The organism is Paenibacillus xylanilyticus (assembly GCF_013359935.1).
Classification (GTDB): Bacteria; Bacillota; Bacilli; order Paenibacillales; family Paenibacillaceae; genus Paenibacillus; species Paenibacillus xylanilyticus.
Genome location: NZ_JABMCB010000202.1, coordinates 173,015 through 230,685, shown reverse-complemented (window position 1 = coordinate 230,685; position 57,671 = coordinate 173,015). Strand labels below are relative to the sequence as shown.

The window sequence follows — 57,671 nt, the reverse complement described above, 5'->3', positions numbered from 1 at the left end:
CATCATATGAACTTTCGTTACAAGAAATGGCTGCTGTCGGCTGCTTCTTTGATCATACTGCTTCTGAGCGCATGCTCCAATTCCTCCGCTCTAGAATCCGCCGCCCCGGCGGGAGGAGAAGCCGGAACAGATTTGAAGCAGGTGAAACTGATCGAAGGCTGGTACGCCAAAGGGGAAGATGGAGGCTATTTTGCGGCATTGCAGCAGAATTATTATAAGGACAAGGGAATCGACATGACGATTCAGCCTGGAGGCCCCGAGGTGTCAACCATGCAGCTTGTCGCTGCAGGCAAAGCTGAATTCGGTATCTCTTATGCGGATGAAATTTTGAAGGCGCGGGAACAGGGAATCCCTGTTGTCGGTATCCTTGCCGGTTTTCAAAGCACACCGCAGGTTCTGATGTACCACAAGGGGGAGAACATTCAGGATTTCACAGACCTGAACGGCAAAACCGTATACATCGGTACAGCGGTGCCTTACTGGGAATATATCAAGAGCCAGTACAATCTGACAGATGTAAAAGAAATGAAGTATAACGGGCAGCTTGTCAATTTTATCAATGATCCCAGTTCGCTCAATCAGGGTTACATCACGAATGAGCCTTACGCACTTTCTCAGCAGGGGGTTGAGGTGGACTATCTGAAAATCGCCGATTCCGGTTATGCGAACTATGCAGACGTTCTTTTTACGACTGAAGATTACCTCAAAGAGCACCCTGATGTCGTCGAAGCTGTGGTGCAGGCAAGTCAGAAAGGTTGGAGCTATTATCTAGACAACTATGAAAAGGTAAACCCGTTTATTCAGACCTACAATCCCGATATGACGGTAGAAGCAATGAATTACGAGGCAGTGCAGGAAAAACCCTTTATTCTTAACAAGGATTCCGAGGCAAATGGTATTGGTTACATGACAAAGGAACGCTGGAGCACCCTGCAGGATCAGATGATCAAGGGCGGAGGATTAACGAAGGCACTAGATGTTACCCAGGCGTTTACAACCGAGTATCTGATGAAGCCATAAACCTGGACCAGAAGTATTTGATGCCTCAAATCAGAAATTTCAGAAAAATGAGGGGACTTTATATGTTCAAACTTGGAAATCGAAAAAGCTATTGGCAAGTGTCCGAAACGTTGGTGGATCTAAGGCGAACGCAAAAGTACGGCAAGTCAGTAACCCTCCCTGCACAGCCGCAGGAAGTCATATTTGATCTGGAGCATACGGCGGTTATTGTCATCGATATGCAGAATGATTTCTGTACGCCGGGTGGATGGCTGGATTCCATTGGGGTCGATACCTCGCCGCTTCTAAACCCGGTCAGTCGGCTGAACCGACTCATGCCAGAGTTACGTCAAGCGGGAGTGCCTGTTATTTGGGTGAACTGGGGCAACCGGGAAGACCGAATGAACGTGCCACCATCCGTGCTCCATGTGTACAATTCGGATGGGCGGGGCAACGGCATCGGGGACCCGCTGCCGGGGAACGGCTCCAAGGTGCTGGAGAAAGGCAGTTGGGGAACGGCAATTGTCGATGGCCTGGATTCATCCCCCGATGATATCTATGTGGATAAATACCGCATGAGTGGGTTTTGGGATACACCACTGGACAGTATTCTACGCAATCTCAATATTCAAACGGTGTTGTTTGCCGGGGTAAATCTCGATCAGTGTGTCATGCATACACTGCAGGACGCGGCTTGTCTCGGATATGACGGCATACTTCTGGAGGATTGCTCGGCAACAAGCTCCCCGGATTTCTGCATAGAAGCGACATTGTACAATATCAAGCAATGTTATGGCTTCGTTACGGATTCCACCTGGTTGGTACAAGAGCTGAGCGGGGCAGCGACTCCTATAGAGAGAAACACCTCGGAAGAGCTGGCATCGTTAGAAGGCTGAACAGAAGGATGGGATGAAGCAATGAAGGACCAATGGAACGCCATTGTCAACCAGGTGATCGTTGAACCGACAGGACAGGGTAGGTTGAACGGACTCAGCTTTATGGTCAAGGATGTGTTTGCCGTACGTGACATTACTAATGGCGCGGGTAATCCTTGTTGGCTCCAGACGCATGAGCCGGCGAAGGAACACGCGGAAACGCTCAACCTGCTATTGCAGCAAGGAGCTCGACTAACGGGCATGACGCATACGGATGAGCTGATGTTCAGCTTGAATGGTGAAAATGTTCATTATGGAACACCAGTGAATCCAAGGGCACCCGATCGTATCCCTGGCGGTTCATCTAGCGGATCGGCGGTTGCTGTCGCCGCTGGGCTTGCTGACTTCTCCCTTGGAACGGATACGGGAGGATCGGTACGTGTGCCATCTTCGTACTGTGGAATTTATGGAATGCGTCCATCGCATGGCATTGTCTCCGAGAAAGGCGTTATCCCACTCGCTCCCAGCTTCGACACCGTTGGCTGGATGGCACGCGATCTCGAGACACTGTGCCAGGTAGGTGGAGTGCTTCTGCCGCAGACAGACTCTGGTATCGGATTTAGCCGGGTGCTCATCGGTGAGGATGCGTGGGAGCTTGCTGACACGGAGAGCAAAGAGGCGCTTACCCCTTACCTGAAGATGCTGAGCGGCCTGGCAGCGAGCCATGAAACTGTTCGCATCGCCCCGCAGGGTCTGCCTGAATGGATGACCATGTTCAGGACGATCCAGGGCTATGAAATATGGCAGGAGCACAGGGCGTGGATTGAACGTGAGCAGCCGACCTTCGGACCAGATACAGCCGGGCGATTCTCCTGGGCAAGCACCGTTGAACGTGCCGATCAGGAGAAGGCAGCCAAACGCCGAATTGAGGTATGCAAGCACATGGCTGACCTGCTCAGAACAGATACGGTGCTTGTGATTCCGACGACGACTGGAGCGGCCCCGAAGCTGGGATTGGGCGGGCATTTAATTGAAGAACGAAGAGTGAAAACGATGCGATTAACCTGCATTGCCGGTTTGTCGGGTCTGCCACAGCTTACGATCCCCGCTGCCGAGGTACTGGGCTGCCCGGTCGGTATTTCCCTTATCGCTGGCCCGGGACAGGATCAACGTCTGCTGGAATGGGCCACATCCTTTTTTTCAGCAGTAAATTCAGCAGTAAAAGGATAAGAGCATCATTCGATAATGAATGTTAAGCTACGCGAAAAACATTAAAGCCGTAGGAGAAAGGGTGTCAGTTATGTTTCAACGATACGAAGGAACAGCATGGGAGGAACGATTTTTGCCCCGTCTGACAAGCAAACAGGTCAAAGAGCTGCCGAAGGATAAGGCGCTGGTTATTCTCCCAGTCGGAGCTGTGGAGCAGCATGGCCCCCATCTGCCCGTATATACGGACACTTTGATTGGGGAAGCGACATTATCACAAACGCTGGAGCGGGTGCGGGCGGATAAGGAGATCTGGCTGCTGCCTCCGGTCTCGTATGGCAAAAGCAATGAACATATCGGACTTCCGGGCACCATTTCCTTATCGGCGAGCACACTGCATGCCATCATGCTGGACATTGCAGAAAGTCTGAAGGCCAGTGGTTTTCGCAAGTTATTGTTGTTTAACACCCATGGTGGCAACGTGGATTTGCTGAATACGGTATCACGAGAAATACGGATCAGAACGGGGATGATGGTTTTCTATCTCAGTCCCAGCAGTCTGAATGTGGCAGAGGATCTCCTGTCTTCCGAGGAGTTGGAATACGGTATTCATGGTGGCGATTATGAGACCTCTCTCGTGATGTCCATTAAACCGGACTGGGTGAAGAAGGAGTTCCTCGTCAAAGAGCTTCCTGATATGTCCTCTTACCGCTTTCTTACATTAGAAGGGAAAATCCGCTTCGCCTGGAAGATGGCTGATATTTCCGCTACCGGTATTGCTGGTGATGCAACGACGGCCACGCCTGAGAAAGGCAGGATTATTCAGGATAGGATCTCAACGATTTTGTCGGAGGCGCTGGAGGAACTGTGTGATTTTGAAATCACCGATGTCCGCGGGACTGAACCGGTTCAGCAGCCAGCAGGAAGCACCCCGTGAAGCTCGTCAGTCTGAAACACGGCGATGGTGAACAGGCAGCGATTGAACATAGGGAACGATTCTTCCTTCTGGAGGAGATCAACAGGGCGGAAGGAAGCACATGGGGCACCTCCGTTATGGAGATCTTGCAGCAAGGCCAGCTAGAGGAGCTTGTCCAGTGGTATAAGAAGCACGGCGACAGAACGATTTCATCAATCCCTTTCATATCTTCAGAGGGAGCCATACCTGCTCCTCTCTTCCGACACCCTCGAAAAATATGGGGAATTGGCATGAATTATGTGCAAAAAGCGATTGATCTCGCATCCACTCCTCCAGAGCTTGAGCCGGTCTGCTTCATGAAGCCGGACTCAAGCCTGATTGGGCCGGAAGAGTATATCCAGCTGACGGCTCAGGATGTGAATGTGACATCAGAAGCTGAGCTTGGCATTATCATCGGCCGAATCTGCAAAAATGTGCCGGAAGAACGTGCGCAGGAGGTCATTGCCGGTTTTGCCGCAACGCTGGATATGACTAACCAGGACATCCACGCACGGAACCCTAGATTCCTGCAGCGATCCAAGGTATCCGATACATTTTTCAGTCTTGGACCACAACTAATAACACCTGATGAAATAAATGATCTGCAGAGCCTTGTCGTTGAAACTGTGTTGAATGATGAGATTATTCATAGCAATACGGTGTCTCGCATGATTTATCATCCATGGTTCATTGTCTCGTATTTTTCACAGATGATGACTCTCTATCCGGGAGATGTGATCATGACAGGCACACCCGGGTCCGTCCAGATTCAGCAAGGAGATGTCGCTAAGTGTAGAATCAGTGGTTTTATGACACTTCGAAATCCGGTAGGGGAAGTAGAATAGATCATCAGTAATTTTCCTTGGGGAGTGGTAATGAGATGAAGAAGTACAGACAAAAGGGAACTGTAGTTTTACTCGCAGCAATATTTTCCTTATCCACATTGCTGGCGGCTTGCGGGAATCAGCCAACTGCTCAGAATGCCTCTGCTACGGGGGGAAGCGAGGAACTCACGGCAATTACACAGGTGACCAACTGGTTTGCACAAGCGGAGCACGGGGGTCTGTATGCGGCAAAGGAACAAGGATATTACAATGAGGCTGGTCTCGATATGACTATCCAGGCGGGTGGGCCGCAGGTGTCTCCAACACAGATCGTGGCTTCCGGCAAGGCACAGTTCGGACTTGCTACAGCGGACCAATTGCTGGTCGCTCGTGAAGAAGGAATCCCTCTTGTAGCAATTGCGACGATATTCCAGAAAAGCCCGCAGGGACTTATGGTTCATGCCAATCAGAACATTTCCTCCCTGGCCGATTTGAACAACCGCTCCGTATACGTGGGGACAGGCTCGGTGTTCTGGGATTTTGTGAAGAGTAAATACCAATTGGGTAACGTGAAGGAATTGGCTTATACCGGTTCTCTGGCTCCTTTTGTAGCCGATGAAACGGTTGCCATTCAGGGATATGTAACCAGTGAGCCGTACGAGATGAAGCAGCAGAATGTAGACATTAATTTCCTACTACTGGCGGATGCTGGTTATAACCCGTATTCCAATGTGCTGTTCACCACAGAACAGTATATACAGGATCATCCTGATATTGTGCGTGGTTATGTCGAGGCTTCGATGAAGGGCTGGGATTACTACAAGACCAATTATGATACCGTGAATGACGTTATCTTAAAAGAAAACCCTGATTTTACGAAAAAAAAGCTGAACTATGCCGCTGAAACGCTTATCCCGTTCGTATACGAAGATGATGCGGCGGAACACGGTGTTGGTTACATGACAGAGGAACGCTGGACGGAGCTCGGAAAGCAGCTAAAGGAGATTGGGGCATTGAAAGAGGAGCCTGATGTCAGCAAAGTATTTACGGATGAGTTCTTGCCGAATTCCTAAGAGATTCCTTTAGGAGATCAGTATTACAACATACGGGAGGGGAACCGAATGAATGAACATTGGATAGTCGTATTGAAAGAACGCATGGACCCGCAATTGCTGCAGTGGGAGGAGGCAGCCCTTGCCAAATATTCGATGGATTATCATCACTTCTCTCCTGTGCTGGCCAGTCAGCTGCAGGGTAAGGTCGCCGAGTGCATCGCCAGTCCGCGCACCGAGGAAGAGCTTGACGATCTGCTCTCCATTGCAGCAGAGCTGGGAGTTCCGCTGACGATCAGGGGGAACGGCACCGGCAACTACGGTCAATGCGTTCCGGTCACAGGCGGAATCGTCCTGAATCTGGCCAAATACAACAAGGTGCTCGAAATGGGAGAAGGCACGATGCGGATCCAGGCCGGGGCTAGACTCGGCAAAATGGAATCCACTGCCCGCAAGGCTGGTTATGAGCTGCGTACGATGCCTTCCACCTTTCAATCAGCGACGATCGGAGGTTTTTTATGCGGCGGTTTTGGCGGTATCGGTTCGATCAGCTGGGGGACGATCTGGGATGGGCTGGTACGTTCTCTAAAAATCAAAACGCTTGAGGTTCATCCCCGTACCATTGAGCTCCAGGGGGACGAGGTGCTGCCTTACCTGCATACTTACGGTACAATCGGCATTTTATCCGAAGTGGAAATCAATCTGGCTCCCCGGGTGGAATGGATGCAGTGGGCAGTAACCTTTGACAGGTTTGAACAGGCTTTTCGCTTCGGGCAGTCGGTTGCTGAGGACACTTCCTTGGTGAAAAGGCTAATTTCCATCCATGAATGGCCGGTTCCGTCCTATTTTCTTCCGCTTGATCTCCCCGCTGGTCGTGCTGTTGTATTGCTTGAAGTGGATACAACCAACGAATCCCAACTTGAACGTATCCTATCGGAATATGAAGGTCATATGGCTATGAAGGTCTCTGCCGAGCAGTATCACAAAGGTGTAGGGGTCTCCGATTTCACATGGAATCATACGACTTTGTGGGCGCGCAAGGCAGACCCCGGCTTAACCTACCTGCAGCTGAATTTTGATCCATCCTGTGCCCTTGAGCAAATCTCATCTATGAAAAAGGAATATCCGGAAGTAATGAATCATATCGAGTTTGCCCGGCAAAATGAAAATTTGCTGATCTCCGGCCTGCCGCTGGTTCCCTTCACTACGGAGGAAAACCTGAATCAGCTAATGGAACGTTACGAGGAAAACCGGGTTAGAGTAAATAATCCGCATACTTGGGATTTGAAGGAGGGCGGGCGATCATACGCCCATGATCGTTTATGGGAAATCAAACATCGCAACGATCCGAAGGGGATTTTGAATCAGGAGAAATTAAAGCGTTCGGCTGTTAGCGGTGTCTGATCAACGGGTGATGGAAGAATGGCGCAACCTGCAGCAGTTTACGTGCCATGCGGATTTTTATAGTCAATCCGTATCTACAGCAAAGGAGTGAGTTGCATGAAATTTGGAAATGTAGTCATCCGCCGAAAGGTTCCTTGCACGATGCGCGACGGCATAACGTTGTATTCAGATATATACCTGCCGGACGAGACAGGAGAATATCCTGTGCTGCTGATGCGCCAGCCTTACGGCCGGTCGATTGCCTCTACCGTTACGCATGCCCACCCCGTCTGGTATGCCAGTAAGGGATATATCGTGGTAATCCAGGACGTCAGGGGGCAGGGAGAGTCGGAAGGCGAATTTAATCCGTTTGTTCAGGAATCAGAGGACGGATTTGATACCATCGAATGGGCAGCCGGTCTGTCCGGCTCGACCGGGAAAGTAGGCATGTACGGTTTCTCTTATCAAGGCCTAACACAATGGGCAGCAGCTTCCCTTCACCCCCCTGCGCTCAAGGCGATTGCACCGAGCATGTGTCCGGCAGACATGTATCATGGCTTATTTTACCCGCATGGCTCCTTCGCACTTGGCAATCATCTGCCGTGGGCTTTCCAGCTGGCTCGTGACACGGCACAAAGAGCGGGTGACTTCGAAACGGCAGAGCAATGCTCCAGATTGATGCGCAGCCCCGAGGAGATGCTTTGGAAAATGCCATTGAATGAAAAACATCCGATTCTGGAGCAATACTTTCCCGCATTTTATGATTGGATTGGTCATCAAACGTACGATGAGTACTGGGAGCGGATGAACTGGATCGACGAGATCGCCCGGGAGCCGGTGCCGGCGTTGCATATTGGGGGCTGGTATGACGGTTTCCTAATGGGCACATTACAGTCGTTCGAGGCTCTGCAAGCTACGGCCACGCCGGATTGCTTCCATCGGCTCATTGTCGGCCCGTGGGCTCACATTCCATGGGGTCGCAGAGCGGGCGGAATCGATCATGGCGAGCAGGCAGATGGTGGTCATCATCTGGAGCAGCTGCGCTGGTTTGATTATTGGCTGAAGGGCAAGGAAGACATGGAATTGCCTGGTGAACTGCCGATCCGATATTTTGACCCATTGAGTCATGAATGGCATACGGCGGAACAGCTGCCTCCTGTATTTGAGGATGGACACTCTCCGTCCGAATGGTTTTATCTGTCCGGGTCACAGACCCCGGCGAACGGTGCGGCAGGAGGGGGGAGACTGGAAAAGCATAAGGAAGATGTGGAGGAAGCTGTGCCGGATGTATTCGTATACGACTCACGTCTGCCGATGCGTCTGGACTCTTACCTGCCGTCCGACCGAGCTGCCATTCAGGAACGGCAAGAGATTCTGGTATATACGGGAGGACCGCTTGCAGAGGATATCCCGATTTTTGGGTCCCCGGAGTTATCCGTTCAGTACCAAACATTGGGAGGTCCGACGGATCTGGTGGCCATCCTCACGACCGTATCGGAGAAAGGGACGGCCCGGCTACTGAGTGTGGGTCGCACGGAAATCTGCAGTGAAGGAGCAGATGCCCCCAATGTATGGAGAACAGCGCAGATCCGGCTGCGTCCCTTGGCGGCCACCCTGCCGGCTGGCTCGTATATCCGGCTTGAGTTGACAGGCAGCGCCTTCCCGTTATTCGCCCGGCATCCGAACGGTGTCTGGGATGAGACGAACAGCACGGGAACAGGTGGGTTGAAGATTGCCACCACGGCTGTTCGCAGTACGGAACAGGACATATCCTGTTTGAAGCTGCCGTTGAAAAGATGAAAAGCAAAGTATAAATTAAATCAATCAAAGTGAGGTTGAATGTATATGGTGAACATTCCAGGTCTGGTTGCTGGTAACTTTGAGAATTGTCCCGTCCACAAAATTTCCGCACAGGATACGAACAAGTTCATTTTACTGTGCGACAGGGAGCAGGTTCCTTTCACTTCATTTGTGGAGATCTTCGAGGTTGGAGGCAGAACTCCATCCAATGAACACCGGGAAGCTTATGAATATTTTTATGTGTTAAAAGGGGAGGGGCTTGCCAAAGTTGGCAACGAATATGAGACTCCGATCCGCCAAGGCTCATTCATTATTATTCCACCGGGCAACCATCACGATATTATCAACACGGGCAGCACACGTCTGTATTGTCTGACGACGATGGTACCGGACGAAATGTTCTCGGATATGATCAAAGCGGGTCCTGCCACCGAGCTGGATGAGGAGGATCTGGCCGTGCTTCAGGCACTGGCTACAGCGCAATGAGTGCAGGGCTGCATTTCATTAATGTACGCCTACCGCATCGGGAAGACCTCTGCCTTTATGAACTAAAGGCGGAGGTTGGAAAATGGGTTAGTGTCCATCGGCAGGATCGTTTCCTTGATGCATGGGAAAGCGGTGCTTCCCGTCTGATGGTCCCGCACCAGGCTGGATCGGATCTGAAACGGCTCGCAGACGCGGATTGCATCGATCTGCAGGGCGGGATGATGCTTCCTGGCCTGGTTGACTGTCATATGCATCTGGATAAAGCTTTTTCGCTTGAGCAGGTGTCGAACCGATCCGGCACACTTCATGAAGCCATTCTTAGTTACAGCCATGCTGTACAGACATTCAGCAAGGAGCAGCTGGCGGAACGCATGCTGACGGCCGCCAGAATGGCACTGAGCTACGGGACCACGACCATAAGAAGCCACCTTGACTTCCCTGTTCATTTGGGGAGAGAGGTGGCCTTTCGGACGATTGAGGCAGCCTTGGAAGTACGGGAGAAGTTGAAGGGCAGTATGTCTATCCAATATGCGCTCATGGTTCCGTTCCGCGGCAATCATGAAGCAGCAGATGAGGCAATCGAGGAAGCACTGCGGATGGGAATTGATGTACTGGGTGGAGCCCCTCACCTGGCAGACGACCCTGAACGGGAGATTGGCAGGATTTTTCGGTTAGCGGAACGTTTCGGCGTACCCATTGATCTGCATGCAGATGAAAGTGATAATCCCGGAAAAAAAACCGTGCTGAGCATCGCAGAGCATACAATTCGCTACGGTTATCAGGGCAGAGTGACGGCAGATCATCTGTGCTCGTTGTCCGCAATGACGGAAAATGATGCACAGCTTGTGATGGCGAAGATGAAGGAAGCAGGTCTGAACGCCGTAACGCTGCCTGCGGTGAACATGTATCTTCAGGGACGGGAAGATCGCGGCCTGGTAAGACGGGGCACAACACGCATTCGCGAGCTGCTTGCAGAAGGCATTCCGCTTGCTGCGGCCTCCGACAATATTCAGGACCCGTTCCATCCGTTCGGCCGGGGGGATCTGATACAGATCGCCCAAATCACATCGTATGCGGCCCATATGGGCAGTGAACAGGATTTAGTACAGCTGCTGCGGATGATCACGGATACACCTGCTGAAATTACGGGCTGCGACGAGTATGGAATAGAAGAAGGGCATGACTGCAACTTTGTTGTCACGGATGCTTCGGATGTCACGCAGCTGCTATCGGGTACAAAAATGAGTCGCTGGGTGTATGCCTCCGGCAAATGGCAGTCTGCTTTGCATACAGCTCAGACATTCGCGTCTGAATTGGTAACATAATAAGCAACAAACAGGAATTACCGTCAGTTGAACATAGAAGAGAAAGAAGGTGGCAAGATGGTTCCACAAGTCACAGGCACACAGACGATGGTAGTCAGTCCTCATTCTTTGGCCAGCGCGGCAGGAGCGCGTATTTTGCAGCAAGGAGGTAACGCCTTTGATGCCGCCGTGGCGGTGAGCGCCTGTCTTGCCGTCGTATACCCCCATATGACGGGACTGGGAGGCGATTCCTTCTGGTTAACCTATAGCAACGAAGATAGAAAAGTCAGGGCATATAACGCGAGTGGACGTTCGGGCAGCCGGATTACCGCCAGCTGCTTTGCCGGCGAATCAGCCATCCCGCAGCGGGGACCCCGAAGTGTCATTACTGTGCCGGGTATGGTGGACGGCTGGGATGCCATATTGCAGGAATATGGCTCGAAGACGCTGGCAGAGGTGCTTGAGCCCGCGATCCAATATGCACTGGAAGGCTTCCCACTGTCGCCGGACCAGCATGTCAATACAGCCGAGCGTTTCGATGTGCTGGCAGCTTATCCACAGACAGCCGCCATCTATCTGCCTGGAGGCAAGGTCCCGGAGCAAGGCAGCCGCTTTGTGCAGTCTGCTTTGGGAAGCAGCCTGCTGCAGATTGCGGACCAGTGCCGAGACGTATTTTATTCAGGCAGTGTTGGTCAGGAAATTGTTCGCTCCCTTAAGGAGCAGGGCGGTCTGCTGACACTGGAGGACTTTGCGAGACACAGAGGTGAATGGGTGGAACCGGTCAAAGGGAGTTACCGAGGGATTGATCTTTATCAGGTCCCTCCGAACTCACAGGGCTTTACCGGTATAATGGCGCTTCAAATTCTAGAACAGTTTGATTTGGAGAGTATAGAGCATGGTTCCTATGAGTACTATCACCTGCTTGTGGAAGCGCTGAAGCTGAGCTTCCGTGACCGCGATCGTTATTTGACAGACCCACAATTTTCCTCCATTCCCCTGGACCGGCTGCTATCCAAATCCTATGCCGCGAAGCTGGCGGCCTGCATCGATATGGAGCGAGCTCTGCCGATGGATACCCAGCCGGTAGGCCATGATACGGCTTATGCGGCAGTAGTAGACAGTGAGGGCAATGCCGTTTCATTTATCCAAAGCCTCTATTTTGAGTTCGGCTCGGCTGTGGTTGGGGGAGACACCGGTATTTTGCTGCAGAACCGGGGCTCGTTCTTTTCTCTTGAGCCGTCGCATGTGAACAGGCTTGAACCAGACAAAAGAACTTTTCATACCCTGATGCCAGCGATGGCTTGCCGCGATGGGAAGCCGTATATTTTGTATGGTACCCAGGGAGGAGAAGGTCAGCCGCAGACACAAACCGCGCTGCTGACCCGCATGGTGGATTATCGCATGCCCCCCCAGATCGCTGTGCGTGAACCCCGCTGGGTGTGGGGAAGAACATGGGGAGAGGCAACGCAAGAATTAAGAGTGGAAGGCCGAATTACGGCAGAAGTGCAGCAGCGTTTACGGCTAGCCGGACACGCGGTATACACAGTTGAAGATTTTGCTAGAGTAATGGGACATGCGCATGCCATTATGATCGATGACAATGGCTTCCTGTTCGGGGGCACGGACCCTCGCAGCGATGGTGCGGCTATCGGATGGTAAACCAAAACAGGGGCGAAAGGACTGGATTCTGCTAGCAACTCGAGGCGTTTGCAGGTCTTGGTCCTGGAATTTTTAGTTCAGGGAAGTTTACGGCGACAAGCACACGAATAACGAAACGTGGCTCGAAGAGGCTTAGACATTCTTTATATCTAGCTGTGCAATGCGGAGCATTTGAATTTTGCCGACGTACAATTCATTTCTCCGATTTTCAACATGCTGGGCATTACAGGAAGATTTCTCCCGAAAGAGCGATTATATGCTGGATTTCTTCGATATACAATTGTCGAGGGACAGGGGCAATTAAATAGAAAGATGAATCCCGAATGGGAATCAAAAGTTAGAGAGTATACTTTGAATGAATCGCAAATGGACTTTGTGTTTTTGCCCAGTAAAGCTCTTGATTTCTTCCGAAATGAAGATTGTGTACCTGTTGTTTTTCTATTAGGAGAAGAACCTGTAGGTTTCTTTGTCTTGCACAATAGTGAATAAGTTTACGATTTTACAGATAGTGATAAATCAATCTTTTTACGGGCATTTTCTATCGACAGAAAAAACCAGAGAAAAGGGTATGCTACATTAGCAGATAGCTCAATAATATCAAAAAGCTGATCCATGTAATCAGCAACTTTTGTTCAAGCTTGTCGCCATATTTTTGGTAACGAACCGAAGGATTCGGAAGTTTTAGAGTTCGTTAGCGAGAAAATGATGGAATTGATGAGCCTCACGGAATTAAACTAAGACATCATAAATCATAACTAGAGGAGTATTTGTTAGGGAAAGTGACGATTTTTCCGGACTTCAAAATTACACGAGAGAAGTGTTCGGACCTGAAGGGGCTTCAATCATGTCTCAACGACGGAATCGATGTCAGAGGTTATTTACATTGGACCACGTTTGATAACTTCGAGTGGCAGACAGGATATAGCATGACATTCGGTCTGATTGAGGTTGATCGTGCAACGCAGGAGACGGAAGCCTAAAGAGAGCGCACAATATTTAGGTATCATCGCTCAATCGACAATCGGATGAACTAATGCTCGTTTTAAACAATAGAATGATAAAAAGAACGTAAGCTGTTGATCAGTATAGACACCACTGTGGTAGTGAACTATGAGAGAACAGTGCAAGATTGAACTTCAAACGATTAAGAAGATCATACCAAAAGTAGCACAATCCAATATACTATCATATTGGACTTTACTGATGATTATATAGGATCTTCACTATCAACGACTGTCCCCTCAGCGTGGGAGGGGCAGTCTGATTATGTGATTGATACTGACTTGATTTATATACGCTAATATCAAATTAACGGGCAAGTTAACGTAGGATAAGAAGAATAAGAAAGAAAAACTTTGGCTTTTACAAGAAAGTCATTGCATCCAATGGTTCAGACTTGGACTAGAATCATCAGACACGATATAATTATTAATATGTATCATTACAATAACCTCTTGGATTTTGGATCCAGGAGGTTTTTTAGAAATATTCAGGAGGGATATATCTATGAACCGTCACTATACCCAACTCAGGAATGGAGTGCAGATGCCATGGATCGGACTTGGCGTCTGGACGCCCGAACGTGATGATGCTACGGAAGCTATTAAACAGGCTTTGGAAATGGGTTACAGGAGTATTGACACAGCATCGGCTTATGAAAATGAGACACAGGTGGGCAGGGCTGTAGCTGAGTCAGGAATTCCAAGAGAAGATATGTTCATAACCACAAAAGTGGCTAACGGGGACCAAGGGTACGACTCGACGCTGCATGCATTCGAATCCAGCATGGAGAAGTTGCAATTGGACTATTTGGATTTATACTTGATTCATTGGCCGGTCGAGGGGAAGTCCCTTGATACTTGGAGAGCGCTAGAGCATCTGTACAGACAAAAAAGAGTCAGAGCCATCGGCGTAAGCAATTTTCAAATCAATGATCTGGAAGGTCTATTGTCTGTGGCGGAAGTTGTTCCCATGGTCAATCAAATCGAATTCCATCCTAATTTGACTCATATGGAATTAAGAGTTTTCTGCAAACAGCATCAAATTCAGATGGAAGCCTGGTCCCCATTGATGAAGGGTCAGCTGTCTGGCAATGAAACGCTGGAGAGTATCGCAAGTAAACACGGCAAAACGGTAGCACAGGTCATCCTGCGTTGGGATATACAGAGTGGTTTTGTGACTATTCCCAAATCATTTAATGCAACCCGGCTGTTGGAGAATATTTCGATTTTTGATTTCACGTTGACCGAAGAAGAGATGAGCAGTATTGATTTGTTAAATAAAAATGAGAAGCTCCCCAAGCCTGATATGAGCAAGTTCCGATCCCGATCATAAGGAACCTAAATCCTGGTGATGTATGAAGTAGGGTGTAATTTTGCAGTTGTTTTTTCTTTGTAACTTTCTTAATATACATCTGACCTAAAGCGCACTAAAATTTTCTAAGAAGCTGTGATACATAAAGAAAGGGGAAATTGGACGGCACCACAATACTTGGATAACTCTTTGCGCGTACTGACAAAAGGAAATTGCATCAGACAGTCCGCTTTCTAGCTTATTATTTAAATATCGAAGGATAGGAGCTCCAAGTCGGAGCCAATAAGCTGATTGAACAAAAGCTGTCTGGACAAATTAGTGAGAAAAATTTCTTGAGAATGCAAAAGGCTTAGCTAAACTTGAAAAATGATCCGTCCATAATAGTGTGAAACTTTTACGTACAATTATTTAAGGAGGGTATCTTCACATGAAACGTATGTCAATTTCTGAATTGAATGAAATTTTAGTAAAAGCAACATTCTCGGCCAGACAAGAGGCCAAAAGCAATGGTGTGCCCATTGTATATGAAGAAAATGAAAAAATGATCAAGGAATATCCGGATGGCAGAAAAACAGAGATCATATATGAAGAAAATGGTAACAAAAAGGAAATTGAATACCCATGAGCAAACCCGTCATGACTGTTTTTGCTGGAACAAATGGAGCAGGGAAAAGCACACTAACCAGGAACTTTAACGATCAGTTAGGAGAGGTTATTGATCCGGATGCCAGCGAGTAGAAATGCGAGTAAGGAATGGTGGACATCATATTCCAGAAGAGGATATCCGAAAACGATATGACCGATCGATCGGTAACTTACCTGTAGCATTAACGTTATCCGATCGCTCTTTTATTTTTGATAACACCTCAAAATTTAGATTAGTAATGGAGGTAGAAAGGTTCAAACTTTATCCAAAGATATTCCCCAGTGGGTTAAAGGTGCCTTTTTAAAAGGATCGGAGAAAGAACAAGATCACACTCATGCGGAAGTGAAGCAGCGGTTGTGCCGAAAAAGACGGATTTGTACCAATTATCTTACCTATTAAATGACTATATCGGTATTAGGTACAAAGAAGAAAGAGGCCAGGGTAAAGTTATAAGCACATTCATTATTTCAAATATTGTCCTTTAAAGTCGCTATTATAGCGACTTTTTCTTTTATCGCTTTAGCCAGTTGAGCAGGCGCAACAAAACTGTAAATATTTGGGTGTAAGAACCTACTACATAAACGAAGAGATTAGTCATGGAATAATCAAAGCTAAAGTCGCAAAAAAATGTGGAAGTAAAATCCAAAATAACGATTGCTTAATCAGTCATTGTAAGGTAAGATTCAACTATCAAATTTCTATCTAAACGTTTAAACAGCTACTGAACGATGGTTCGTATGCTTAGACAGGAGAGACCTATGAGAAAAACCAGCATAAAGGACATCGCACTTAGGGCTAATGTTTCTATCGCTACAGTCTCCTATGTACTTAACGGCACTCGTAATGTCCGTCCCGAAACGCGCAGAAGGGTCCAGGAGGCCATCGAAGCATTGAATTATCAACCGAACGAGATTGCTAAAAGTCTCAAACGTAATCGTACCAACACCATTGGTGTTATTACGGAGGATGTGACTGTATTTAACGCTCCGGATATTATCGATGGTATAAACGACTTTGGAGACCATCATGACCTTCATATCCTGCTAGTCAACTTAAGGCTCGACAAACGAATTGGCCGCAATTTTCAAGACGTCGAAGCATACCGTAAATATGCAACCAATGCTGTATCTGAGCTGCTTGGTAAACAGGTAGACGGAATCATCTACATCGGAGTTCACACTCGCGACTTAACAGGTCTGATCAATGTTGAAGGTAAGCCAATTATATACACCTACGGATATACACAAGATGATATTTCAATTCAGTATAATGATGAACAGGCATCCTATGAAGCGATGTCATACTTGGTAAGAATGGGGCACAGTCGCATCGCCATTATTAGTGGCTTAATGGATTCAATCCCTTCAAGACGCCGATTAAACGGTTATTACAAGGCAGTCACCGATTTTGAATTGCCGTTTGACCCTTCCTTAATAAAGATGGGGGATTGGGAAAGAGATTCTGGCTATAGGTACGCTAACGAGCTACTCGACATGGATAATCCACCCACTGCAATCCTGTCAATGAACGATGTTATGGGCGTCGGGGTTCTTCAGGCCGCGAAGGAAAAGGGACTTAGCGTTCCTGAAGATATTTCTATAGTTGGTTTTGATGATAGGGAATTCAGTGATTACCTGAGCCCACGTCTGACAACAATGGGATTACCGCTTCATGAGATGGGATATTTAGCGATAGAAACCCTTTACCGCCTAATCAATGGAGAAGATGTTCAAAACCTAACCATGCCGGAATGCCGCTTGATTGAGCGCGATTCTGTTCGGATGCTGGAAGCTTAAAAGCTAAAAAGGAGCATGCGAGTTTCCATACATAAAATGCACGTAGGCTTCGCAATATCATAGAGGAATTTAAGTTTCTCTATTCAGTAAAATTTAAACGTTTAACTTAATTTTGATCGGTGAAAGGGTGATCTGGATGACCATTCTCAGCAATGAAAAATTTATGATCGAGTTTGGTGAACGTGGTACCGTTCAGTCATTGGTGATGAAAGATGATCCCCATGAGATGAATTGGGTAGTAGATCCTCATTATTTGCGAGAGATTGGATTTCAAGAGGATGAGGATAAGCTCTTTGGAGAATGGAGTTTGCAGTTGAATGACAGGCTTGTTCAAAGTCCGATGATTGAGCCCAATATTACGAAACATAGCACACACCATGTTACCGTTGAGTTCCAAGACGTACAGGTCAAAATCTTGTTTTCATATTTGCTCGAAGGCGATCAATTCCGCTGGGGTATCAAACTGACCAATGAATCGGATGAGAGTATTAAAATTCAAGGGTTTCATGTTTGGTTTTCACTCGCCTATATTATGTTTAGAACGCAAGATGTGTACCGTAACATGCAGGAATCCTGCGCCGTGTTTACGCACATCGGTGGGAACTTTGCCAAGTTTGCTGCTGTACGGCGTAGTAACGTAGGGCCTCATCTCGGAATCTACACGCTCAGAGGAATTACATCCACATTAGGTTCTCTTTGTCGGTATTGTAATCGCTTTCTAGAACATGTTTCTCCATCTTTGGACGGCTTGTTATACCACAGACTTTCTTTGGTGGAGGATGGGTCCTCATTAAAAGATTTGGTACTTACCGATTGGATATATGATGACGCTTACAACTCTTTATCGTTAAAGCCTGGTCAATCGGAGAATTGGGAGTACGGATTTGTGTCATTTCAGAACCTGGCTGATTTCTACCACCAAGGCAAGGTTCTCGGACATCCTCACTGGAGCTTTACACCCGTTGTGCCTGAAGGCGGACAATTCACAGCCTCAGTCCGTCTGCCTGGGGATCTTGAAATAAGGTCGTTAAAGCTATACAGTGCGCCTGGACACGCGAATGGCATCGAAGAGCAGGATATCTCGACACTACTGGTTCCTTCAGAAAAGTCTATGTCACTAGACTTGGGCTCTAATCAAATTAGTAACCCAGTCGTTGAACAGGAGTTCATGGTAACCCTACCTGCTGACGTACCGGGAGAACGTAAACTGGAGTTGATACTCAAGGACGGACGTCGTGACATGCTGGTTTGGAATGTCCTTGAACCTGTTCATAACTTACTTGAAAAGCGAGCAGAATGGCTGGCATTACATAGCTATGAAGGTGGGGAGGCTGCGGATCGGCCTCATGCGTTCCGTCCGTTATCTAACCAAGGTGAGTCACTGGGAAAATTGGCATTCTTATTGATGAAAAATGGGATGTCTTCACCTGTTCCCGAGCAGGTTGCGAAGGCGGAAGCAGCTGCAGTGTTGGATATGAAAGTGCACTGGTTCATTGAAGGTGATTTGTATCGTCCGAAACCGTTGTACGGTAATTTTTATCGTATCTACGATTTCGATTATATCGCGCACGTTTTTTATCTATTATCACAAATGGATGAAGAGCTACTTCATCTGCATTCTCCTTCCGAGTATTTGAAATGGGCCGCCGAAGTCATGTGTTTGCGACTTGATCCAGATTGCCATTCAGGTCAGCGAGAAAAGGATGAATCGCGTCTAAATGGTGTGTTTATTTTTTACATACGTGAACTACTACAAGCATTAAAAGACAAAGGATATGCTGAATTACATAATCAACTACGACAGCTATGGGATCGCTTTGGTCGGGAAATGGAAATTGGTGTTCGGCACTATGGCGGAGCCGTTACAGAGCACTTTTATGATAATGCCGGGTTTGGTCCAACGTGCACAGCATTATGTTTTATTGGGCATATTGACGAGGCTTCACAATATGGTCAGCTTATTCTGGCGAATATCGGATTCAGCAACGACTATAGGCTGCAGAATCCGGATCGATGGTGGGAAGCACTGTCTCCAATGATTCATTCCTTATGGGGCGGGTTAGCCGCATCATCGGCACTTGTTGCATATGAACATCTCGGTGACCCGAAATATCTGGAAGCAGCTTATCGCTCTACGATGGCAATCTTTCATTGCTATGACTGGAACGTAAGATCCACCCCGCGAAGGCTGGAGCAAGGTGAAGCCGCATCGACGTATAGTGTATCTGCACCCAACTTGAACATGCCGGAGTTGTCGCGTAATCGTTTCGGACAATCGGTGTTCGTGGGAGCAGACGATCCGCTGTTTTCCGCTTTGTTCTCAGATGTATCGGGAGATGACTGGGATATGGGTGAAGAATTAGTAGCTTATTTGCTGGGGTTTGGAACTACGACGTATCTCTATCGGGATGGAGAAGGCATTTTAAAATGTGTCAACGGATTCGTCACAGAAGAGCATGATGGCTGGACCGTGAAAAGTTATGCGGCGTACCCGTCCAGGTACGTATTCCGTGAAGAAGACTTAGATTTCAGAGCTCCTCAAGGAACTTTGCAAAAGAGCATTCGACTGGAACATGGAAAGTTTTCCGCTTGCCTATGACCATTCTATAATCTAGGCAGTACCATTCGTTCTAAAACAGAGATTATACAGGCTTTGGCCAACGAGAAGTATCATATAAACGTCCGGATTGAAACAAGACCATGTTTTTAAGTTAAACGATTAAATTCGTTGACTTGAAATAAATAGCATTGAAAAAGGGAGGAAACAAACATGAGGTTCGGTAAGCGCAAGTTGATTCTGTCTCTCGCATTAACCTTGGCTTTCTCCACGCTAGCAGGTTGTTCTGGCAATTCGGACACTTCTGGCAATGCCAAAAATGCAGCAGCGGGTAACGGGGATACATCCGCTGGGGGCATCACCCTTGAGTTATTGTATTGGGGCGATGACGTACAGAAACAACTGGTAGAATCCGCTGCAGAAAAATATACGGCGGACACCGGGGTGAAAATTAATGCGCAGGTGTTGCCGGCAGACGGCACATTCGACACCTTCATCCAGACGAGGCTTCAGTCCGGAGAATTGCCGGACATCAGTTACATGGGGGAAGCTGACATTCAAAAGTATAATGAGATGGGCATTTTAGAAGACATTTCCGACCTGCTTGCAGATGGAAGCATTCCGGAGAAGCTTCCTGCAATCACTATCCATACACCTGAACAGAAAGTTATTGGTGTAGGCTTGTCCAACCAAATGGAACTGTTGTTCTATAGCAAATCGAAATTTGATGAGGCGGGCGTTTCATATCCACCTACCAAGGTTGAAGACGCCTGGGATTGGGTTACCTTTGTTGCCAATGCTAAGAAGCTAACCAAGGATTCGAGTGGTAAGACAGCCGCCGATGCTGGATTTAATGCTGAATTGACTGAAAACTACGGTCTTGGTTTTACGGCAGGGCGTGAATTTCATCATTTCTGGGCAGCGAACGCCAATGGAGGAGGCATTGTATCCCCGGATGGAAAAGAGTTTCAATGGGATTCGCCACAAACGACAGAAGGTATTCAAAAACTGGCTGATCTTGTGAACAAAGACAAAGTTGCTTCTGCCTTTAGCTACACTTGGAGTACTGGAATAGGCTCCGCTGTGGATGCCTTAAGTGGGGGATATGCTATGGCTGTGAGCGGATCCTGGGATTTAGCAAATATCAAAGGCAATGAAGATATTGGCGTAGGCGTGCTCCCGAAAATGGAGAAAGCAGTGACCATGAATGCTGGAGCTCCACTCGTAGTGTACAATACTTCCAAACATATCGAGGAAGCCAAAAAATTCTACGCTTATATGGTTAACCCAGAAAATAGCCTAGATTTGCTGAAAAGCGGAGCATGGCTGCCCAATCAGGCGGACTGGTATACAGACCAAGCTTTAATTGATAAATGGACCGCCGAACTACCAGCAAGTGCGAAGGAAACCATCCTTAGTTATGCTACGACCGAGGGTGCCATTATCCAATGGCCAGCGTATTATGTTCCGGCTTATTTAAAAATGAACACAGAATACGAAAAATCGATTGACCAGGCATTATCTGGCCAGAAAAGTGTCAAAGAAATTTATGATGCAATTATGCCGGCAATCAAGTCGTTGTGGGAAAGCGGCAAGGTTTCCTAACCAGAGGAAGGAAGTTTGAATTCGAAAAGAGAGGCTATGCTTATGAATCCAGAACGCAAAATCGGTTCAGAAACCGTTCCTGCCAGAAGAATTGCCAAAGGTGCCACCAAAGAGGCCATTGCCGGATATCTTTTTGCTGCCCCAGCCATCATCGGATTTTTGGTGCTGACGATGTACCCAATGCTAGCCAGTTTATATTACAGTTTTCATAAAATTACGATTATGAGCGGCAGTCAGGTCATGGAATGGATTGGGCTAGATAACTTCAGGTATATTTTCAGCAATCCGAGCTCTGAATTTAAAAAGTCGATTACGGTTACGCTGGTTTATGCTTTTGTAAACGTTGCACTCGTTATCGTGTTCTGCCTGACCGTTGCTTTGCTGTTGAACCGTAAGTTTATTGGGAGAAATTTGCTAAGAGCTATCTTCTTTCTCCCATCCGTCATACCGATGCTAGCGACAACGATCGTTTGGCAGATGCTATTGCAAAATCAGGCCAAAGGCGGGCTCGTCAACTGGATTCTACTTCAAATGGGCATTCCGCCTTGGGATTTTCTCAACGATCCACTTCAGATTTTCTACACTTTGTTTATTATGAGTCTGTGGACATGCGGCGGGACAATTGTTGTATTTATCGCCACATTACAAGACGTCCCTGGTGAATTGCTGGAAGCCGTTGAGATGGACGGAGGCAACGCCTGGCATAAGTTTTTGAAGGTAACTTATCCAACGATTAAACCCGTACTCTTTTTTCAGCTCATCATGTGTATGATGACGTCAATCCAGATTTACACCCAAAGTGTGGTGTTATCGAGAAATGGCGCGCCTGACCGAATGACATACTTTATCAACGTCATGATCTACGACCATTCTTTTGTACAAGTGGGCATGCGAGGTTTAGCATCGGCCGAAGCTTGGATCGTATTTCTGATTACTTTGGTGATTACGGGCGTGTTGTTTTACTTTCAAGGCGCGCTCAAACGTGATGATGCTACGGGCAAACGAAAGTGGGTGAGATAATGGAGACGGCACCTGCACCGATGAAATATACGAGCATCAAGAAGGCTAAAAACCGAAGAAGAGCGATTCATTTTGGCTTGATTGTGTTATCTCTCCTGCTTGCATTAATTTTTGCTTTTCCATTGTACTGGCTGTTACGTGGCGCAATGGTAAGTCATTCGGAAATATTGGCCAGACCGCCTGTATTTTTCCCAAAGGAGCTTGGGTTTGAGAATTTCAGGCTAGGACTGGAACGGATTCAGTTCTGGCGGCAGCTATGGAATTCGGTCTCCATCGTTGTTCCGTATGTCATTGGCACCGTCATCACAACCAGCTTTGCAGCATACGCATTTGCCAAATTACGATTTCCCATGCGCGGCGCCTGGTTTGTGCTGGTTATCAGCAGTATGATGCTGCCTAGTGCAGTTACATTGCTTCCACAATTTTCGTTATATACATCGCTCGGGCTTGCAGGCAAACCTGCTCTTATTATTCCAGCCTTTTTCTGCGCAGGCGGCAATGCATATTTCGTTTTTCTGCTCAGACAATTTTTTATGACAATCCCTGCCGAACTGAGTGAGGCGGCTAAAATCGACGGCGCGGGTTATTTCCGCATCTATTACCGGATCATGCTGCCGCTCATTCGTCCTGCCATGATCGTTGTTGCATTGTTCAGTTTCATTAACTGTTGGAATGAATTTTTCTACACCATGATTTATCTGAAAACCGAGGCTGATTATACCTTGCCTATGGGCTTGTACATGGTGAACGGAATGCGTATTCCAAACTATGAGCAGGTCATGGCGCTTGCACTCATCGTAACACTTCCCTGCCTGGTGTTTTTCCTGATCGGCAACAAATATTTCGTTGAAGGCATTACGTTGACGGGAATTAAAGGTTAATAAGGAGGAGACGAAGCAATGGCGAAAAAGAAGAGGAAATGGGCAACAAAAATGTGGGTGGCCGCTTTGGCCACCGTCGTAACCTTGAATACAGGCATCATACCTGCATCGGCGAACTATACGACAGACTTTATTCATGAAGGCGTAGGTACCGATTATGGTGATGCAACGTGGAAGAATAATCAGATCGTAAGCGAGCCCGTGGATTTCAGTCAGGAAACTGTCGGTCAAATGATGAATGCCATTGAAGATTTTGATTTTGACCAATTCGCTGCAGATCATGCAGACTTACCATGGCTCGATAAGTTGCTGGTTAACGAGGGTGTCATCCCAGACGATAACAATGATGATGGCAGTGCCAACACTCTCTTCAGCCGGGGAAGCGCGCTGTATATGAAAACGCAGAATAACCGGCAACTCGGTTTTGTCGGGACCGTACATTATGCGGATACCCTGAACAAAGATACGATGTACAACATTACACTTTCTACGGGAGCCGTTGTCGAAGACAAGGCTGCTCGTAAAAACTACCCTAGCCATGCTGACCAAACCTACAAAAGTGGCGGGCTCGACATTAGCCAGCGCAAATTTATCACCTCCTCTAACAGTGCAGTTACGCTACTGAAGTTAACCAATAACGGTAATGCGCCAATTACGTTAACGATGACTGTCAAATCTCCATTTGTAACCGAAGCTGAGGGAGATGAATTGATCGGCAAACGGGTGGCTGCCCCAATTATGGTTGGACGTGCCGGAGAAAAATATGTGGAAGCGATGTCCCATGTTGACGTTCATCTCAGCGGAAATGGCATGATGCCTGTTGGCAATGATTTGGTGAAAGAGATTACGGTCCCTGCAGGCACATCGGTGGATGAGAAAGTGGTCATGGGCTGGTTGGCGGAAGAAATCCCAGCATCGAAAACACAGTATGCTGAATTTAAAGCTAGTAATAATGAAAAGGCTTTCAATGATCAGGTGAAGGAATACAACGAATGGTGGGCACAAAATATCCCCTACATCGATATTCCAGACGAAAATGTGAAGAAGGTTCTGTATTACCGTTGGTGGTCCAATCGCTTCAACTTGCTGGAAGCAAACATTCCCGGAAACGACTGGCAATTCCCGATGAACATGGAAGGGGTGCTGGGTTATAACAACGGCATCACAGTTAGTGTTCCGTGGGTGTTGCAAGATTTGAAGTGGCTGCGAGATCCATCTTATGCCTACGGGACTTGGCTAGCCCAAGGCGAGTATTCTGAAAATGCCAATTACAAAAACAATCCGGGGCGACCAAATATCTGGACATGGGACATGATGCAAAATACCTCGCAAGTCGGTTGGGAAGCGTACAAGATTTATGGTGGCGGAGAAAAGGTGTTGAAAAAATTCGCTGATTTCTCAGCAAGTGATGTGACGGGCACACTGAATCATTTCCGGGGAACCAATCCTGATTTGGTTTATTACAATCACGGACCAATTACCGGCAATGATGGTGACACGGTGTCCATGCACTGGAAAGGAAACGGAAACTATGCACGTTTGGACGGTTCCTCGACAGCATATGCAAACGCAGTAGCCACGAAGCAAATGTACGAACAACTTGGGGATGACGCAAACGCGAAGCGCATGGAAGAGGTGGCACAGCGAATTCGGACCGCCATTCTGAACAACATGTGGTACGACGAAGCAGATTTTGATGGTGACGGCGAAGCTGATACGAACGGTGAAGGCAGCTTTTTGCACAAAAAAGTCATCAACCAACAAGACGAATTCAATCCATGGCGTGACAACAATATGTTTGTGTTTAACTTCGGTGTAGTGCCGAAAGAAGGGGAGGTAGGATACGAATCCAAGTACTTGACCCAATTATCCGATTACGGTGATCCGAACTATTACCCGATTTTCCCATTCTTCACGGCAGATCAACACAGTATCATGAAACGTGTGGAAGCATTCCAGAATGGAGAGACCAGCGCGTTTGGAACGGACCAGTTCGCTTGGTGCAACTTTGGGAATTACATCAATACGATTCGTGCTTCCTTGCGCCATTACCCCGTGGAGAATATCAACAGCGATACGTACAAAACGTTGTTTGACTGGGGTGCTTGGTTACACACGGTTGAACCAGGCAATACCGATCACCTGGATTCCAATGAGTTTTTCTGGTTGGAGGATTATTTCTTTGGTACGCCTTGGACACCGCAAAATCCGCCAAACCCAAGTGGGAAGATGGTTCGTGCCTGGATTCACCACGATACGCTGGGCATGATGAATTATTCCGTCATGGAAGATATGGCAGGCATTCAGCCAAGAGCGGACGATAAAATCGAGCTATGGCCACTGGATATACAATATGACCATTTCGCCGTGGACAATGTGCGTTACCATGATGCCAATCTGTCCATTGTGTGGCAAGACCCGGCCAAGTATAGCGATAGCGATCCATATTACAAAGATATCCCTGTGGGATACTCATTGTTCATCAATGGCGAACGTGTCATGACTACGGACGAAATGTCGCATATCATTTTTGATACAGCCACGGGCAAGGTAGAAAAACCGGACGGTGACGTGCCAGGTGCTGTCGGAGACAACACAAACACCAACGTCATTTATGAAATTGGTAGCGCTGTTAATCTAGCTTCGGCAGACGATACTTCACTTGTAGGCAATGAAAAAGCAGTTGACATGTTCAATAAAGCAGGAGTTGATGTGGAGCACAACGGCGTAAACCTGGCAACGGCAGCAGGTACTACGGTTGAATCCAGCTATATCCATAGCAATTCCAACGTGAACAGACTGGCAGATGGATCTACGATTGCGTCCATTACCCATACCTCGAATACTGCGTTGTTCGGCGGATCGCCGAATCCATCGGATTCAGTTACGTTTCAATTTGATGGAGCCCAAACGGTGGATAACGTAAAAGTGTACTACTATAATGACCGGCGGCCAAACGGCTATGCAGCTCCGCAAACGTTTGGTGTGGAATACTTGGATGCGGACGGCACAACATGGAAGCCTGTAGAAGGACAATTCCGTTATCCAAATTATGTGGCCGCAAATTACAATAATGTTGAATTCAGTGCGGTGAATACATCGGCTATCCGAGTCCATTTTACGCATGCGTCGGGCTATTCAACAGGAATTAAGGAAATTCAAATCTACAATAACGACCTGAACGTTACACCTTCGGAGAATCTTGCACCAAAAGTGCAACTAGACCTGCCGGTGAACGTAGAGCAAGGAGCTCCATTGAAGTTGGCACCAGTAATTACAGATGATGGTCTGCCAAGCGGGCGTTTGACGTATGCATGGAATCTAGTATCAGGCGATGCTGGTACAGTGCAGGCAGAGACACTGGATCAGGCGACATTGAATGTGACATTTGGCGCGGTAGGCGAATACGTCTACGAGTTGAGCGTTAGTGACGGGGAAGCAGTCACGAAGGTAGAAGTACCCATCACGGTATATGTAGCGACGGCCGAATTGTCTAATGTCATTGCTAAGTTTGCAGACCGGGTATCGCCACAGGGCAAACTTGTTCGCAATGCAGATGACTTTACGCCGGAGTCTTGGCAGGCGTTGCAAGCAGCATTGACTGAGGCCAAGGAACTGCTTGCGCGAGATGATTATACGCTTGATGAAGTGCAGTCCATGACGAATCGAGTTCGCCTTGCTGAGGAGAGTCTTCGTTACCGTAATGCTGCCCTATTGGCTACGCCAAGTGCTTTTTATACATCGGCATGGGAATCTTTGAACTCGGTGAATGACGGGTATATTCCTTTAGTCCCTGGAAGCATCGGCAACCCAGAGATTGAAACGCAATATGGAAACTGGGGATCGCCTAATCAAAGTCATTGGGTGGAGTATACTTGGAAAACACCTGTGACCCTGTCTGGCAGTTCAATGTACTTTTATGATGATGGAGGCGGTGTACAGGTACCAGCCGATTACGACTTTGAGTATTGGGATCAGGAGATAGGCGAGTATGTGGCGGTTAGCGGACTTAGTGAGAAGAAAATGGAAAAGGGAAAATTCAACCAAGTCACCTTTAATGAAGTCACGACCGACAAATTACGATTTACGATGAAAAACCAAAGCAGTTCGGTGTACACCGGTTTAAAAGAATGGCGTGCTATATCGGCCAAACCTGAAGGGGAGGAACCACCTCAAACGGACCATGGAGCGATAACAGCCATTGAGCCAGCATCAGTTAATACGACCATCAACGTCATGCCTGAGTTGCCTTCACAAGTCACCGTGACCTATGAAGACAAAACGAAAGGGCTGGCTAATGTAGTATGGGATGAGATTCCTGAAAACAAGCTATCCATTGCAACTGATTTTGTTGTGCTTGGCAGTGTGGAAGGAACCGACCTAAGAGCAAGCCTTCGTATTTATGTCAAATACGATAAGTCCCGCCTGAAAGCGGCCATTGATGCTGCATCGGATCCTTCTGTGAACGAAGAAAACTATATTGGCACACCGGAACAATGGCAAACGTTGCAAGCAGCTTTACAGATGGCTAGTGATGTATATAATAATGACGCTTCGACTGAAGGAGATATCGATTCAGCGTATAAAGCGTTGCTGGAAGCTTTTGAAGCCCTAGAGCCTGTAGAAGAACACAATGTAACGATTATAGGGATCAACATTCCGGGCGGTTCTGTGGATCAGTTGGCCAAGGAAATTGTTGTTCCGGAATCAACAACGCTGGATGAACTTAAAACTGGTTTAAACGTTCCTGCAAGTGTGACATTTGCGGTTTACGAATCTGATGGGTTGACGTCGGCCATTGATTTGAAGACAGGATATAAAGTGACGTTAACAGGTTCTGATCAAATCACAACGAAGACGTACACTGTCCTGAAGGTTACAGAAAATCCGCCAGTAAACACAGCTGCGCTTCAAGCAAAGCTGAATGAAGTAAGGGCATTGAAACAAGAACGCTATACGGCGGCAAGCTGGCAGAACTTAGCGGAAAAGATTTCCACTGCCGAACAATTGTTGACGAGCGGATCGGCTTCACAGGCTGACATTGATGCTGCGGTTCTCGCGCTGGATTCTGCCATTGCTGAATTGAAACTGCTGCCGACACCAACACCGACTCCAAGCCCATCACCATCGGCTCCAACACCAGTTCCAGTACCAGCTCCTACACCTACGGATCCGAAAGAGCTTACGCCTGTTACCGTGAGCCAAGGCAGAATCGAAGTGAAAGCAGCTGCCACCGGCAAAGATGGTAAGGTCAAAGTTCAACTCAAAGACAGCGATATTAAAGCAGCGCTGGAGGATATGAAGGACGGAAAGTTAACCATTGTCATCCAAAAGGATTTGGAAATACAACAAGTCGAAGCCTTGCTTCCGTGGAAGACGCTTAGTACTACGAAGTCTTTAACCAGTGTAAAAATTGAAATGGGATCAACCGTGTTGACGATACCTCATCAATTCCTAACTGCGATTAGGGACATCACTAATCTGGGAGTGGTCTTTGAAGCCGTCGAACCAAGCCAGTTGCCAAAACAAGCTGGAAAACTTCTTGAAGCAGACTTAGTCAGCAACATCACGGTGAAAGCAGATGGGAAAAGTATTTCTTCTAAAGTACTACATGGAAAAGGACTTAGACTAGCCATGCCTTATCAGTTGAAGGAAGCGATGAAAGGGCATCAAGTGGTTGCATTTACACTGAATGATGCCGGTATAGCCCAAGCTATTGTTGGCGGTAAATATGATGCATCCACAAAAATGTTTGAGTTTAACATGGAGCAGAACGGCATGTTCGGAGTAATTGGCGTAAACGTTGCCTTCAAGGACTTGATCAATGTGAACTGGGCTGTGGAAGGCATTGAAGCCCTTGCTGCAAGAGGGGCTGTTGAGGGAACGGGAGCTGGAGATTTCAATCCGGCATCTCTAGTAACCCGTGCAGAATTTCTTAAAACGTTGATGACCACATTCGATTTATTGGATGAATCCACTAAAACCGCATTTAGCGATATCAAAGAAGGCACATGGTATAGCACTTCAATCGCAAGTGCGCATAAGCTGGGCATTGTTAGAGGGAAAGCAGATGGTAGCTTTGGTCCAAATGAGCCAATTACCCGCGAGGAAATGGCCGTAATGATTTATCGGCTTGCAGGCAATTTGAATGTTACGTTGCCATCTGAAGGGGAAGAGGTTTCTGCGAAATTTGCTGATTTGAAAAATCTTTCATTGGAATCCTTGGCAGCAATAGAGGCCGTTCGCAAGGGTGGTTTAATTACAGGCATGCCAAATGGCCGGTTTGACCCGAAAGGTCAGACCACACGTGCGCAAGCGGTGACAGTCATTTACCGATTGCTGACTAACCTAGAAAAGTAGAATCTGGCCAACTCTATAATCTGCTTGTTACAAATATAATGGTTGCCAGCTAGGGTCCCGAATTTAACCTTATTTGAATTAATGAGCCCTCCAAGACTGGATCCCGACCAGGATTGAATGTGTGCGTAATGTGCAAAAGAAAAATGATTTAACTTAATGGAAACAGCATCTGAATAAGTTCAAAAAAGCAGTCGATCATTGTGATCGGCTGTTTTGTTAAAGGCAGCTTAGCCTGGGATTTGTAGTAGATATTTAACGCCAAAGCTTTTTTTTATAAACCAAACAGAATTGATGAATTAAGGTTCACTTTCTTAATGATGATTTCAAAGATTCGGATAAAACAGACGGATCTGCAAAACAAAATTGAAGTTTTCTATTGATGAAATAGATGGAAACTTCAGTACATATTATTGGGGAAGGCAAGATTAAAGTTAAATCGATTGAAAAATTTAAGTTTTTAATGGATGGAGAACTTACGAAGTATACCGTAAATGATCAAACTCTCTTTTGGTCCTGTTATTGCTGAGGCTAGTATTAAAGCTGTAATGACAGCCCAATCAATGCTCCATGACTTATAACTTTTGTTCTAATTTTCAGTAAGAAGTTTATCTACAGAGGCACGGAAGGCTTCATAGTCAAATGAGTTAGATACTTCGTATCTTTGATAACCTTTGCTGTTACCAATTGTAATTTGTTTACTATTATCAATCCCAAAGCTCACTACTTCCGAATTATCACTCTTGTTTCGAATGTAGATGGTATAGGTATAGGCCGAATTACTATCATTAATGGGTCTATCTACTTTCTTTAGCTCCAGACCTGATAGTTGATTTGAAATTTCCTGGAAACCATTCATATCCATAATATGTGTTAAGACATCTTCGTTTGTCTCGGTTGATTTAGGGACACGAACGATCTGCAAATAAGCATTGTCAACATTGTCGACCTCGTCAAGAACAGCCTTTTGAAAGGTCGTACTTAAGGTAACAACATAATAAATAGCAAATGCAGCGGTAGCAATTACGATTCCTATAATTCCACCAATTAAAACACGTTTCTGTTCTCTCATAAGTCACTTCCTTAATTAGTAATTCTAAACCAACTGTTTAATAGTTATTTTCCGAAAATTCACCTCCGTGAGAGGGATCTAATGATGTAATGTATCTTTTAATTATACATAAAAATAGGAATTGATTTTTTTCATTTAACTAAGCACAACGTTTTATCAATTGAAGATCTTTATCCCGTAAATTATCATTTTGTGTCGAGGGACAAGAACATGGTTCCTTTGAAGTCGCTATTTTAGCGGCTTTTTTATTTTATCGGTACAAGTTCGTTTCCCGAGCCAAGGACAAGACTTGTACCGATTAGGCATATAATTAGACGGTTTTTTCCTCGGTAATTCATTAAATTAATGGGCAGGATAGTCTAAGATAATCCGAGGTTAACCGTATCATAAATGACGCAAATTTTGTGCAAAAGTTGAACGATTTCTTTTTAACAGGACTAGAATAACAATAAGGCCATCCTGGATCGGATAGCCTTATTGTTATTGCGATAGAATTATCTAGATAGGTAAATGTTAGCGAACAAAGTCTGCCTGGCTTACATCTTAGCGGCAATCGACGCCTTCAGGATGTCATGCACGGAAAGCGGCGAGCGATGGAGCAGGTTGGTGAGCGTCGGATCAATGTGAGCGAATTCGCCTTCCCGACTGGCGCGGAAGATGCCAAGCAGCATGTTAGCCTGTGCTTCAGGGACACCATGCGACACAAGTGTGTCGCGATATTGGTCGTCGGAAACGAACACGCGCTGGATGGGGCGGCCAGACAATTCCGAAGCAATGGCTGCGACACCGGTGAGGTCAATGGCCTCGGTCCCGGTCAGGCCGGGTGTCAAGCCTTCAAAGCGTTGCTCGCTCAAGGCGATTGCAGCAGCTTCGGCAAGGTCAGTGTGTGTAGTCCAAGAGACTGGACCGTCCTCTGGAGCGGCAAGCACGCCTGTCGAGATAGCATCCCCGAGAAACATTAGCGCTGATGCCATGTAAAAGCCGTTGCGCAGTGCTACAAAGGGGACGCCTGAGGCTTGGAGTGCATCTTCGGTAGCGGCGTGATCCTTCATCGGGGCGAAAAGTGACGAAGGAGACGAGCCCATGTGGCTCGTATAGACAATTCGGTTTGCGCCAGCTTTTTTGGCAGCTTCGATCGCCGTACGATGACTTTGAACGATAGCTTCACCGAAGCCGTCAGCGGAGATGATCAACACTTGTGTCGCGCCTTCGAAGGCGTAAGCCAGACTGTCGGAATCGTTGAAGTCACCTTGGCGTACACGTACGCCCTTTCCTTGCAATTCCAGTACTTTCTGAGGATTGCGCACGCTGACGCCGATCTGTTCTGCTGGCATGCGTTCTAGTAACTTCTCTACCGTCATCCGCCCAAGTTGTCCGCTTGCTCCTGTTACGATAATCATCTCAATCACCTTTCTTTGCCTTTTATTCGATAGTGTTGGTTAACCATCAATATTAGATTTGTTATACTGTATAAATGGTAATAGGATTGTGGTATCCGAACAACCAGCATTTAGCCGATTATGTTCCTTAAACGACATGAATGCCGATTTGTCGGTTTTGGAACGCCGGAAGGAGCAACATCGAATATGCCAGTCAACTTGGACGATCCTCGAGTGAAGCGGACGCGTGAGCTGATGCTTCAATCCTTTATGGGCCTGCTCGAACAGAAGAAAAATATCTACTCTATTTCGATACAAGACATTACATCTTATGCAACGGTTAATCGTTCCACCTTCTATGCTCATTTCCAAGACAAGTACGCGTTCCTGGAATGCTGGATGAGTGACAAGTTTCGCAAAATCGTGGAGTTGCGCTTGACGGATTACACCCTTACGGGAACGGACGATTTGCGAACGCTGATTCAGGTCACTTTCGAATTTCTGGCTCGTCTACGCCAGTATATGACGCCAGGTGACGTCCAATTCGAGCCGATATTCGAGGTTGCGATCCAGAAAGAGGTTGAACGACTGCTGCTCCGATGGCTCCATGAGAAGGTGGGGGAGCAGGCTTCTATTGCAGAGGGGATGATCGAGCCGATAGCGAAAGTGATTAGTTGGGGGATATTTGGATCGGCTGTACAGTGGAGCCGCAACCCTAAGCAGCGTACGGTGGAGGCAATGACGCGGGACTTGCTGGCCGTAGCCATAACGGTGTTGGAGCCAGTAAACTAACTCTGATACACCCATTACTCCGGTAATCCTTAACTTATCCGTGTTTTATGATAGAACTAACGTAGAAACGAACGATAACTCAATGTTACAAATAAAGCAGCTGATCCATGTGATCGGCTGCTTTATTCAACTAACGGGCAGTTATGTTTAATGAGGCGCTGTGATAAGATTGAAATAGGGGTGATACCATTGATGAGAAATATTATATTATTATCCTTACTTGTGGTTGGAGCGATTCTTATTTTAATTACTGCAATTCCGCTTTTTTCTTTTTATCCATATAGTGATGGCCCCAATTCAGGTCCTTTGAACACATGGGAGTTTGTTCGAATGTTTGCATATGACTCTTGGCCATCGTTTTTTATAATTGGCATATTCCTGTTGGTAGGTTCTGTTTACGGACTTCGGCGAAGATTTCACATAAGTCGACGCTAAACTAACGGGAAACTTTAGTTAATAGCCCCAGTCTAAAACCTTTTATTTGAAGCAAACTAGAATTATTTGCTCTTATAGGAGGTTTTATTATGATTTTAAGTGAACTTTGGAATCAATATGAAGCAGATAAACGAATTCAAGGGTTTAGCCCAAATACATTGCGTTCGTATGCTTTACAACTCAAGATGTTGGTTTCGGAACTAGGGAATGTAGATATTTCGGGAGTAACTTTATATCTTCTAAAGGAATACTTAGCAAAGCAATCAGAACGTTTAAAACCAAGCAGCCTAGGGCACCGTATCCGTTTTGTACGTTCCTTATTTCGCTTTGCATGTGAAGAAACCTATCTATCTAGCAATCCTTATATTAAACTTCGTGAGCCAAAAATGGAGAAGCGGGTACCTAAGTTTTTGATGGAAGAAGATGTGGTTCATTTAAAGATCTAATACTACTCTCCCTTTATTTAGCGGAACGATAGTTCCACAAAAGAGAAGTTCTATTCAAAATCCCACTCGGCAATGAAGTGGGGTTTTGTTTATATTGATATGTATATCTTGTGATCAAAAGATACTTTATGTTTTGATTCATTACGGTGATCCGTATCACTAGCAGTGGTAAGGCGAAGAATCGAGTTGAAGGTTGACGTATAATGATACGTTTGGAATTGGGTGCTTAAACTAAGCATTTAAACACTTATTGAAACGGCTGGCCATAGTTCGGTGAAAATACCGAACTATGGCCGTCTATGCTCGTATTTTTTTTATCTCCACCTTGTCATATCTACTCCAAAAATGGCCAAATGTTCTATAGTGCCTAATGTATTAATTCACAGTACCTCTACCTTGGCTGACTACAAAAAAGACACCGATAAGCGCAACCAGAGATCCTACCACCATACGCAGAGTGAATGGTTCTTTTAAGAAGAGTCGCGCTAGCAAAGCGGTAAATATAGGAAAGAGCGATAAAATAAGCGAAGAAGTCGTTGCATCTATCGTCTGCAATCCAGTAAAGAAAGATACCTGATGTAGTAACATCCCAATAAAAGCGAGCGGAATTAAGTAGATGATATCCTGTGAAGTCAATCGAATCATACGTCTGGTCAAGATGAGATGCCAATTAGGAACACGGAGGAGACTGCAAGGCGGTATGCGGAAAGAAGCATTGCAGGAAACTCCTGCAGCAAGAGTGAGCCGAATATGAAATTGCTTCCATAAAGAGTCGCACAAAGTAAGAGAAGCAGGTAAGTTCGCAAGCCGATGCGCCTTCTTTCAAAATTTGACTAAACCAATAGCCTTATTGGTTAAGCTGTCGTTTGATGGCAACCAGTTCGATCTCGATTTCAGCGCTACGTGGTAGCTTAGCTACCTGTACGGTAGTTCTTGCGGGATGATGATTACCAAAATAGTGACAATAACCGTCATTCATTTGCCCGAAGTGATTTAGATTCGTCATAAAAACGGAGGTTTTTACAACGTCTTCTAGGGTGAAACCAGTTTCAGATAACACATTCTGAAGGTTCATCAGGATCTGTTGGGTTTGTGCAATGATGCCTTCCCCGCTGGTGTGTAATTCTCGTCTAGAAATGATTGAACAGCTTGGAACGCTTGAACTCTATTTTTTTCGAGCAGTACCATATGAGTACCTTCCCCGATTTCCACCCAACGGCGATAAGCAGCTCCAGTTAAGGAAGTAAAGAAGGTTTGTGCCAAATCTAATGGTACATCGATATCCCACTCCGCATGAATGAGGAGTACAGGTACGGTGATATCTTTAGGTTCATAGAAGGCTTTGCCAACCGTCCAATATTCACGTATGTCTAGAATCGGTCCGTTGGTAGCGCGAATATGCTCAGGGTGTACGGTCTTGTTATGAGGATCGGAGGCCAGCGTTGCTTCAACCCATTTTTCAAACCAACCCTCAGGGAGCAAGCTATCACGTTTTCCTTCAGGAGCAGCACTTAACCAGCGTTCTTTAGTAGTACCTGCGGGCACAAGGCGATAAGAGCCAAGCGGGCCGCCTGTATCAATAGGGATTGGTTTGTTGCTCAGCCACTGAGGAGCAATAAGGGTTAACTTGTTCACTTTGTTATTATTACAGCTTGTATATGCCCCAGCCACCGTACCGCCCCAAGACATCCCAAGTACATTGACCTTCGATAGATTTCGATGCTTTAGGACGAAGTCTACGGCCGAGCCAAAGTCACGAACCCCGGTTTCTGTACGGACAAGCGGAGGATTCTGATCAGCAGGTTGCTCCATTTCTGGCGGTCTTGTGGATCCACCATAGCCACGAACATCTACTGCATAGACGTCATAACCGTGACTTGCGAGGTAATCAAGGAAGGTGAAACCGTCTAGCTCCACATCGTATAGGCTGCCAATTGGATAAGTAGCACCGTGGACCATGACGATCGTTTTCTCATTAGAGAAGACAGTCATAGATGCAGGACGTTTATTAAGGACCGATAGCTCAATACCAGGCGTATCGCTAGCTATGTTAAAGTTCTCAGATACGATGGAGATAGATTTGTTGAATGTATTGTTAAACATTATATTTTTCGCCTCTCTTCAATGTATTAGATAAAGCGCCAGTTGAAGCCGTCTTCGCTTCGGGTGACGTATCCCGCTGAACTCTCTGGGAAGTGCGTACTGAAATAGATAATTGGACGATCGGCAACATATTCCAAAGCCCAGCGGCGTGAAATTCGGGCCTGATCGCCAAATTCACAGTACATAGAATTCCAATCCGGTCGTATAACTTGGAATGGGTGATGCATGATATCGGCGCCGAACAAAGCTTCTTCACCACCCGATGAAAGACGAATAGACATTTGTCCGATACTGTGACCTGGAGTCGGAATGAATGTAAATATATCTAGAAACTTTCCGCCTTCTGGACCGATAGTTTCCGTCAAACCTGCCTCAACGATAGGAAGTACACTCTCTTCATAAACATTGAAATTTGCTTCATTTTCTTTGTTATGGCTCGCTTCGCTGGAATAATACTCTTGTTCTTTAATAGGGAATACGTACTTGGCATTGGGAAATGTAGGTACCCATTTGCCGTCAACTAGCCTCGTATTCCAGCCGACGTGATCCACATGCAAATGAGTTAGTAATACGTAATCGACTTCTTCTGGAGTAACCCCTGCCTCTTGAAGTCGCTCGAGATAAGGTAGCTGCAGATTGGCAAGATCCGGATTTAGTGGCAGGTTTTTATCGTTACCTGTAGCTGTATCAATAAGAATCGTATGATGGGGTGTCTTCACGACCCAGGTGCCAATACTCACGATGAGTTGCGAATTTTCGTCAAGCAAGCCCTCAGGGAAGGAGTGTTGATTCTCTTCTAATAAAGAGGGGTCCCACGTACCTGGGAAATAAACTTCTGGTGGAACACCACTGATTACCATTTCGGTGACTCGGGTAACAGTAGTATCGCCTACGTTGTAAATCTTAGGTAGCTTAGTCATATAGCTCATCGCCCTCCTTCAAAATTTCGCTGTAAATGAAATTCTATATTTAAAAAGAATTATGTGTACATGTCCCGGGAACGTATTTGCACATCAGCCTTGTTAAAATCTTAATCCAATAATGTCCTTTATTCAACGTTTTTACACCGAAATTGAACGACCGTAAGAAAGCTTGCTATTGCTAGATATTTTAATTATTATCAAAATATAAATTTCGCTGAGAGCGAAAAAAATCAAATGTGAAGGAGTCATGAAAGATGAATTCTATAGGCGAGGTCATTAGAAATACCCGCAAAAAGCAGAAATTAACTCTTAAAGAAGTGGCAAAAGCAGGATCTATCTCAGTATCTTTTCTCAGCGAAATTGAACGGAACAAAGCGAATCCGTCGATAAGTGTCCTAAAAAGGGTTGCCAATGCGTTGAACGTGAATTTTACTGATCTATTTGGAGAGAAAGAACAAAGCATCGTTGTGAGAAAAGACGAACGTAAACCGTTGGTACATTCTGAAGGCTCACGTATTACATGGTATTCCCTTAGCGAGGGAAGTAAAAATAAGATGGGACCAATCTGGGGGGTGCTTGAAGAAGGTGCGACTTCTGGTAATGTTGGCGTAGGACACAGCGAAGGAGAGGAGTTTCTGTATGTCCATTCTGGTTGCCTGGAGTTTATGCTTGGGAATGATAGATATACGTTAGAAGAGGGAGATAGTATATATTTCGATGCCAAGACACCGCATAGCTATAAAAATGTATATAAAGGTGAGACCTTGGTGATTGCCGTGTCGACGCCTCCAACTTTTTAAGTCCAAACCGAATTATACCTTCATATAAAATGAGCTTATGATTTGAAATAAATAGTATTAATAATGATTTGTTTCTTCTTTTCGCAACCCACTTTGACCTTAGCATTCAAATTATCGGTGCAACTAGATATTACAGTTGACCAATTATTTACTTGCGAGGAGGATTCAAAATGAAATTGCAAAGAGCTGATGAAATGGAACAATTTCAAAATGATAAATCTGCTAAAAGCACTTACATATTTTTTACTTTAGCGTTTTTGCTTTGGTCAGCAATCAATTTAATCTCGAAAGGTAAAACGGGCTGGGAGTTTACTATTTTGATGATAGGAAATGCAATTTTCTTTTGGTCAAGAGTCTTCTACAAAAGGAAAATGAAATAAAAGAGTGAACCTTAGACGGATGTCTAAGTAGGAGTGGAGGGTCTTTTTTAAACGCTGAGGCTGGATTTTTGTAAAAGAGAGCAGGCCCATTTGAAGAGAATCATTTGAGACGATCTATTCTTATTCTAGGCTTCATCGACTTTAGGTTTCACACCGTATTCTTTACCGAAATACTCCATCTTTTCAAGGATCGGAAGTAATTTCATTCCCTTGTCTGTTAATGAATACTCGACTCGTGGAGGAACCCTGGATAAACATCACGTTGAATAACGCCATCATTCTCTAATTCCTTCAGCTGCTTGGTAAGGGAGCCTTGAGATAGACCTCTAAGGAATTTTTTGATATCCGAATAACGACGTGTTTCAGGCTATCGCGTACATATCACTTTTTTCATCCATGAACTCTTGTTCAAATTCTTCATTGCAAGCCCTCATCCATATCACTCCTAATCTATAGGTACAAAAAGATGTACTATGTTCATTTGAATTGCCCTCTTTGCAAAAGAATTGAATACACTTATGATTGGCACAACAACCTAAACAAAATGATTTATTTACTAAAATATAAAAGAATAAAAACTTGTTTTGGTTTTATAGTTAGTAGCCTAAGTAATCATTATATTTTTCAACCCTATAGTTAGCAAGCTAAATAATAAATATAACATAGAAAGGAGTGACTGATGTGAATACAGCAAACGAACTAAGGCTTTCGATTTTGGATTTTGTTCATATCTATAACGGAACCGAGGCTGCGGAAAGTCTTCAGAATGTGACGGAAATGGTTCAACTAGCTGAACATTGGGGGTACAACAGGTATTGGTTTACAGAACACCATAACACAACAACCTTGATGAGTACTTCACCAGACTTGCTGAGCATGCATGCAGCAGCTCACACAAAAACTATTCGAGTAGGTTCCGGAGGGGTTATGTTGCCCAATCACAGTCCCTTGAAAGTGATGGAGAACTTTACGCTTCTCGAAGGATTGTATCCAGGGCGTATTGACCTCGGAATTGGCCGAGCATCAGGTACGGATGGCAGAACCATGTGGGCATTATTAAGATCCCAGGCATTAATGGAGGTTAATGATTTTCCTGAGCAATTAGATAACCTACTTTCCTTCTTTGCCCGTGACTTTAAAGAAAACCACCCGTTTAGTCACATCCATCCTCCCGGAGATCGTTCAATGGTTCCAGATATGTTTATGCTGGGATCTAGCGAGGGTGGGTTACATTTCGCCTTGGAAAAAGGATTAGGGTTTGTATTCGCAGCTCATTTGGCACCGCAACGGGCTATTCCTATGTTGAGAGCTTACCGTTCGAATTTTAAACCTTCGTCCTATTTATCTGAGCCCCAAAGTATGTTAGCGACGATCGTTATTACAGCTGAGACGGAAGAAGAGGCTAAATATATCGCAGGACCGGCGGAATTAATGTGGGCACAGATGAGCACAGGGACGATAAAGCTTACTTTCCCTACACCGGAAGAAGCTAAAAATCACATTTACACGCCTCATGAAGAGCTGGCTAGGGAACGTAATAAGGACCGCTTTGTGATTGGAAGTGTTGAACAGGTTGCGGAGCAACTTAGGCAAATTCCAAAAGCAAGTTTAGTGGATGAAATCATGATTGCAGACTTCTATCCTAATCAAGAGAGTCGTAAGAAAGGGCATGAATTGTTGGCTAAGGAATTAGGTTTATCTTAAGGAAATAAGTGAACCCGTGAAAAGGAGATCATTCAATTATGGAAGAAAGAAAGCTTAAACTAGGAGGAATTATTGATGGCGTGGGATGGAATTACACGGGTTGGAGACACCCTCATATTCCAGCAGATGCCAGTGAAAATATTGAGTATTACGTACAGAAAGCCAAACAACTTGAACAGGGAAAGTTCGATCTCATCTTTTTGGCAGACGTAAGTCATATTGGACCGGGCATGATCCCACACTATCTAAGCATGTTTGAGGGCGTATCTATTTTGTCTGCATTGAGTATGGTGACTCATTCCATTGGTTTAACCGCAACGATAGCGACTTCATATGCTGATCCCTTTACCGTCGCTAGGCAAATTGCTTCCCTCGACAAGATTAGCAAGGGCAGAGCAGGGTGGAATGCAATTACCTCCAATCCCGGAGGATTAGCCAATTACAGTCGTTCCCATTTAAAGAAAGCAGATCTTTACCCCATGAAAAAAGAGTTCTTGGAGATTGTTGAAGGCCTTTGGGACTCGTATGAAGACGATGCCTTTATACGTGATAAAGAACGTGGGGTATTTTATGACCCGCGTAAAATGCATCCGCTACATTATACCGGGAATTACTTTTCCGTGGAGGGGCCCTTAAATATCAGTCGATCGAGGCAAGGCAGACCGGTCGTCTTTCAAGCGGGTACTTCCCCAGCATTCATGGATGTTGCCGCGCAGCATGCTGAAGTCATCATGGCACCTGGACATGATTTGGAATATCTTAAGGCATTCACTGAGGAACTTAAACGTAAAGTGCAAAATCAAGGGCGTTCACCACATGACCTATTGATGATGCCTTCTCACAATCCCATCGTTGGTGAAACAGAAAAAGATGCATTGGAAAAGTTAAGAGAAATCGAATCATGGATGCCTCAAGGTTATCGAATGCCGAAACCTGGATTAATGGGATCTGCGGAGCATGTTGCCGAACAAATCGAACACTGGTATCGAGAAGGGGTTATGGATATCTTGCTTATTAGACAAGATCATCCAGCGGGATTTAAGGACTTTATCGAATTGGTTGTTCCTATCTTACAAGATAGAGGCATATTCCGTAAGGAATATGAGGAAGACACACTTCGGGGGAATTTAGGTCTACCTTACCCAGAAAATAAATACACGAAGTAACAATAGAAAAACTCGTTTAACAAGAGGAGAACAGATAAAATGACTAACAGAGTTTCTGAAATATTAAATATTAAAAAGCCAATTATACAGGGCCCGATGTCATGGGTTACGAATGCCGAATTTGTTGCAGCAGTAAGCAATGCGGGTGGATTAGGATTTCTAGGTCCAAATGCCGGTCAGGTTGATATAACTCGCTCACCCGAAATAAGTGCGGAAAGAATGAGAACTGAAATACAAAAAACAAAATCTTTAACGAATAATCCATTTGGAATTCCAGTGATCGTGAATCGTGATTTAGCTTACACATGGCCACTTATAGAAACAGTTATTGACGAGAAAGTTCCTGTTGTTCTGGTGAATGATACACTGGATGAAAGAATCTTTAAACCATTAAAAGAAAACAATATTAAAATTGTTTATAGACCCCTTACTCCTACTATTGAAAATGCAAAAGCTGCAGAAAAATTCGGAGTAGATGTTTATGTAGCGACTGGATTTGATGAAGGTGGTACGGTTCCAGAACGAGTTATTGGAACATTTTCGATTGTTCCAATGATTGTAGATGCTATAGATATTCCTGTAATGGCAGCTGGTGGTATTGGAGACGTTAGAGGAGTGCGTGCCGCATTCGCTTTAGGTGCTGAAGGTGTGTTTGCTGGCAGTGTCTTTATTCCAACAAAAGAAAATCCAGCAGCAGAAAAGGTGAAACACATGATTGTAGATGCTACAGCAGAAGATTTACTATTGTTCCGTACTTTACCAGCATACTATCGTTCTTTACCTACTAAATTGGCGAATAAACTAGTCGAAATGGATAAACAAGGTGCCAGCCGTGAAGAAACAGCACAATTGATGCGTGGATCAATTGGAATGCGTATCGGAATGTTAGAAGGAAATACAGACGATGGCTATATTTCTATTGGTACTGGAATTACTCCGATTAAAGAAATCAGAACAGTAAAAGAAGTGGTCGATACTTTAATGCAAGATTTTAATTAAAATATTAGGAACTTATAAAGTGGAATTACCTTTTACGTATTCAACTAACGGGCATTGATAGCTTAATAATTGTCCATGAAATCTCATTACTGTCTAGCTGGATTTTCATTTGTTGGATTGACATATTGCAAATCTTTAATATATACTGATTGACATGACCAATCCAATTGACATTTTTAAAGCACTTTCCAATGAAGCACGTATTCAAATTTTAGAATGGCTAAAAGATCCAAAGACCCATTTTTCGCCCCAAGAAGGGATTGATCTTATAGAGGTTGGGGTATGTGTAAGTCAAATCACAGAAAAATTGAACATGAATCAATCGACTGCCTCGCAGTATCTTTCAATGTTGCAAAGAGCAGGATTAGTTCATGCTACACGTTTAGGGAAATGGACATATTATAGAAGGAATGAGGAGGCCATTAATCAAATTGGTCAGTTCCTTCAAAAATGAACATGTTGGAAGCTGAATTCGGAAAATAGAATTCAGTTTTTCTTAAAGTAAACAAATCGATAATTTGCAATATATAAATTTTTTTTTTGAATTTCATATTTACATATTGCAATATGTTTATACATTTTAAGAAGGTGATTGTTAACGTTACTACACTTGTTCTTACCGTGTAGGTTGTAAATATTAAATTTAAAAACTTAAATGAAAGAAGGAGATTATTAAAATGAAAGCATGGCTAAAACAAGGACTTGGTTTGGAGAACATTAAACTGGTTGATATTGAAACTCCGAAGCCAGGCCCAAGACAGATTTTAATGAAGGTAAATGCTGTTTCCCTAAATTTCCGAGACAAAGCAATTGTTGATGGAGTATACATTCCAGACCTAATGAATAACAAAACGTTTGTACCTGTTTCTGATGCTTCTGGTGAAGTTGTAAGTGTCGGTTCAGAAGTGACAAAATTTAAAGTGGGCGATCGTGTCACATCCCATATGTTCACGAAATGGATTCAAGGAAAACCTAGTCCTGACGACTCTTTGTATGCTGTCGGTGGACCGAATGACGGCGGACTTGCAGAGTATATGTTACTTGACGAAGATACTGCAGTATTTACGCCTAACAATTTGACAGATGAAGAAGCTTCAACTCTTCCAATTGCCGCACTAACCGTATGGTTTTCTTTAGTTGAATATGGAAATATCAAAGCTGGTGAAACGGTTCTTGTACTGGGAACTGGTGGTGTATCTGTTTATGCTGTTCAAATCGCATCGGCTCTAGGGGCAAGAGTTATTGTAACTTCGAGTAGTGATGAGAAATTAACACAAGTTAAGTCATTAGGTGCAGATGAAGTTATCAATTATGCTAAAACTCCAGATTGGGAAAAGGAGGTACTTAAGCTCACCAACGGAAAAGGGGTAGATCATATTCTTGAGGTTGTTGGTGGTGAAAGTATTAATCGTTCGATTGAAGCAGCAGCATTACAAGGGAACATTTATATTATTGGATTCCTAGGTGGTATGATGGCAGAGGTTAACTTGTTTTCGTTGCTTGCAAAACAAGTGAAAATCCATGGAATCAACGTAGGGCACAAAAAAGCTTTCGATGATATGCAGCGGGCATTTAATCAATTAAATATTAAACCTGTAATTGATACTGTTTATCCATTCGAACAAGCAATTGAAGCATACAAACATCTTCAACGTGGTGCATTTGGTAAAATTGTAATCCGTATTTCCGAATAGTCGTATTTAAACTAACGGGAAACGTTAGTTAAATATAAATAATAAGAAGGCAGCAGGTCTTTGTGACGGCTGCCTTTTGTCGCGGGACAAGAACATGGTCTCATTGAAGTCGCTATTTTAGCGGCTTTTTTATTTTATCGGTACAAGTTCTTGTCCTTGGCCTTGGACAAGAACTTGACCGATTGCCGAAATGGACAAGAACATGCTCTTATTACTGATTAGACGTATATCTAATCGGTATTTTGCAGTATTTCATTAAGCTAACGGGCAGGTTAGTTGAACAAAATTTATTAGTGATATAAGATAAAATGAATTATCTAAAAAATCAGGAGAATAAAATGGAACAGGTAAATTTTAAGGAAAACAACTTAATAAATGAAAAAGCTCATAAATTATTTAGGGTACATAGTGAAAAACTTGCTCAACTTCTTCCTTAAGCTGATATCCAGCAATCGGGAAAGTATTCAATTGGAAATGTATTTAATTACATGTAATTACAGGAGGGGAACATTAAGCGTGTATTCTGGAGATATCGCTGGAGTAAAAGGTCCGATGGATAGTTTGTTCCAATTACAAAGTCAGAAATTTCACTGAGTGAAGTGCTGAAAATACTCATCTTATTCCTTGAAATCATAATTCATTCTTCTTGTACATGTTGGCAGGAAAAATGGAGTTAGGAATACGATGATAGAAATCGACTGCTTTAAAATAATTGATGGGAGAGACTGACATGATATTAATCATTATTCAAATACTTTTGGCTCTTATGTTTCTTGTTGCAGGAATACCGAAGTTTTCTTCATATCAGCACGTTGAAGGCTTTAAAACCTATGGGTATCCACAATGGTTTCGTATTTTCACAGGCGTTGTGCAAGTTATAACAGCACTCCTATTAATCATTGGAATATTTAGTGATGGACTAGCTGCAGTTGCTGGAGCTCTAGTTGTTGCGACAATGCTTGGCGCTATTTTTACGCATATAAAAATGAAAGATCGTTTCAAAAATATGGTATTACCAATTATGCTGCTCCTATTGGGGGGGATTGTAGTTTGGCAGAATTTAATTTAGGGAGAAAATTTATTAGGAGTGAATAATTATGGGGCATATCTTTAGTCACCGGTGATGATAGATGATATCGGGCGGCCTAGCTATTCGGCATCTGATGAGCCTCGAGATTGAAGCTGATAGTTTGGGTATTTGAATGATTACCACTTGAACTTTTAGAGTCGAGACTTTTACTAATTTGAGACGTTTAGAATGTATGAGTCAGTCTCGCCATTTATTCTAGAAATTTCAATTACAATATGATCGTAAATTGTTGTATTTGAGAATTGCCACTCTAATCTCCATCCATCTGTACCATTATCATCAATACCTAATAAGGTTTTAAATTTCCAAGTAGAAGTTCCCATTGGGACAAGCCAAAAGCTAACTTTTTCTATTTCATTCTTTGTAATTAATTGCACGTTCAAGGATCCGGTTTTTGTTGGGAGTTTGATCCAATTGTGATCCATATTGTAATTGGTCTTGATCTCATAATCGCTTGTGCGATTTACTAAAAACGTCCCCATTATATTTAATGTAAATAGAACTATTAAGAACATTTTACTCATGTCTAACACCTCATTTTAGTTATTACCTGATGTTACACTTAATATGTAGGGACAGTTAAATAGAAAAATATAAACATTAGCATCGTTAAGCTAACGGGAAACGTTAGCGCAGCAATAGAGAAGTTCTACGCAAGAAACCACTCCTTAAAAATCGGGAGTGGTTTTTGTTTATATACTAATGTATATTTTGTGGTCAAACTTTACTTTTTCTTAGATGCATTACGGTGAACCATATCATAAATAAGCACAAGTTTTTTTGCGGGGTTCCTTGCGGGGAATGGATTTGTATGCGTGCAGGTTTCAGGCCATGGTAACGCTGAAAAGGTACATAGGGCTATCGCTTTTTGAGTGGAGCATCCTCGTCACATCCACGGAGGGAAGAGGGCTTCGTGAATGGAGGAGACTCCCCGAGGCTGGGAAAGAAAAGTGTCAGAAGTGTCGATGCTGGCAGCGAACGTGCTTTTGACGGCACTTTCGCTTTTTCGCTAATCTTGGTCTATGACGTTTCTCAGCGCTGTTGGAAGAAAGGGTCATTGAGTTCCTTCAGTGTTCGAAAATTGTCATCGACCTGAATGAGGACTGCCGTCGGAAGTGCTTTTGCACGGTGAAGTATGTCCAATCTTGTTGTGTTTTGATTATTCTCACTTATACTCGCCTCGAATGTAAAGACCCGTAATAACCTTAAGACAACAGATTGGCGTGTTGTTTTGGCGAAAAACTAGAGCGAACTGCCAACTTCCCGCAACAGCTCCGCCATTCGTTTGGACCATTCATACCGTTATGCTCTAAGATTCCTTAGCATTCGCGTAGGAGATGCGAGTTGCAAGGGGTATGACCAAATTGGTAGTGAATCTTAAAAAACTGGGCAGACAACCAGGAACAACATCGCCGGTAGAACCAATCAATATCCCAGTTCATCTATCGCCTGGCTACAACGTTTGTCGTGTCAAGGGAAGATGAGTTGCACGGGAATGACGACGTTCTTAGGAGAATAAATATCTTCCATTTGTTCACGTAACAGCTTTACGGCTGTTCGTGCCATTTCCTGTTCATCCTGCTGCACATAAGCTACGCCTGAAAGATGTGGATTATCGAAAGATAGCAAATCGATATTTGAGTGATCGTTCAGACGACTGATAGCGGCCGATGTAAGGCGTGCGGTTTCTTCAGTCAAGGAGAAGGCAGCCGAAATTCCACTGTGGTCCTGCAAGAAGTCGCTTACATAGTCCAATGCTTGCTCGCCACGTAGAATGTCGAGAGGAATGTGACACCACAAGCTCTTGTCAATCGAGATGCCTTGATCTGTGTACGCCTGCTCGAAGCCGAGCGTTCGATCCTCGACGGCTGTATTGGCATTTTCAGGTGAGATGAGCGCAATCTGCTGATGACTCTTGGATAGCAAATGGGAGACCGCCTTGTACGCACCGCCGTAATTGTCGGATGTAATGGTGTACGTCTCAATGTTGCGCAGATAGCGGTCGATGAACACGCACGGGAATTTATCGAGCGACAGACGCAGTAATGATTCGTTGTACTTCTCATCTTCTGTCGGAAAAACGATCAGCCCCTTTACACCGAGCTCCGTTAGTGTACGAATGACGTTTGATTCAATAGAGGAGGACTCGCGCGTGATGCTTAGTATCATGCTGAGGCCTGCTTCTTGCAGGAATTGTTCCGTGTAGTCAACGAGCTTCTGAATGACACGGGTCCTCATCGTCGGAATGATGAAGCCGATGAGCGGCATGGAGGACGCGCTGCATGGGGATGGCGGAAAATTGATGCTAGAAACAACAAGACTAGAAGAGACGAATGAGCCTTTGCCTTGTACGCGTATAATTAATCCTTCGTCAGCTAGTAGGGTTAGGGCGTTCCTGACGGTTATTTTACTTACTCTGAATTCGTCCATTAGTTCTTGCTCAGAAGGAATGCGATCCGTTGGCCGAAGCTGCCCTGATTTAATTTTCTGAAGAATATCTTCTCGAATTTGTTTGTAGAGCGCCAGCTTTTTCAAAAAGTTGCATCTCCCCATAAACTTTATGATTTTATAATCAATTGGTTATATAAAGCATATTTCATCTATATTATAATACGGCATGTAAAGCGCTTACAATATGGGATCTGAGAATTTGTTGCGAAGGGGTCTTTTCTTTGAACGGTTAGATTTTATGTTAAGGATGGTGGTGCCAAGGTAGATTGAACCGCTTAATTTAACTGAACTAACTAGTCAGCCGACTTTTCAAATGCATAACAAAAAAAGAGAGGATGACGAACAAATGAAAAAACGCAGAACTTTAATCTCCATCGTTACAGTCCTTATTATGTCACTTGTTTTTACAGCATGTGGTAATCCTTCTGATTCAAAAACGGAAACACAGCAATTAGGCGCTGATGCCGGTGAGAATGCAACAGAATTGTCATTTTGGACATTCGTAGATTTGCACGGCAAGCATTTGGATAAAATGCTGGGTTTATGGAATCAACAGAACCCAGACAAACAGATTAAGTTGAATGTAACGGTTATGCCTTACGATGATATGCACAACAAGCTCTTATTGGCAGTTACAAGCGGAAAAGGTGCTCCTGATATCGCGGATATCGAGCTTGGTCAATTCCCTAAATTCTTGGAAGGTGACATCGTTCCACTGGAATCTTTGAATGATGTATTTGCACCATACAAAGACGTTGTTGTTCCTTCACGTGTCGAGATTTACTCCAAAGCCGACCAGGTTTATGGCTTTGATTATCACGTAGGTGCTACGCTTGCTTTCTACAACACTGAAATTCTCGAACAAGCAGGTGTTGACTACAAGACAATCAAAACTTGGGAAGATTACAAACAAGCAGGTATCAAGGTTTATGAAAAGACTGGCAAGTACTTAGGTACTGCTGATACATCAGCTACGTGGCAAGCATCGCTTCTGCTAGCTCAGCAAAACGCTGATTTTACAGATGAAAATGGTAATCCAAAAGTTAACTCGCCTGAAATGATTAAAGCGTATGAAATGTTAGTCGATCTGCAGAAGAACAATGTTATTCATACGATCCCTGGCGGACAACCCGACACAGAAGAAGCAAAAGGCGAATACAACAAAGGCAACTACGCAAGCGCATTGATGCCTGAGTGGTACATGTCCCGCTTTGTAAACGAAATGAAGGACCTCAAAGGGAAGTATGCAATTGCTCCATTGCCTGTATTTGAAGAAGGTAATCCTCGTTCCGTTGGCTTAGGCGGTACTGGCACAGTTGTTACTAAGAATGGTAAAGACGTTCAGTTGGCCAAAGAATTTGTAGCCTTTGCTAAGCTTTCGAAAGAAGCTACTACTGAAATCTGGAATACACTTGGATTTGACCCAATCAACATGGAAGTATGGAAAGATGATGCAGTAACGAAAAACCCTGACAATGAATACGTCCAATACTTTAAAACAAATGCATTTGATACTTTGAATGAAATCAAGGACGAAATTAGAGCGATCAAGTCCGTTAAAGCTTCACCGACCATCGGCAATATATTCAATACGGTTACCTTGAATGCTATCTTTGAAGATGGCCAAGACGTGAAGGAAGCGCTGGATGAAGCACAAGAAGCAATTGAACAAGAATTGAAATAAATATAATAAGTAAATGATTTGATTAAACCTGTCGGCAGGTATAGTAGTCGGCAGGTTTAACCATAGTCAAGGGAGATTGAGAATATGATAAAGAAATTTGTATACTCTCAAAAAGTTGCGCCTTATGTTTTTGTATTGCCATTTATACTTATATTCCTGATATTCTGGTTTTTCCCGCTTGTAAATTCGTTCGTAATGAGCTTTCAAGATAGGATGTTGGGACAGGATCCTAAATGGATTGGTGAAGCGAATTATTCGAAATTATTTACAGATAAAGTGTTTTTGACGTCGATTAAAAATAGCGTTGTGTACATGTTAGGAACCTTAGTGCTATTAATTCCTTTTCCCATGTTATTCGCCGTTATGATCAACAGTAAGTTAATGATGGGAAGAGAGTTTTTTAAATCTTCGTTCTTTCTCCCTGCATTGACATCTGTCGCAGTTGCGGGTACCATCTTCCGCCTTACATTCGGTGAAATGGAAGGTTCATTAATGAACAGTTTCCTGGGTCTATTTGGTGTAGAGCCTATTAAATTCTTGAAAGACGGAGACTGGAGTATGGCAGCACTGCTAATCCTCGCATGTTGGAGATGGACAGGTGTTAATATGCTTTACTATCTATCCGGTTTGAAAAGCATTGATAATGAATATTATGAGGCTGCTTCAATTGACGGGGCATCTGCTTGGCAGAAGTTTAGAACGATCACAATGCCATTATTGAAGCCGACCACGGTGTATGTTACGACAATTAGTGTTTATGCAGGTTTAGCAATGTTTACCGAGAGCCTGATGATGTTTAACGGTAACAATTCACCCAAAAATATTGGCTTAACCATTGTTGGATATCTGTATAGACAAGGGATTGAGAAGAATAAGCTGGGTTACGCAGCTGCAGTTGGTATCGTTCTGTTAGTCATTGCTATGGTTATCAATTTAACGCAGTTGAAATTTAGTGGAATGTTCAAAAAGGAGGAGGATTAAAGTGGGCAAAAGTCAGACGAGGAGTGACTTCATTTCGAGAATAGTAATTATTTGTTTATTCATTATACTATTCGTTATCATTATGATTCCATTCTATGCAGTGGCCCTATCTTCCTTTAAACCAGGTGAATCATTAGTTAGATATGGTCTTAACCTAAGTTTGGATTTTAATATCATGAGTTTTGACAATTTCATCTACCTGTTTACTGGAGAACATGATTACTTTGTATGGTTTTGGAACAGTATGACTTTAACTATCGTTCAAGTGATTTTAACACTTTTTGTAAGCGCATTTGTTGCATATGGTTTTGCAGCATATGATTTTAAAGGGAAGAACTTCCTCTTTATATGTGTTTTGCTCATTATGATGGTGCCTTTCGAAATACTGCTGGTTCCTTTATACAGCCTAATTAATGATTTGAAAATGGTGAATAGCTATTCGGCAATCATTCTGCCGGGTATAGCCAATGCCGCGACAATATTTTTCTTCAGGCAATATCTAAGAAGCATACCCAAAGAGATTATTCAATCTGGACGGGTTGATGGCGCAAACGAGTATGCAATTTATTTCAGACTAATTATGCCGATTATGAAGCCATCCTTTGCGGCAATGGCCATTCTCAATGGTATGAATAGCTGGAATAATCTGTTGTGGCCATTCATGGTGCTCGGAGATCAGAGTAAATTTACACTTCCAATCGGTTTGAAAACGTTGTTAACTCCTTATGGCAATAACTATGACCTATTGATCGTGGGTTCCTTCTTCTCCATCATTCCAATTTTCATACTGTTTATTGCTTTCCAGAAATATTTCATAGACGGTATGACTGCAGGTGCTGTTAAAGGGTAGTATATATTATGATGAAACAGGTGATAAAATGGAAGGCCAACAAAGAGCGTTACACGACATTCAACCATTGATTGAGCAGAAAGCTGATCCTTTTATTTACCGACATTTGGACGGTTATTATTACTTCGTAGCATCCGTTCCCGAGTATGATCGGATTGAAATCCGTAGAGCCCAGAACCTTGAGGGGCTTGTTACATCAACTCCAGTGGTGATCTGGAGAAAACGCGAGACTGGTATCCTTAGTGCCAATATTTGGGCGCCTGAACTTCATTTTATTGATGACAAATGGTACGTGTATTTCGCTGCCGCACGCACGACGGAAACGATTGAAGGCTTGTTCGACCATCGGATGTACGTTCTGGAGAATGAACATGCCAATCCGCTCGAAGGCAGTTGGACGGAAAGAGGACAGGTTCGTACCGCGTGGGAAAGCTTCGCCCTCGATGCCACTACCTTTGAGCATAATGGCAGCCGTTATTACGTATGGGCACAAAAGGATCCGCATATCGAAGGCAACTCTAATCTGTATATATCTAAAATGAGCAATCCGTGGACGCTGACTGGGCCGCAAACGATGATTTCGATGCCGGAATATGACTGGGAGATCATTGGTTATAAAGTGAACGAAGGCGCGGCATTTCTCCGCAAGGGTAATCGGGTATTCCTCTCTTACTCGGCTAGCGCCACAGATTTCAATTATTGCATGGGCCTGCTTGAAGCCGATGCAGATGCTGATTTGCTCGATGCCGCTTCATGGCGCAAGTCGCAAGCAGCGGTTTTCTCGACAGATGAGAGCATCTCGATGTATGGTCCCGGTCATAATTCCTTCACGGTGTCAGAGGACGACGAAAAGACGCTATTTGTGTTTCACGCAAGAACATACAAGAATATTATAGGAGATCCGCTGTACGATCCGAATCGCCATACATTTGTGACGGAGCTTTTGTGGACGGCAGACGGCAGACCCGATTTCTGCGGCTCTGTTGCAGCACTTGCACGTTCTGTACAGTGAACGAGTGTCCCAACAAGGTTGGTTGATGGATTTGAGTTCGTTTATCCAACTTGCCAAAGAGAGACAGTAAGAACAACGAAGGCACCCTACTGGGTGCCTTCGATTTCGCACTACAGATAAATTTGAAAGCACTCGTATTTAATAAATTCGGGGGACCGGAAGTGCTAGAATATCTTGAAATTTCGGATCCGGTTATCGGGCCTGACGAAATATTAGTAGGATGAAAGCAATTGGACTGAATTTTGCAGATATTTATAGAAGTAAAGGAAACTATATTCATGCGGCAGCAGGGGGCGTTGGACAGTTGCTTGTCCAAATTGCAAAGCTCTTCGGTGGGAGGGGCATTGGTTTAACCTTCTCTATTTAGAAGGCGACGGCAGTTAAGAATGATGGAGGGAATCAGGTTTTTTGACACGATGAAAGGTTAAACACTCTTGAAATAGGAAATGTAGTCTTCATAAGCGTTTGTTTACGTTCCTAGTGGACAATTGTAGTATTTACACAAAACCCAGAAATGTCTATGAGTAATGATTGCTTCATACCCAGATTAAATTACCATTAATTGGACATTAAAACATACACTTATATGTGATAAGTTTAATAAGCTAAATTTACATATTGGAGAGTGCTAAAGATATGCCTAAAAGAATACTTATTTTGATTTGCTGCTTTAGCAAAAGGGAATGACAAGTATAATATTGAGCTTGCATTAAACCCAAAAGAAACAGACTCATTTTTATGGAGTAATGCCCTAAAAGAAGGTAATGAACATTTTCTTAATGATGATTTCAAAAATTCGGATAAAACAGACGGATCTGCAAAGTTAAAATTTTCTATTGATGAAATAGATGAAACTTCAGTACATATTGCTGGGGAAGGTAAGATTAAAGTTAAATCGATTGAAAAATTTAAGTTTTTGATGGATGGAGAGCTTACGAAATATACCGTAAATAATCAAACTGTCTATTTTGGTCCTGTTATTGCAGAGGCTAAAAATGAAAAAAACATAGATATTGATACGGTGCTTACTCTGTTCATTGATCCTCAGACCGAGGAAGTTTATGTTACGGAGACCTATGGAACATTACAAAGTGACAACGGGGTTGGCATCTTGGCTTTTGGAGAGGTACCCTCAAGTTATTTGGAATTGAAAGATCAAATTATTTCAGATATGGTAAATGCTGATGAACAAAAGGTAGCTTCATCTACACCATCGAAATTCAACAGCAATTTTTGGGCAGGAGTGGCTAATGCCGAAACTCTTAAAATAGACTCGGCGAGTACGTTCAACTATAAAACATCATTTATGACTCAGGCGATAGGTAAAACTGGAACAGCTACAGGGACACCAAGTAGTTTTCCGGCAGCAAAATATGCTACTCTTGGCGTCAATATTTATACTAGAGAGAGACTCCAAGCTGGCAATGGTTCTTCTATGATCGAAACAAGACTGTGGAGTAACACACCTGCTGTAGAAGAGTATCTTAAAGCCACAGAGGATAATATGTATGGAACAGAAGTGATGACGGCGTACTTAGACATGTTCGTTGTCGGTGCAGGTAACTCATCATTACTAATCAATTATCGAAAAGATCTAAGTTATCCCCTTGATAGCACACCAGTTAAAGCTATACAAATTCCAATCTTAAAGGGCTACTTGAAAAAAGCCTATAACCTTCTGGCTACCACTTGGGCTGCTTATCAAAACGCTACATTAGGGGTAACTACAACGACAATAGATTCGAATGTCATGAGTAGTTGGAAAGCGTATGCTGAACGCAAAATAAGGAGTACAACAGGGAACGGCGCTATTGCTAAGAAAGCCGATCTTCCAAGTAAAACTGCAGGAGTGACCTCTTCCGCAGACTTAGATGGAGGTACTGCGGCATACTTCTACTTTGAGGAGCAAACGGATGGGACGAATAAAATGTTTATTAAAGCTAAGGCAGTATACCTATGTAATATTGGAAAGTCACTAGCTTTCTTTGTAACGCCAAAAATAGAGACATATTATAGTCATGAATTTTAGTTACTATCACTTATTGGAGGCATTTCATTATATTTAACCAAAATTTTAACGGGGTGTTCACTTGAAAAGAAAGATCATATATATCATAAGCATTTTGATCATTATCTGTGGCTTAGCATACGTGTACGAAGAAAAATCACAGGATAAACAAAACGATAACCCACATACTTTATATTTATTGAACGGAGTAATATGGCAAACTCAATTGCGAATAAGTGATACGTTGACCTACGCGGTGGAAAATAATAAACTTGAAACTGAATTTGTACGTTCATTGCTGACACTTTACGGTTATGAATCCGATGCCTTGCATGTTGCTCTTGATAAAAAGTATCAACATCTGCTAAATGGCTCCAATACAAGTGACTATATTTACGTGAAAATCAAAAAAAATAACCCTACTGTGCAACAAATGGATCTTTTAAAAAAATTATCTATTCTCTATAAAGACCTTTCATTACAGCAGAGTCAATTAATCAATGAAGATGGAATATTTAATGAGAAGATCTGGGGAAATATTTTGTCGATAGATAATGAAATAAATACGCTAGTTTCGCTTATTAAATAAAGTTAATCGCTTATAATATTTACTAAATAGCATCTAAGGTTCTGGGTGTTTTTCAAATAATGCACTTAGGCAAGTTACTTACAACCTATAACCAGTAGGAGTAAAAGGTGATAAAGTAATGTAATTAGTTAAGTATATGTCCGACAACGACAGCACAATCAGAACAAGAAAGCAGCAGATCAATGTGATCTGCTGTTTTTGTTTAATCAACTGGCAGTTGCAACAAGAGAGACTTCTAGAAAGCTGGGGAGTTAATGTCGAGGGACAAGAACATGTTCCTATTGCCGGATAGGCGTATATCTAATCGTCATCTTGCCTTTAATTCATTGAACTAGCGGGCAGGATAGTTGAATTTAACAGCCCGTCGCTCATGTGGAACGTATTTCCGCTACATCCGTTCATTGATACCGGTAAGAATCGGACGCCTATGCGAGAGGGGAATAACGATTCTACAACTGGTTGTCGATCTTTTTCAAGGCCTTAAAGTAATCTCCGTGCATTAATCCGGTGATTTATAAGATCCTGCACGATCAATCATTACCTTCCAATCCTCTGCTTCATAAGGCATGCTGTCCTCATTCTCCGGTACGCCAAGCTGGACCTCAAGAATTACCATCCTGGTTTCGGCTAGAATAGAAAAGAGGCTATTCAAGGTAATCGCAAACTGATTGCCTGTGGTCACCTGCCTGATCTGCCCGTTAATAAGCACCTGCCCACTGCCTGAAATTACAGTCCATGCTCGGCACCCTAATCGATGCTGGCGTAATCCGATATGTTTGCCAGGCAAAAGCGTCATATTCAATGTGGTTACGGTTGTATTTTCGTCTCCTACCGATCTCTCCATGATGCGATAGCTGCCCCAAGTTGCCTCGACGTACATCGGTTGCAGTGGAATACTGCCCAATTGCTCTTTAATTTCGTTTGAATCTTTTTTGTTGGCTATGAGAATTCCATCCGGACTTGCGACAGTGATAATACCTGGGACTCCGATGACGTGGATCGGGTAGGGGAGCTCGTTAACGATGTAGGAATCCGGGGAGGATTCGGATATTCTGCCGTGTCCCAATACATTGGAATCCAACTGATTACACAGAGCATCCCAGCTCCCGATATCCTGCCATACACCCTCATATGGCAGTACAACAGCCCGTTGCGATTGTTCAGCAACTTGTTTGTCAAAACTGCGTTCAGGCAACTGTTCATACAGGGTTAACAATTGTTCGTAATGAACCGGAAGGCCATTTTTTTCAATATGGGACAACATAAACGCAAGAGAGAAGGCATACACCCCGCAATTCCACAATGCGCCATGCTGTAGCAGGGTTTCAGCGACATCCAATACAGGTTTCTCTATGAATTGTATAACTGGTGCATAACCATTAGGTTCTTTTCTTCCTGGCAGGATGTATCCATATTGTTCTGAAGCGTATGTGGGCCTTGTCCCAATTAAAGTGATATCAGCATGAGTCTGTTTCAACATATCCGGAAGTAATTTGAAGCTCCTGAAAAAGTCCTCATCTGCGAACACATCCGCTGGCGCGATACAAATCATATCGTCAGGTTCAGCCGCTCCAGAGGATTGCAGATACAAGGTCGCCAAGGCAGCTGCAGTAAAAGTACCACGCTTAAATGGTTCTCCAATGACAGGTATCTTGCCTTTGGTATGACGGGCTGTAATGTCGGTCTGGTCCTGATGTGAAATGATGAGCGTTGAGTCCAGTAGGCCTGAGCTGTCAAGCTGGCGGCATACTCTGCTGATCATGGATTCTCTTCCGCCTGCAGGTGACGGAAGTATATCCACGAACAGCTTGGAGCGAAGCTCATTGGACAGCGGCCAAAGCCTTTTGCCTGCGCCGCCACTTAGCAGTACGATATGCATTGGCTTCCTCCTTAAGTTCGGGGAGTTTTACTATAAATTTTACGTTTGTGAAAGGAAAGAGACCGGTATTTAAGTGCAAAATTGCGAATTTGTTGTTCTTTTAACGAAGAAGCGTTCATGTTCAGACTTTTATTCATGGAACTCTTTAGGGTCATGCTGGCCGGGTTTTTCGAATACATAAAATTGGCATAGGTTTCATACTCAGAGAACCCAAACTGCTTCTTCTTATTGATATTTGAGATAATCGCTTTGTACCATGGCAGCTGATGGATCGTTTCGATTTTCTTTTTCAAAGCAGAGAGTTTCGATTTTTCGAACAGCATATAATGGGTGACAAAAGAGCGTGGGCGCGGCGCTTTCATGTTTAACAGCTTGCGGTAGGTGTTGAAATATTCTGGCTGACTCCAGTCGCGACAGTAAAATACCGTCTTATTTTCAACAATAAATGAATGAGGTTTAATGAGCACCGTATCCGCATCCATCACCAGAAAGTGCTTCGCTCTCACAATGTGATCCCCGTTCATTTTAAGCAGTTGTTGGTATAACCAGCCTGAGCGGTCCCAGCGGGATGATTGATAGTGTATATCGTTTTTGGTGATAGGCAGGACTGACCGCTCGTTAACAAAAATGCAGTGTTTGCGGGAACAAAGGTTTCTGATTTTGTTGCTGGTCGGGGAAACAATATAAATCTGTCCAATCGGATGCCGGACATAACGGCGAATACTATCGATAACTTGAGGAAGGGTGCTCAAATCTTTTTCGATCGCAGGTATAAGAACATCGATCATAGGCGCACGATTTAACTGTACTCCATGCTGAACTGGCATCGTCTCAACTCCTTGGACAAATGGTTACATCTCGTTCATGATATGTGTGCAAAATTGGTTTGGTCAGGGCATGTGCGAATATACCATTTTTACGAACAAGGGCATTTGTTTAGGGTTGTTTTATCGGTATTACATATAATGCATGATCTTGATGAAACATCAGGATTTGATTCATTTGTTGAAGGGAGAAGTGTTATATGGGGGTTGATAAATTGAAGCCGTTAAGAAGCAAATGGTTGAAAACAAAAGTGATCCTCAATAATGGTTCTATCAAACCATTTATACCTGATACGCAGCGATATAACAAAGCCAACCTGTGGTCCATGATCAGCAGATACGGTATGGTTTATATTAAACCCGAGATTGGCACTTACGGAATGGGTGTCATAAAGGCGGAGATGCTGAGTCATCATAATTTTGCCTATCAGATTGAACAAAAACGACTGTCGTTTGATAACTTTGACTCGTTCCATGCAAGTCTTGTACGTCTGGTGCATAAAAGAAGCTATCTCATTCAGAGAGGAATCAATCTGCTTAAGCACAACAAGAGGCGCTTTGATATCAGAGTCATGATACAGTTAAGTCCCGACAATCAGTGGGAGGCTACGGGAATCATCGGCCGACTCGGTCATCCGAAAAAAATTGTGACCAATTATCACAGCGGTGGTAAACCAATGGATGTTCACAGA

General features: G+C 44.3%; 48 protein-coding genes and 4 pseudogenes (2 of these 52 running past the window's edge). 41 read left to right on the top strand and 11 right to left on the bottom strand.

Annotated features, from left to right (window positions below):
* The 23 genes and pseudogenes from HP552_RS27855 to HP552_RS27745 all read left to right on the top strand — a co-directional run.
* Positions 1-1,020, top strand: partial view of an ABC transporter substrate-binding protein gene (locus tag HP552_RS27855; RefSeq protein ID WP_175398622.1) — the 3' portion only. It extends 9 nt beyond the left edge of the window; 1,020 of the gene's 1,029 nt are visible here — the last part of the coding sequence; its start codon lies beyond the left edge, outside the window; its stop codon occupies positions 1,018-1,020.
* A gap of 62 nt (positions 1,021-1,082) precedes the next feature.
* Positions 1,083-1,895: a cysteine hydrolase family protein gene (locus HP552_RS27850; protein ID WP_175398621.1), complete on the top strand. Its 813-nt coding sequence runs from the start codon at positions 1,083-1,085 to the stop codon at positions 1,893-1,895.
* Between the two features lie 21 nt (positions 1,896-1,916).
* Complete coding sequence (locus HP552_RS27845; protein WP_175398620.1) at positions 1,917-3,104, top strand: amidase; 1,188 nt, start codon at positions 1,917-1,919, stop codon at positions 3,102-3,104.
* Positions 3,105-3,174: 70 nt separating this feature from the next.
* Positions 3,175-4,017, top strand: coding sequence for a creatininase family protein (locus HP552_RS27840; RefSeq protein WP_175398619.1), 843 nt, complete (start codon positions 3,175-3,177; stop codon positions 4,015-4,017).
* Positions 4,014-4,880 carry a fumarylacetoacetate hydrolase family protein gene (locus tag HP552_RS27835; RefSeq protein WP_175398618.1) on the top strand — a complete coding sequence of 289 codons (867 nt, stop codon included), beginning with the start codon at positions 4,014-4,016 and terminating at the stop codon, positions 4,878-4,880. Before HP552_RS27840 ends, HP552_RS27835 begins: the two co-directional genes overlap by 4 nt.
* A 35-nt stretch (positions 4,881-4,915) precedes the next feature.
* Positions 4,916-5,932 carry an ABC transporter substrate-binding protein gene (locus tag HP552_RS27830; protein ID WP_175398617.1) on the top strand — a complete coding sequence of 339 codons (1,017 nt, stop codon included), beginning with the start codon at positions 4,916-4,918 and terminating at the stop codon, positions 5,930-5,932.
* A 48-nt stretch (positions 5,933-5,980) separates the two neighbouring features.
* Positions 5,981-7,315, top strand: a complete 1,335-nt coding sequence (locus tag HP552_RS27825) for an FAD-binding oxidoreductase (protein ID WP_175398616.1) — start codon at positions 5,981-5,983, stop codon at positions 7,313-7,315.
* Positions 7,316-7,411: 96 nt separating this feature from the next.
* Entirely contained in the window at positions 7,412-9,094 is a 1,683-nt protein-coding gene (locus HP552_RS27820; RefSeq protein WP_175398615.1) for a CocE/NonD family hydrolase, read from the top strand.
* A gap of 45 nt (positions 9,095-9,139) precedes the next feature.
* Positions 9,140-9,580 carry a cupin domain-containing protein gene (locus tag HP552_RS27815; RefSeq protein WP_090898515.1) on the top strand — a complete coding sequence of 147 codons (441 nt, stop codon included), beginning with the start codon at positions 9,140-9,142 and terminating at the stop codon, positions 9,578-9,580.
* Positions 9,577-10,905: an amidohydrolase family protein gene (locus tag HP552_RS27810; RefSeq protein ID WP_175398614.1), complete on the top strand. Its 1,329-nt coding sequence runs from the start codon at positions 9,577-9,579 to the stop codon at positions 10,903-10,905. The genes HP552_RS27815 and HP552_RS27810 overlap by 4 nt, the downstream gene beginning before the upstream one ends.
* A 57-nt stretch (positions 10,906-10,962) precedes the next feature.
* Entirely contained in the window at positions 10,963-12,543 is a 1,581-nt protein-coding gene (gene ggt, locus HP552_RS27805; protein WP_175399135.1) for a gamma-glutamyltransferase, read from the top strand.
* A gap of 35 nt (positions 12,544-12,578) precedes the next feature.
* Positions 12,579-12,710, top strand: a pseudogene (locus HP552_RS27800) (transposase); the annotation flags it as partial.
* 4 nt (positions 12,711-12,714) lie between these two features.
* A complete protein-coding gene (locus tag HP552_RS35950) occupies positions 12,715-13,032 on the top strand; it encodes a hypothetical protein (RefSeq protein ID WP_175398613.1) in 318 nt (105 codons plus the stop codon).
* Between the two features lie 147 nt (positions 13,033-13,179).
* Positions 13,180-13,281, top strand: a pseudogene (locus HP552_RS35495) (DUF2992 family protein); the annotation flags it as partial.
* A gap of 41 nt (positions 13,282-13,322) precedes the next feature.
* Positions 13,323-13,523, top strand: a complete 201-nt coding sequence (locus tag HP552_RS27785) for a family 1 glycosylhydrolase (RefSeq protein ID WP_312884358.1) — start codon at positions 13,323-13,325, stop codon at positions 13,521-13,523.
* A 526-nt stretch (positions 13,524-14,049) separates the two neighbouring features.
* Complete coding sequence (locus HP552_RS27780; protein WP_175398612.1) at positions 14,050-14,877, top strand: aldo/keto reductase; 828 nt, start codon at positions 14,050-14,052, stop codon at positions 14,875-14,877.
* 406 nt (positions 14,878-15,283) lie between these two features.
* Positions 15,284-15,481, top strand: coding sequence for a hypothetical protein (locus HP552_RS27775; RefSeq protein ID WP_175398611.1), 198 nt, complete (start codon positions 15,284-15,286; stop codon positions 15,479-15,481).
* 779 nt (positions 15,482-16,260) lie between these two features.
* Positions 16,261-17,298 (top strand): LacI family DNA-binding transcriptional regulator, encoded by a 1,038-nt coding sequence (locus tag HP552_RS27770; RefSeq protein WP_175398610.1) that lies wholly within the window; start codon positions 16,261-16,263, stop codon positions 17,296-17,298.
* Positions 17,299-17,434: 136 nt separating this feature from the next.
* Complete coding sequence (locus tag HP552_RS27765; protein ID WP_175398609.1) at positions 17,435-19,897, top strand: hypothetical protein; 2,463 nt, start codon at positions 17,435-17,437, stop codon at positions 19,895-19,897.
* A 171-nt stretch (positions 19,898-20,068) separates the two neighbouring features.
* Positions 20,069-21,460 carry an extracellular solute-binding protein gene (locus HP552_RS27760; RefSeq protein ID WP_175398608.1) on the top strand — a complete coding sequence of 464 codons (1,392 nt, stop codon included), beginning with the start codon at positions 20,069-20,071 and terminating at the stop codon, positions 21,458-21,460.
* 42 nt (positions 21,461-21,502) lie between these two features.
* Positions 21,503-22,480, top strand: a complete 978-nt coding sequence (locus tag HP552_RS27755) for a carbohydrate ABC transporter permease (RefSeq protein WP_175398607.1) — start codon at positions 21,503-21,505, stop codon at positions 22,478-22,480.
* Positions 22,480-23,361 (top strand): carbohydrate ABC transporter permease, encoded by an 882-nt coding sequence (locus tag HP552_RS27750; RefSeq protein ID WP_175398606.1) that lies wholly within the window; start codon positions 22,480-22,482, stop codon positions 23,359-23,361. The genes HP552_RS27755 and HP552_RS27750 overlap by 1 nt, the downstream gene beginning before the upstream one ends.
* Positions 23,362-23,379: 18 nt before the next feature.
* A complete protein-coding gene (locus HP552_RS27745) occupies positions 23,380-29,721 on the top strand; it encodes an S-layer homology domain-containing protein (RefSeq protein WP_175398605.1) in 6,342 nt (2,113 codons plus the stop codon).
* 586 nt (positions 29,722-30,307) lie between these two features.
* On the opposite strand, the gene HP552_RS27740 is transcribed toward HP552_RS27745, so the two are convergent.
* Positions 30,308-30,790, bottom strand: a complete 483-nt coding sequence (locus tag HP552_RS27740) for a hypothetical protein (RefSeq protein ID WP_175398604.1) — start codon at positions 30,788-30,790, stop codon at positions 30,308-30,310.
* A gap of 536 nt (positions 30,791-31,326) precedes the next feature.
* Positions 31,327-32,190 (bottom strand): SDR family oxidoreductase, encoded by an 864-nt coding sequence (locus tag HP552_RS27735; RefSeq protein WP_175398603.1) that lies wholly within the window; start codon positions 32,188-32,190, stop codon positions 31,327-31,329.
* A gap of 186 nt (positions 32,191-32,376) precedes the next feature.
* Between HP552_RS27735 and HP552_RS27730 the strand changes: the two genes are divergently transcribed.
* Positions 32,377-32,961 (top strand): TetR/AcrR family transcriptional regulator, encoded by a 585-nt coding sequence (locus tag HP552_RS27730; protein WP_175398602.1) that lies wholly within the window; start codon positions 32,377-32,379, stop codon positions 32,959-32,961.
* A 524-nt stretch (positions 32,962-33,485) separates the two neighbouring features.
* Entirely contained in the window at positions 33,486-33,842 is a 357-nt protein-coding gene (locus HP552_RS27725; RefSeq protein ID WP_246311087.1) for a tyrosine-type recombinase/integrase, read from the top strand.
* Between the two features lie 375 nt (positions 33,843-34,217).
* Here the strand turns inward: HP552_RS27725 and HP552_RS35180 are convergent, their stop codons facing one another.
* The 4 genes from HP552_RS35180 to HP552_RS27705 form a co-directional block, all read right to left on the bottom strand.
* Positions 34,218-34,487, bottom strand: a complete 270-nt coding sequence (locus HP552_RS35180; protein WP_246311118.1) for an EamA family transporter — start codon at positions 34,485-34,487, stop codon at positions 34,218-34,220.
* A gap of 202 nt (positions 34,488-34,689) precedes the next feature.
* Positions 34,690-34,917, bottom strand: a complete 228-nt coding sequence (locus HP552_RS27715; RefSeq protein WP_175398601.1) for a Rid family hydrolase — start codon at positions 34,915-34,917, stop codon at positions 34,690-34,692.
* Positions 34,917-35,801 carry an alpha/beta hydrolase gene (locus tag HP552_RS27710; RefSeq protein WP_217506572.1) on the bottom strand — a complete coding sequence of 295 codons (885 nt, stop codon included), beginning with the start codon at positions 35,799-35,801 and terminating at the stop codon, positions 34,917-34,919. The genes HP552_RS27715 and HP552_RS27710 overlap by 1 nt, the downstream gene beginning before the upstream one ends.
* A gap of 170 nt (positions 35,802-35,971) precedes the next feature.
* On the bottom strand, positions 35,972-36,865 hold the full coding sequence (locus HP552_RS27705; RefSeq protein WP_175398599.1) for an MBL fold metallo-hydrolase: 894 nt from the start codon (positions 36,863-36,865) through the stop codon (positions 35,972-35,974).
* A gap of 257 nt (positions 36,866-37,122) precedes the next feature.
* Here HP552_RS27705 and HP552_RS27700 point away from each other — a divergent pair, with 257 nt between their 5' ends.
* Together HP552_RS27700 and HP552_RS27695 are read left to right on the top strand one after the other, a co-directional pair.
* The gene (locus HP552_RS27700) at positions 37,123-37,668 is read left to right on the top strand and encodes a helix-turn-helix domain-containing protein (protein ID WP_175398598.1); all 546 of its coding nucleotides are present in this window, start codon (positions 37,123-37,125) and stop codon (positions 37,666-37,668) included.
* A gap of 170 nt (positions 37,669-37,838) precedes the next feature.
* Positions 37,839-38,048 carry a hypothetical protein gene (locus HP552_RS27695; RefSeq protein ID WP_175398597.1) on the top strand — a complete coding sequence of 70 codons (210 nt, stop codon included), beginning with the start codon at positions 37,839-37,841 and terminating at the stop codon, positions 38,046-38,048.
* 125 nt (positions 38,049-38,173) lie between these two features.
* On the opposite strand, the pseudogene HP552_RS27690 reads toward HP552_RS27695, so the two are convergent.
* Positions 38,174-38,406, bottom strand: a pseudogene (locus HP552_RS27690) (winged helix-turn-helix transcriptional regulator); the annotation flags it as partial.
* Positions 38,407-38,729: 323 nt separating this feature from the next.
* Between HP552_RS27690 and HP552_RS27685 the strand changes: the two are divergent.
* The 6 genes from HP552_RS27685 to HP552_RS27660 all read left to right on the top strand — a co-directional run bounded on the left by HP552_RS27685 (position 38,730) and on the right by HP552_RS27660 (position 44,680).
* Positions 38,730-39,752, top strand: a complete 1,023-nt coding sequence (locus tag HP552_RS27685; protein WP_175398596.1) for an LLM class flavin-dependent oxidoreductase — start codon at positions 38,730-38,732, stop codon at positions 39,750-39,752.
* Positions 39,753-39,790: 38 nt separating this feature from the next.
* The gene (locus HP552_RS27680) at positions 39,791-40,918 is read left to right on the top strand and encodes an NtaA/DmoA family FMN-dependent monooxygenase (protein ID WP_175398595.1); all 1,128 of its coding nucleotides are present in this window, start codon (positions 39,791-39,793) and stop codon (positions 40,916-40,918) included.
* A 39-nt stretch (positions 40,919-40,957) separates the two neighbouring features.
* Positions 40,958-41,917 (top strand): NAD(P)H-dependent flavin oxidoreductase, encoded by a 960-nt coding sequence (locus tag HP552_RS27675; RefSeq protein WP_175398594.1) that lies wholly within the window; start codon positions 40,958-40,960, stop codon positions 41,915-41,917.
* A gap of 154 nt (positions 41,918-42,071) precedes the next feature.
* Complete coding sequence (locus HP552_RS27670; protein WP_175398593.1) at positions 42,072-42,371, top strand: ArsR/SmtB family transcription factor; 300 nt, start codon at positions 42,072-42,074, stop codon at positions 42,369-42,371.
* A 223-nt stretch (positions 42,372-42,594) separates the two neighbouring features.
* Complete coding sequence (locus tag HP552_RS27665) at positions 42,595-43,611, top strand: zinc-dependent alcohol dehydrogenase family protein (protein WP_175398592.1); 1,017 nt, start codon at positions 42,595-42,597, stop codon at positions 43,609-43,611.
* 730 nt (positions 43,612-44,341) lie between these two features.
* Positions 44,342-44,680, top strand: coding sequence for a DoxX family protein (locus HP552_RS27660; protein WP_175398591.1), 339 nt, complete (start codon positions 44,342-44,344; stop codon positions 44,678-44,680).
* A 170-nt stretch (positions 44,681-44,850) separates the two neighbouring features.
* On the opposite strand, the gene HP552_RS27655 is transcribed toward HP552_RS27660, so the two are convergent.
* Both HP552_RS27655 and HP552_RS27650 read right to left on the bottom strand, forming a co-directional pair.
* Positions 44,851-45,225, bottom strand: a complete 375-nt coding sequence (locus tag HP552_RS27655) for a hypothetical protein (RefSeq protein WP_175398590.1) — start codon at positions 45,223-45,225, stop codon at positions 44,851-44,853.
* A 946-nt stretch (positions 45,226-46,171) separates the two neighbouring features.
* Entirely contained in the window at positions 46,172-47,254 is a 1,083-nt protein-coding gene (locus tag HP552_RS27650) for a GntR family transcriptional regulator (RefSeq protein WP_246311086.1), read from the bottom strand.
* Positions 47,255-47,498: 244 nt separating this feature from the next.
* Here HP552_RS27650 and HP552_RS27645 point away from each other — a divergent pair, with 244 nt between their 5' ends.
* From HP552_RS27645 to HP552_RS27620, 7 genes and pseudogenes are all read left to right on the top strand, one after another.
* Positions 47,499-48,836: an ABC transporter substrate-binding protein gene (locus tag HP552_RS27645; protein WP_175398589.1), complete on the top strand. Its 1,338-nt coding sequence runs from the start codon at positions 47,499-47,501 to the stop codon at positions 48,834-48,836.
* Between the two features lie 84 nt (positions 48,837-48,920).
* Entirely contained in the window at positions 48,921-49,817 is an 897-nt protein-coding gene (locus tag HP552_RS27640) for a carbohydrate ABC transporter permease (protein WP_175398588.1), read from the top strand.
* A gap of 31 nt (positions 49,818-49,848) precedes the next feature.
* Positions 49,849-50,667, top strand: a complete 819-nt coding sequence (locus HP552_RS27635; RefSeq protein WP_376768997.1) for a carbohydrate ABC transporter permease — start codon at positions 49,849-49,851, stop codon at positions 50,665-50,667.
* A gap of 28 nt (positions 50,668-50,695) precedes the next feature.
* Positions 50,696-51,679, top strand: coding sequence for a glycoside hydrolase family 43 protein (locus HP552_RS27630; protein WP_175398586.1), 984 nt, complete (start codon positions 50,696-50,698; stop codon positions 51,677-51,679).
* A 122-nt stretch (positions 51,680-51,801) separates the two neighbouring features.
* Positions 51,802-51,953: pseudogene (locus tag HP552_RS35845) on the top strand (quinone oxidoreductase); the annotation flags it as partial.
* Between the two features lie 642 nt (positions 51,954-52,595).
* A complete protein-coding gene (locus tag HP552_RS27625; RefSeq protein ID WP_175398585.1) occupies positions 52,596-53,708 on the top strand; it encodes a hypothetical protein in 1,113 nt (370 codons plus the stop codon).
* A gap of 61 nt (positions 53,709-53,769) precedes the next feature.
* A complete protein-coding gene (locus HP552_RS27620) occupies positions 53,770-54,276 on the top strand; it encodes a hypothetical protein (RefSeq protein WP_175398584.1) in 507 nt (168 codons plus the stop codon).
* A 499-nt stretch (positions 54,277-54,775) separates the two neighbouring features.
* Here HP552_RS27620 and HP552_RS27615 read toward each other — a convergent pair whose 3' ends face one another.
* Both HP552_RS27615 and HP552_RS27610 read right to left on the bottom strand, forming a co-directional pair.
* Positions 54,776-56,155 carry a sugar phosphate nucleotidyltransferase gene (locus tag HP552_RS27615; protein ID WP_175398583.1) on the bottom strand — a complete coding sequence of 460 codons (1,380 nt, stop codon included), beginning with the start codon at positions 56,153-56,155 and terminating at the stop codon, positions 54,776-54,778.
* Positions 56,156-56,166: 11 nt separating this feature from the next.
* Positions 56,167-56,982, bottom strand: coding sequence for a DUF6492 family protein (locus HP552_RS27610; protein WP_175398582.1), 816 nt, complete (start codon positions 56,980-56,982; stop codon positions 56,167-56,169).
* 197 nt (positions 56,983-57,179) lie between these two features.
* Between HP552_RS27610 and HP552_RS27605 the strand changes: the two genes are divergently transcribed.
* Positions 57,180-57,671, top strand: the 5' portion of a protein-coding gene (locus HP552_RS27605) for a YheC/YheD family protein (protein WP_175398581.1). The gene runs 270 nt beyond the window's last position; the window shows 492 of its 762 coding nt (coding positions 1-492); its start codon is at positions 57,180-57,182; its stop codon lies off the right edge, out of view.

Excerpts from the sequence above, each read along its gene's own strand:
- HP552_RS27850 (WP_175398621.1), top strand. The coding sequence starts at position 1,083 with ATGTTCAAACTTGGAAATCGAAAAAGCTATTGGCAAGTGTCCGAAACG.
- HP552_RS27845 (WP_175398620.1), top strand. The coding sequence starts at position 1,917 with ATGAAGGACCAATGGAACGCCATTGTCAACCAGGTGATCGTTGAACCG.
- HP552_RS27840 (WP_175398619.1), top strand. The coding sequence starts at position 3,175 with ATGTTTCAACGATACGAAGGAACAGCATGGGAGGAACGATTTTTGCCC.
- HP552_RS27830 (WP_175398617.1), top strand. The coding sequence starts at position 4,916 with ATGAAGAAGTACAGACAAAAGGGAACTGTAGTTTTACTCGCAGCAATA.
- HP552_RS27825 (WP_175398616.1), top strand. The coding sequence starts at position 5,981 with ATGAATGAACATTGGATAGTCGTATTGAAAGAACGCATGGACCCGCAA.
- HP552_RS27820 (WP_175398615.1), top strand. The coding sequence starts at position 7,412 with ATGAAATTTGGAAATGTAGTCATCCGCCGAAAGGTTCCTTGCACGATG.
- HP552_RS27815 (WP_090898515.1), top strand. The coding sequence starts at position 9,140 with ATGGTGAACATTCCAGGTCTGGTTGCTGGTAACTTTGAGAATTGTCCC.
- HP552_RS27810 (WP_175398614.1), top strand. The coding sequence starts at position 9,577 with ATGAGTGCAGGGCTGCATTTCATTAATGTACGCCTACCGCATCGGGAA.
- ggt (WP_175399135.1), top strand. The coding sequence starts at position 10,963 with ATGGTTCCACAAGTCACAGGCACACAGACGATGGTAGTCAGTCCTCAT.
- HP552_RS27780 (WP_175398612.1), top strand. The coding sequence starts at position 14,050 with ATGAACCGTCACTATACCCAACTCAGGAATGGAGTGCAGATGCCATGG.
- HP552_RS27775 (WP_175398611.1), top strand. The coding sequence starts at position 15,284 with ATGAAACGTATGTCAATTTCTGAATTGAATGAAATTTTAGTAAAAGCA.
- HP552_RS27770 (WP_175398610.1), top strand. The coding sequence starts at position 16,261 with ATGAGAAAAACCAGCATAAAGGACATCGCACTTAGGGCTAATGTTTCT.
- HP552_RS27765 (WP_175398609.1), top strand. The coding sequence starts at position 17,435 with ATGACCATTCTCAGCAATGAAAAATTTATGATCGAGTTTGGTGAACGT.
- HP552_RS27760 (WP_175398608.1), top strand. The coding sequence starts at position 20,069 with ATGAGGTTCGGTAAGCGCAAGTTGATTCTGTCTCTCGCATTAACCTTG.
- HP552_RS27755 (WP_175398607.1), top strand. The coding sequence starts at position 21,503 with ATGAATCCAGAACGCAAAATCGGTTCAGAAACCGTTCCTGCCAGAAGA.
- HP552_RS27750 (WP_175398606.1), top strand. The coding sequence starts at position 22,480 with ATGGAGACGGCACCTGCACCGATGAAATATACGAGCATCAAGAAGGCT.
- HP552_RS27745 (WP_175398605.1), top strand. The coding sequence starts at position 23,380 with ATGGCGAAAAAGAAGAGGAAATGGGCAACAAAAATGTGGGTGGCCGCT.
- HP552_RS27740 (WP_175398604.1), bottom strand. The coding sequence starts at position 30,790 with ATGAGAGAACAGAAACGTGTTTTAATTGGTGGAATTATAGGAATCGTA.
- HP552_RS27735 (WP_175398603.1), bottom strand. The coding sequence starts at position 32,190 with ATGATTATCGTAACAGGAGCAAGCGGACAACTTGGGCGGATGACGGTA.
- HP552_RS27730 (WP_175398602.1), top strand. The coding sequence starts at position 32,377 with ATGCCAGTCAACTTGGACGATCCTCGAGTGAAGCGGACGCGTGAGCTG.
- HP552_RS27725 (WP_246311087.1), top strand. The coding sequence starts at position 33,486 with ATGATTTTAAGTGAACTTTGGAATCAATATGAAGCAGATAAACGAATT.
- HP552_RS35180 (WP_246311118.1), bottom strand. The coding sequence starts at position 34,487 with ATGATTCGATTGACTTCACAGGATATCATCTACTTAATTCCGCTCGCT.
- HP552_RS27715 (WP_175398601.1), bottom strand. The coding sequence starts at position 34,917 with ATGAACCTTCAGAATGTGTTATCTGAAACTGGTTTCACCCTAGAAGAC.
- HP552_RS27710 (WP_217506572.1), bottom strand. The coding sequence starts at position 35,801 with ATGGTCCACGGTGCTACTTATCCAATTGGCAGCCTATACGATGTGGAG.
- HP552_RS27705 (WP_175398599.1), bottom strand. The coding sequence starts at position 36,865 with ATGACTAAGCTACCTAAGATTTACAACGTAGGCGATACTACTGTTACC.
- HP552_RS27700 (WP_175398598.1), top strand. The coding sequence starts at position 37,123 with ATGAATTCTATAGGCGAGGTCATTAGAAATACCCGCAAAAAGCAGAAA.
- HP552_RS27695 (WP_175398597.1), top strand. The coding sequence starts at position 37,839 with ATGAAATTGCAAAGAGCTGATGAAATGGAACAATTTCAAAATGATAAA.
- HP552_RS27680 (WP_175398595.1), top strand. The coding sequence starts at position 39,791 with ATGGAAGAAAGAAAGCTTAAACTAGGAGGAATTATTGATGGCGTGGGA.
- HP552_RS27675 (WP_175398594.1), top strand. The coding sequence starts at position 40,958 with ATGACTAACAGAGTTTCTGAAATATTAAATATTAAAAAGCCAATTATA.
- HP552_RS27670 (WP_175398593.1), top strand. The coding sequence starts at position 42,072 with ATGACCAATCCAATTGACATTTTTAAAGCACTTTCCAATGAAGCACGT.
- HP552_RS27665 (WP_175398592.1), top strand. The coding sequence starts at position 42,595 with ATGAAAGCATGGCTAAAACAAGGACTTGGTTTGGAGAACATTAAACTG.
- HP552_RS27660 (WP_175398591.1), top strand. The coding sequence starts at position 44,342 with ATGATATTAATCATTATTCAAATACTTTTGGCTCTTATGTTTCTTGTT.
- HP552_RS27655 (WP_175398590.1), bottom strand. The coding sequence starts at position 45,225 with ATGAGTAAAATGTTCTTAATAGTTCTATTTACATTAAATATAATGGGG.
- HP552_RS27650 (WP_246311086.1), bottom strand. The coding sequence starts at position 47,254 with ATGGGGAGATGCAACTTTTTGAAAAAGCTGGCGCTCTACAAACAAATT.
- HP552_RS27645 (WP_175398589.1), top strand. The coding sequence starts at position 47,499 with ATGAAAAAACGCAGAACTTTAATCTCCATCGTTACAGTCCTTATTATG.
- HP552_RS27640 (WP_175398588.1), top strand. The coding sequence starts at position 48,921 with ATGATAAAGAAATTTGTATACTCTCAAAAAGTTGCGCCTTATGTTTTT.
- HP552_RS27630 (WP_175398586.1), top strand. The coding sequence starts at position 50,696 with ATGGAAGGCCAACAAAGAGCGTTACACGACATTCAACCATTGATTGAG.
- HP552_RS27615 (WP_175398583.1), bottom strand. The coding sequence starts at position 56,155 with ATGCATATCGTACTGCTAAGTGGCGGCGCAGGCAAAAGGCTTTGGCCG.
- HP552_RS27610 (WP_175398582.1), bottom strand. The coding sequence starts at position 56,982 with ATGCCAGTTCAGCATGGAGTACAGTTAAATCGTGCGCCTATGATCGAT.